47 protein-coding genes (1 of these 47 running past the window's edge) are annotated in these 57,671 nt (G+C 70.9%); 10 read left to right on the forward strand and 37 right to left on the reverse strand.

What is annotated here, in order from left to right; all coding sequences use genetic code 11:
* Positions 1–265: 265 nt before the first annotated feature.
* From Mth01_RS00150 to Mth01_RS00210, 13 genes are all read right to left on the reverse strand, one after another.
* Positions 266–1,903, reverse strand: coding sequence for an acyl-CoA carboxylase subunit beta (locus Mth01_RS00150; protein ID WP_239088871.1), 1,638 nt, complete (start codon positions 1,901–1,903; stop codon positions 266–268).
* Positions 1,904–1,934: 31 nt separating this feature from the next.
* Complete coding sequence (locus Mth01_RS00155; RefSeq protein ID WP_204009441.1) at positions 1,935–2,921, reverse strand: helix-turn-helix domain-containing protein; 987 nt, start codon at positions 2,919–2,921, stop codon at positions 1,935–1,937.
* A gap of 248 nt (positions 2,922–3,169) precedes the next feature.
* Positions 3,170–4,267, reverse strand: coding sequence for an aminotransferase class I/II-fold pyridoxal phosphate-dependent enzyme (locus tag Mth01_RS00160; RefSeq protein WP_204009444.1), 1,098 nt, complete (start codon positions 4,265–4,267; stop codon positions 3,170–3,172).
* A gap of 113 nt (positions 4,268–4,380) precedes the next feature.
* Positions 4,381–5,112 (reverse strand): class I SAM-dependent methyltransferase, encoded by a 732-nt coding sequence (locus Mth01_RS00165; protein WP_204009446.1) that lies wholly within the window; start codon positions 5,110–5,112, stop codon positions 4,381–4,383.
* 73 nt (positions 5,113–5,185) lie between these two features.
* Entirely contained in the window at positions 5,186–6,529 is a 1,344-nt protein-coding gene (locus tag Mth01_RS00170; RefSeq protein ID WP_239088873.1) for a class I SAM-dependent methyltransferase, read from the reverse strand.
* A gap of 96 nt (positions 6,530–6,625) precedes the next feature.
* On the reverse strand, positions 6,626–7,645 hold the full coding sequence (rfbB, locus tag Mth01_RS00175; RefSeq protein ID WP_204009449.1) for a dTDP-glucose 4,6-dehydratase: 1,020 nt from the start codon (positions 7,643–7,645) through the stop codon (positions 6,626–6,628).
* Positions 7,646–7,663: 18 nt separating this feature from the next.
* Positions 7,664–9,046, reverse strand: a complete 1,383-nt coding sequence (locus Mth01_RS00180; RefSeq protein ID WP_204009452.1) for a nucleotide disphospho-sugar-binding domain-containing protein — start codon at positions 9,044–9,046, stop codon at positions 7,664–7,666.
* A gap of 73 nt (positions 9,047–9,119) precedes the next feature.
* Positions 9,120–10,499 (reverse strand): condensation domain-containing protein, encoded by a 1,380-nt coding sequence (locus tag Mth01_RS00185; RefSeq protein ID WP_204009455.1) that lies wholly within the window; start codon positions 10,497–10,499, stop codon positions 9,120–9,122.
* A 52-nt stretch (positions 10,500–10,551) separates the two neighbouring features.
* Complete coding sequence (gene hppD / locus Mth01_RS00190) at positions 10,552–11,649, reverse strand: 4-hydroxyphenylpyruvate dioxygenase (protein ID WP_204009458.1); 1,098 nt, start codon at positions 11,647–11,649, stop codon at positions 10,552–10,554.
* A gap of 17 nt (positions 11,650–11,666) precedes the next feature.
* On the reverse strand, positions 11,667–11,873 hold the full coding sequence (locus tag Mth01_RS00195; protein ID WP_204009471.1) for an MbtH family protein: 207 nt from the start codon (positions 11,871–11,873) through the stop codon (positions 11,667–11,669).
* Entirely contained in the window at positions 11,870–13,657 is a 1,788-nt protein-coding gene (locus Mth01_RS00200) for a non-ribosomal peptide synthetase (RefSeq protein WP_239088875.1), read from the reverse strand. The genes Mth01_RS00195 and Mth01_RS00200 overlap by 4 nt, the downstream gene beginning before the upstream one ends.
* A gap of 7 nt (positions 13,658–13,664) precedes the next feature.
* Positions 13,665–15,110, reverse strand: coding sequence for a cation:proton antiporter (locus Mth01_RS00205; RefSeq protein WP_239088878.1), 1,446 nt, complete (start codon positions 15,108–15,110; stop codon positions 13,665–13,667).
* A 51-nt stretch (positions 15,111–15,161) separates the two neighbouring features.
* Entirely contained in the window at positions 15,162–16,448 is a 1,287-nt protein-coding gene (locus Mth01_RS00210; RefSeq protein ID WP_204009472.1) for an NAD(P)/FAD-dependent oxidoreductase, read from the reverse strand.
* 307 nt (positions 16,449–16,755) lie between these two features.
* Between Mth01_RS00210 and Mth01_RS00215 the strand changes: the two genes are divergently transcribed.
* The 4 genes from Mth01_RS00215 to Mth01_RS00230 all read left to right on the forward strand — a co-directional run bounded on the left by Mth01_RS00215 (position 16,756) and on the right by Mth01_RS00230 (position 20,869).
* Positions 16,756–18,087, forward strand: coding sequence for an extracellular solute-binding protein (locus Mth01_RS00215; protein ID WP_204009473.1), 1,332 nt, complete (start codon positions 16,756–16,758; stop codon positions 18,085–18,087).
* A gap of 221 nt (positions 18,088–18,308) precedes the next feature.
* Positions 18,309–19,778, forward strand: a complete 1,470-nt coding sequence (locus Mth01_RS00220; RefSeq protein ID WP_204009474.1) for a multicopper oxidase family protein — start codon at positions 18,309–18,311, stop codon at positions 19,776–19,778.
* A gap of 86 nt (positions 19,779–19,864) precedes the next feature.
* Positions 19,865–20,281, forward strand: a complete 417-nt coding sequence (locus tag Mth01_RS00225; protein WP_204009475.1) for a DoxX family protein — start codon at positions 19,865–19,867, stop codon at positions 20,279–20,281.
* Between the two features lie 129 nt (positions 20,282–20,410).
* Positions 20,411–20,869, forward strand: coding sequence for a DUF1579 family protein (locus Mth01_RS00230; protein WP_204009476.1), 459 nt, complete (start codon positions 20,411–20,413; stop codon positions 20,867–20,869).
* 150 nt (positions 20,870–21,019) lie between these two features.
* Here the strand turns inward: Mth01_RS00230 and Mth01_RS00235 are convergent, their stop codons facing one another.
* Positions 21,020–22,336 carry an acyltransferase family protein gene (locus Mth01_RS00235; RefSeq protein ID WP_204009478.1) on the reverse strand — a complete coding sequence of 439 codons (1,317 nt, stop codon included), beginning with the start codon at positions 22,334–22,336 and terminating at the stop codon, positions 21,020–21,022.
* Positions 22,337–22,370: 34 nt separating this feature from the next.
* Positions 22,371–23,966 carry a benzoate-CoA ligase family protein gene (locus Mth01_RS00240; RefSeq protein WP_204009480.1) on the reverse strand — a complete coding sequence of 532 codons (1,596 nt, stop codon included), beginning with the start codon at positions 23,964–23,966 and terminating at the stop codon, positions 22,371–22,373.
* Positions 23,967–24,188: 222 nt separating this feature from the next.
* Here Mth01_RS00240 and Mth01_RS00245 point away from each other — a divergent pair, with 222 nt between their 5' ends.
* Positions 24,189–25,121: a tryptophan 2,3-dioxygenase gene (locus Mth01_RS00245; RefSeq protein WP_239088880.1), complete on the forward strand. Its 933-nt coding sequence runs from the start codon at positions 24,189–24,191 to the stop codon at positions 25,119–25,121.
* 28 nt (positions 25,122–25,149) lie between these two features.
* On the opposite strand, the gene Mth01_RS00250 is transcribed toward Mth01_RS00245, so the two are convergent.
* The 6 genes from Mth01_RS00250 to Mth01_RS00275 all read right to left on the reverse strand — a co-directional run bounded on the left by Mth01_RS00250 (position 25,150) and on the right by Mth01_RS00275 (position 31,540).
* Positions 25,150–26,718, reverse strand: coding sequence for a CoA-transferase (locus Mth01_RS00250; protein ID WP_204009482.1), 1,569 nt, complete (start codon positions 26,716–26,718; stop codon positions 25,150–25,152).
* A complete protein-coding gene (locus Mth01_RS00255; RefSeq protein ID WP_204009484.1) occupies positions 26,715–27,539 on the reverse strand; it encodes an enoyl-CoA hydratase/isomerase family protein in 825 nt (274 codons plus the stop codon). Before Mth01_RS00255 ends, Mth01_RS00250 begins: the two co-directional genes overlap by 4 nt.
* A 1-nt stretch (position 27,540) precedes the next feature.
* The gene (locus Mth01_RS00260) at positions 27,541–28,233 is read right to left on the reverse strand and encodes an FkbM family methyltransferase (protein WP_204009486.1); all 693 of its coding nucleotides are present in this window, start codon (positions 28,231–28,233) and stop codon (positions 27,541–27,543) included.
* Between the two features lie 91 nt (positions 28,234–28,324).
* Positions 28,325–29,200, reverse strand: coding sequence for an arylamine N-acetyltransferase family protein (locus Mth01_RS00265; protein ID WP_204009488.1), 876 nt, complete (start codon positions 29,198–29,200; stop codon positions 28,325–28,327).
* A 32-nt stretch (positions 29,201–29,232) separates the two neighbouring features.
* Positions 29,233–30,462, reverse strand: a complete 1,230-nt coding sequence (locus Mth01_RS00270) for a cytochrome P450 (protein WP_204009490.1) — start codon at positions 30,460–30,462, stop codon at positions 29,233–29,235.
* A gap of 70 nt (positions 30,463–30,532) precedes the next feature.
* Positions 30,533–31,540, reverse strand: coding sequence for a methyltransferase (locus tag Mth01_RS00275; protein ID WP_204009492.1), 1,008 nt, complete (start codon positions 31,538–31,540; stop codon positions 30,533–30,535).
* 265 nt (positions 31,541–31,805) lie between these two features.
* Between Mth01_RS00275 and Mth01_RS00280 the strand changes: the two genes are divergently transcribed.
* Together Mth01_RS00280 and Mth01_RS00285 are read left to right on the forward strand one after the other, a co-directional pair.
* Positions 31,806–33,389, forward strand: coding sequence for a 4-hydroxyphenylacetate 3-hydroxylase family protein (locus Mth01_RS00280; protein WP_204009495.1), 1,584 nt, complete (start codon positions 31,806–31,808; stop codon positions 33,387–33,389).
* Between the two features lie 15 nt (positions 33,390–33,404).
* Positions 33,405–34,583 (forward strand): epoxide hydrolase family protein, encoded by a 1,179-nt coding sequence (locus Mth01_RS00285; RefSeq protein ID WP_204009498.1) that lies wholly within the window; start codon positions 33,405–33,407, stop codon positions 34,581–34,583.
* Positions 34,584–34,732: 149 nt separating this feature from the next.
* Here the strand turns inward: Mth01_RS00285 and Mth01_RS00290 are convergent, their stop codons facing one another.
* From Mth01_RS00290 to Mth01_RS00300, 3 genes are read right to left on the reverse strand one after another with little or no spacing between them, the layout of a single operon-like run.
* Positions 34,733–36,136 carry an FAD-dependent oxidoreductase gene (locus Mth01_RS00290; protein WP_204009626.1) on the reverse strand — a complete coding sequence of 468 codons (1,404 nt, stop codon included), beginning with the start codon at positions 36,134–36,136 and terminating at the stop codon, positions 34,733–34,735.
* 33 nt (positions 36,137–36,169) lie between these two features.
* Positions 36,170–36,631, reverse strand: a complete 462-nt coding sequence (locus tag Mth01_RS00295; RefSeq protein WP_239088887.1) for an SgcJ/EcaC family oxidoreductase — start codon at positions 36,629–36,631, stop codon at positions 36,170–36,172.
* A gap of 13 nt (positions 36,632–36,644) precedes the next feature.
* Positions 36,645–37,829, reverse strand: a complete 1,185-nt coding sequence (locus Mth01_RS00300; protein ID WP_204009500.1) for an acyl-CoA dehydrogenase family protein — start codon at positions 37,827–37,829, stop codon at positions 36,645–36,647.
* A 230-nt stretch (positions 37,830–38,059) separates the two neighbouring features.
* Here Mth01_RS00300 and Mth01_RS00305 point away from each other — a divergent pair, with 230 nt between their 5' ends.
* Both Mth01_RS00305 and Mth01_RS00310 read left to right on the forward strand, forming a co-directional pair.
* Complete coding sequence (locus Mth01_RS00305) at positions 38,060–39,298, forward strand: acyl-CoA dehydrogenase family protein (protein ID WP_204009502.1); 1,239 nt, start codon at positions 38,060–38,062, stop codon at positions 39,296–39,298.
* A gap of 69 nt (positions 39,299–39,367) precedes the next feature.
* Entirely contained in the window at positions 39,368–40,390 is a 1,023-nt protein-coding gene (locus Mth01_RS00310) for a sigma-70 family RNA polymerase sigma factor (protein WP_239088889.1), read from the forward strand.
* A gap of 89 nt (positions 40,391–40,479) precedes the next feature.
* Here Mth01_RS00310 and Mth01_RS00315 read toward each other — a convergent pair whose 3' ends face one another.
* The 8 genes from Mth01_RS00315 to Mth01_RS00350 all read right to left on the reverse strand — a co-directional run bounded on the left by Mth01_RS00315 (position 40,480) and on the right by Mth01_RS00350 (position 47,372).
* A complete protein-coding gene (locus Mth01_RS00315) occupies positions 40,480–42,069 on the reverse strand; it encodes an MFS transporter (RefSeq protein WP_204009504.1) in 1,590 nt (529 codons plus the stop codon).
* 88 nt (positions 42,070–42,157) lie between these two features.
* Positions 42,158–42,400 carry a hypothetical protein gene (locus tag Mth01_RS00320; protein ID WP_204009506.1) on the reverse strand — a complete coding sequence of 81 codons (243 nt, stop codon included), beginning with the start codon at positions 42,398–42,400 and terminating at the stop codon, positions 42,158–42,160.
* A complete protein-coding gene (locus Mth01_RS30315; protein ID WP_407695907.1) occupies positions 42,397–42,564 on the reverse strand; it encodes a sugar phosphate nucleotidyltransferase in 168 nt (55 codons plus the stop codon). Before Mth01_RS30315 ends, Mth01_RS00320 begins: the two co-directional genes overlap by 4 nt.
* 182 nt (positions 42,565–42,746) lie before the next feature.
* The gene (locus tag Mth01_RS00330; RefSeq protein WP_204009509.1) at positions 42,747–43,547 is read right to left on the reverse strand and encodes a TIGR03084 family metal-binding protein; all 801 of its coding nucleotides are present in this window, start codon (positions 43,545–43,547) and stop codon (positions 42,747–42,749) included.
* 13 nt (positions 43,548–43,560) lie between these two features.
* Positions 43,561–44,574, reverse strand: a complete 1,014-nt coding sequence (locus Mth01_RS00335; protein WP_204009511.1) for a carboxymuconolactone decarboxylase family protein — start codon at positions 44,572–44,574, stop codon at positions 43,561–43,563.
* Between the two features lie 4 nt (positions 44,575–44,578).
* Positions 44,579–46,234, reverse strand: a complete 1,656-nt coding sequence (locus tag Mth01_RS00340; protein ID WP_204009513.1) for an FAD-dependent oxidoreductase — start codon at positions 46,232–46,234, stop codon at positions 44,579–44,581.
* Complete coding sequence (locus tag Mth01_RS00345; RefSeq protein ID WP_204009515.1) at positions 46,231–46,797, reverse strand: DUF5987 family protein; 567 nt, start codon at positions 46,795–46,797, stop codon at positions 46,231–46,233. Before Mth01_RS00345 ends, Mth01_RS00340 begins: the two co-directional genes overlap by 4 nt.
* 17 nt (positions 46,798–46,814) lie before the next feature.
* A complete protein-coding gene (locus Mth01_RS00350) occupies positions 46,815–47,372 on the reverse strand; it encodes a SigE family RNA polymerase sigma factor (RefSeq protein ID WP_204009517.1) in 558 nt (185 codons plus the stop codon).
* Between the two features lie 522 nt (positions 47,373–47,894).
* Between Mth01_RS00350 and Mth01_RS00355 the strand changes: the two genes are divergently transcribed.
* Positions 47,895–48,716 carry a helix-turn-helix domain-containing protein gene (locus Mth01_RS00355; protein ID WP_204009520.1) on the forward strand — a complete coding sequence of 274 codons (822 nt, stop codon included), beginning with the start codon at positions 47,895–47,897 and terminating at the stop codon, positions 48,714–48,716.
* A gap of 8 nt (positions 48,717–48,724) precedes the next feature.
* Here Mth01_RS00355 and Mth01_RS00360 read toward each other — a convergent pair whose 3' ends face one another.
* From Mth01_RS00360 to Mth01_RS00380, 5 genes are all read right to left on the reverse strand, one after another.
* Entirely contained in the window at positions 48,725–50,095 is a 1,371-nt protein-coding gene (locus tag Mth01_RS00360) for a cytochrome P450 (protein ID WP_239088890.1), read from the reverse strand.
* Positions 50,092–50,619, reverse strand: coding sequence for a flavin reductase family protein (locus tag Mth01_RS00365; RefSeq protein WP_204009523.1), 528 nt, complete (start codon positions 50,617–50,619; stop codon positions 50,092–50,094). Before Mth01_RS00365 ends, Mth01_RS00360 begins: the two co-directional genes overlap by 4 nt.
* 153 nt (positions 50,620–50,772) lie before the next feature.
* Positions 50,773–51,246, reverse strand: coding sequence for an acyl-CoA thioesterase (locus Mth01_RS00370; RefSeq protein ID WP_204009526.1), 474 nt, complete (start codon positions 51,244–51,246; stop codon positions 50,773–50,775).
* Between the two features lie 3 nt (positions 51,247–51,249).
* Complete coding sequence (locus Mth01_RS00375; RefSeq protein WP_204009529.1) at positions 51,250–57,159, reverse strand: type I polyketide synthase; 5,910 nt, start codon at positions 57,157–57,159, stop codon at positions 51,250–51,252.
* Positions 57,156–57,671, reverse strand: the 3' portion of a protein-coding gene (locus Mth01_RS00380; RefSeq protein WP_204009532.1) for an enediyne biosynthesis protein. It continues 501 nt past the right edge of the window; the window shows 516 of its 1,017 coding nt (coding positions 502–1,017); its start codon lies beyond the right edge, outside the window — the gene reads right to left on this strand; the stop codon is at positions 57,156–57,158. The genes Mth01_RS00375 and Mth01_RS00380 overlap by 4 nt, the downstream gene beginning before the upstream one ends.

Consider the following 57,671-nt stretch of genomic DNA (forward strand, 5'->3'; position numbering starts at 1 on the left):
CGGCGAGCGCGCCGACGATGGCCGTGGACGCGAGAGCCGCCGACCACCTGGCGACGAACTTGGAGGCGGGCGTGGAGGCGACCTGGGGGAAAACCCGGACCGTCATGTCGGTTCACCCTTTCCAGTGGGCTGTGAGTTCTTCCTTCCACCTCCAACTCTGCGCTTCTCACAGCCCTGCTACCAGGCGATTCAGCAGCAGCAAGTTGTCTGGGCGCTGCAGCTTACTGCCAGATCCGAACGGTCGGACCGCCACGGCCCCGCCGGGTCAAAGGGGCGTGTTGCCGTGCTTGCGCCGGACCGGCTCCTCGCGCTTGTCGCGCAGCATGGCCAGCCCACGGGCGACCGCCGCCCGCGTCTCGGCGGGGTCGATCACGTCGTCGACCAGCCCGCGTTCCGCGGCGTAGTGCGGGTGCACCAGCTCGCGCGAGTACCGCTCGACCAGCTCGGCGCGCAGCGCGGCGGGATCGGCGGCGGCGGCGAGCTCCCTGCGGTGGACGACGTCCACCGCGCCCTCTGCGCCCATCACGGCGATCTCGTTCGTCGGCCAGGCCAGCGACAGATCCGTGCCGACCGAACGCGAGTCCATGACGATGTAGGCTCCGCCGTACGCCTTGCGGAGGATCACCTGGATCCGCGGCACGGTCGCCTCGCAGTACGCGTACAGCAGCTTGGCGCCGTGCCGGATGGCGCCGGCGTGCTCCTGATCGGCCCCGGGGAGGAAGCCGGGCACGTCCACCAGCGTCACCAGCGGAATGCCGAAGGCGTCGCAGAACCGCACGAACCTGGCGGCCTTCTGGGAGGCCGCGACGTCCAGCACACCGGCGAGCACGATCGGCTGGTTGGCGACCACCCCGACGACCTCGCCGTCGATCCTGGCCAGCGCGCAGACCACGTTGGCCGCCCAGGTCTCGTGCAGTTCGATGAAGTCGCCGTCGTCCACCAGTTCCGCGATGACCATGCGCATGTCGTACGGCTCGCTCGGCTCGACGGGGACGATGTCGGCCAGTCGGGGCCTCAGGTCGTCGGCCGCGCCGCTGGAGGGTCCGGGCGGGGCCGGTTCCAGGTTGTTGCCCGGCAGCATCGAGACGAGATACCGCACGTCCTCCAGGCAGCTCTCCTCGTCGTCGTGGACGAACGTGGCCACCCCCGACCGCGTCGCGTGCACGTGCGCTCCCCCCAGCTCCGCGTGGCTGAGCCGCTGTCCGGTCACGGCCTCCACCACGTCCGGCCCGGTCAGGTACAGCTGGGCGGTGCCGGCGACCATGAAGGTGAAGTCGGCCAGCGCCGCGGAATAGGCGGCGCCGCCGGCGCACGGCCCCAGCACGACGCTGATCTGCGGGATCACACCCGAGGCGCGGACGCTGCGCTGGAAGATGCCCCCGTACCCGTTGAGCGACATCACCCCCTCCTGGATCCGCGCGCCCCCGCTGTCGTTCAGGCCGATGAACGGCGATCCGGTGGAGATCGCGAGGTCCATGACCTTCTGGATCTTCAGCGCGTGCGCCTCGCCCAGCGATCCCCCGAAGATGGTGAAGTCCTGTGCGTACACGAAGACCCGGCGGCCGTGAATGGTGCCGGAGCCGGTGACCACCCCGTCAGTGTGCGGGCGGCGGTCGTCCATCCCCATGCCGTGCGCCCGGTGCCGGCGATACATGTCGATCTCGACGAACGAATCCTCGTCGAGCAGGAGGTCCAGCCGCTCTCTGGCCGTGAGCTTGCCGAGCGCGTGCTGACGCTGGACGCCGATGCGACGGCCCGCCGTGATCTCGTCGCGCAGGGCGTCCCGCTCCTTGCGCAGCAGCCGCATGGAACGCGGGGGTGCCGGTGGGGGCGGCGTCGCTTCGGCCGGCGCACCGCCGGCGGGCTCGATCAGCGGCGCCCAGTCGAGCTCCGAGGTGGTCATCATGCTCCTCCCCACGCCGCTGTACGGGCGTTCAGATCCAGTTCTCCTCCTTGGCCCGCAGCGCGGCCTGGAAGCGGTTGACCGCGCCGAGCCGGGCCATGAGGTCGGCGACATAGCGACGGTAGGTCCGGACGGACACCTCGATCTCGCGCGCGGCGATCTCGTCCTTGTCCGCCGTCGCCATCACCGCCAGAACCCGCCGCTCCAGGTCGGACAGCAGCGGCGGTTCCTTGGACGGCTCGGTGTACTCCCGGATGTCGGTGGCGGCCTCCCACACCCCGTCGAAGTAGGCGACCAGCTGGGAGACCAGACCCGGCTCCCGGACCAGCAGCGCGCCACGTGCGCTCTCCTGCGGGTGGATCGGCACGACGGCCACGCTCCGATCAAAGACGATCATGCGGTCGATCGACTCCTCCGTGATGCGCACCTCACCGCCCAGGCTGCGAAGATCACGCAGATAGGCGAGCATCAGCGGATCCTCGATCGCCCGGGGGTTGTAGACCGCCTTCACCGAGAGGCCGCGGCGCAGCGAGCGGGTGTCCAGGGGGAGCGCCGTCTCGATGGCGGTCCGGGAGAGCGGGCCGCCCGGATGCAGGCACAGCGTCTCCTTGTAGGAGAAGAACCCGAGATCGTCGATCCGCTGGCGGACCCGTTCAAGCCCCTCCACCCGCTCGATGTCGAGCGCCGTGCTGCTCCGCTCGCCCTGCTGCCGGTCCTCCATGAAGACCGCGATGGCGTCGCGGGCCGCGAGGACACGCCTGATCTCGGAGTTGAGTTCGTTGAGTCGTCGTTCGATGAGGCGTTCGATGCCGATCCTCGGCTCGGTGGCCACGACCCGGTGCCGGTCGGTGAGATCGAGCAGAGACAGCCGTTCGAGCTCCTCGACGGCCGCCTCGACCGTGTCCGCGTCGACGCCGAGTGCCCGGCGGGCCGAGCCGACTCCCTCGTCGCGATGCCGGAGAAAGTACCGGTAAATCTCCACCGCTACGGCCGAGATGCCGATGACCGTAACGTCCACGGCTCACCTCCCGGTAAAGCGACCGAACCCAGGGGTGACTTCGGGCTGCCCCCACTGCCGCAAGAGAATCAATAATCCTATTCCTAAAAATACCTGAACACGGATGGCCGCCATATCTTTAGCATTGCGTTTCTCTGGAAATCAAGAAGGTGCACCTGACCCGCGCGGATCCGCTTTCTGGAATGGAATCCGCGGAGGAGTCGGGTGCACCGTCTTGGGGATGCTCGCCGCGGCGGCCGGCGGCGAAGCTACACCAGTGCCTCAGCCGGGCCGTACGCCGGCACCGCCTGGCGGATGATCTCGCAGATGCCGCTGATCTCGGCGGGGCCGATGGCCGGGCCGGTGGGCAGCGAGAGCACCCGGTCGGTCAGCGCCTCGGTGCGCGGCAGCGGAAGGGGCGCGTGCCGGGACGTGTTCGACCGGTAGGGCTCGTCCAGGTGGCAGCCGGGGTCGAAGTAGCGGCGCGACAGCACGTTGTGCCCGAGCAGGATGTCGTTCACGACGTCACGGTGCACTCCGGCGACCTCGGCGTCGATCTCGATGACGACGTACTGGTAGTTCGCGTGTTCGTCCGGTGCCATCGGCCGTACCCGCACCCCCGCCACGCCCGCGAGGCCCTCTTCGTAGTGGCCGTGGTTGCGCCGGTTGACCTCGATCAGGCTGTCCATGGCCTCGAGCGCCGTCAGTCCCATGGCGGCGCAGATCTCGTTCATCCGCGCGACCGTGCCCGGTCCGGCCACCCGGTGTTCGGCGTCGAGGCCCTGCTGTCGCATGGCCCTGGCCCGCTCCGCCAGTTCGTCGTCGTTGGTGACGATCGCGCCGCCTTCGAACGTGTTGATGAACTTGGTGGCGTGGAAGCTGAAGATCTCCGCCGAGCCGAACCCGCCTATCGGCCTTCCCCGGTACGTGCATCCGAGGGCGTGGGCGGCGTCGAACAACAGTGGGATCCCGTACCGCCGGGCGAGCGCCGACAGGCCCTCGATGTCACAGGGGTACCCGAAGACGTGTACGCCGAGGATGCCGCGGGTGTTCGGGCCGATCAACCGCTCGACGTGCGCCACGTCGGCGGTCCCCGTCTCCTCGTCCACGTCGCAGAAGACCGGCACGATGCCGATCCACTCCAGGGCGTGGGCCGTCGCCACCCAGGTGAAGGAGGGGACGATGACCTCGTCTCCGGCCCTGATCCCGGCCGCCTTCGCGGCGATCTGGATCCCGGTGGTCGCGTTGCACGTCGTGACGCAGTGCCTGGCGCCCGTCAGCGCGGCGATCCGCGCTTCGAACTCGCGCACCAGCGGTCCGTTGTTGGTGAGCCACAGACGATCGAGAGCGCCGTTGATCCGTTCCATGAGGCGAACCCTGTCTCCCACATTCGGGAGTCCCACATGGAGCGGCTCGGCGAACAGGGGCGTGGCAGTGGAGGGCATGAGTTGGCCGCCTTTCAACCGGAAGGGACGCGGAGTCACTTGCGCACACCGACGAAAAGCCCTGGGCTGTTCGGCCGGCCGTCCGCGAGCTGGAAGCCCGGGACGAACTCGGCGGTGCAGCCGGCGTCCTCGAGCGCCGACGCGTACTCCTCATGGGTGAACAGGCTCGAGAAGAGGACCTCGGAGAACTCGCGGAACCCGGAGGCCTCGGCGACCCTGAACCTGACCTCCAGCCGGCTCTTCGAGCCGTGCCTGGTGGAGTGGGTCATCCGTGAGATCACCCGGCCCTCCTCGACGAGCATGTGGCCCCCGACGTGTCCGTCGAGGAAGTTGTCCGGGAAGTACCAGGGCTCCACGACCAGGACCCCGCCCGGGACCAGATGCGCGGCCATGCGGCCGACCGCGGCCCTCAGTTCCTCAACGGAGTCCAGTTCGCCGACGGCGTTGCCCATGGAGGTCACGGCGTCGAACGTTCGCCCGAGATCGAAGTCGCGCATGTCCCCGGGATGGACGTCCACCGCCGGGAGCCTGTCCTTTGCGACCGCACGCATCCCGGAGGAGAGCTCCAGGCCCTCGGCATGGTCGAAGAGCTTGACGAAGGTCTCCAGATGGGCGCCCGTGCCGCAGGCGACGTCGAGCAGCGATTTCGCGGCCGGGAACCGGGATCGGATCAGCCGGGCCAGCTGCGCGGCCTCCGCCTCGAAGTCCTTGCCACGGCTGCGGAAGACCAGGTCGTACAGTTCGGCGTGGTCGGGTCCGTATTCCATCAGATCTCCCTTGGGGACGGGACGACCCTGATCGGGTCGGCGCGAGGTGGCGGCGCTGGACGTGCCGTGCCGGTCAGACGGACTCCAGGAAGGACTCCAGGACGGACTCGGCGGAGACGATCCGCGGTTCCGGGATCGGCACGATGAAGCGCCCACCGTCCTCCAGGAACCGCCGCTCCTTGCGGATGATCTCCTCGGCGTAGTTCCAGGCGAGCAGGAGGTAGTAGTCCGGCGGGTTCGAGCGCGCCTGCTCCGGCGACCGCACCGGGATGTGCGTGCCGGGCAGCAGCTTGCCGTGCTTCAGCGGGGTCGTGTCGCTGCAGAACTCGATCTCCCGGGGGCCGAGGCCGCAGAACTGCAGGAGCGCGGTGCCCTTGGACGGGGCTCCGTAGCCGGCCACCCGCTTGCCGCGCGCCGCCAGGTCGCGTACGAGGTCGCCGACGCCGGCCAGCACCCGCCTGGTCCGCGCGGCGAACTCGAGGTAGGCGCTGTCATCGGTCAGCCCGCGCTCCTGCTCCAGCGCGACCAGCTCGGCGACCACCGGCATCGGCCGCCGACCCGCCGTCACCCGCGACGCCATCACGACGATCGAACCGCCGTGCACGGCGACCCGCTCGGCGTCCACGATGTGGAGGCCGTGCGCCGCGAACAGACGGCTCAGCGTGGTGATCGAGAAGTAGGAGGCGTGCTCGTGGTAGATCGTGTCGAACTGGTTCTCCTCGATCAGGTTCACCAGGTACGGCACCTCGATGACGAGCAGGCCGTCGGGGGCGAGCACGGCCTCGACGCCGTCGAGCACGTTGTGCACGTTCTCGATGTGCGCGAAGCACTGCCGTCCGAGCACGAGCTTGGCCTGACCGAAGTCCCGCGCCACCCGGGCGCCCTCGGCGGCGCCGAAGAACGCGGCGATCGAGGGGATTCCCTGGTCGTTGGCGACCTGGACGAGGTTCTTCGCCGGGTCGACGCCCACCACCCGCTGGCCGCCCTCCTGGAACAGGGCCAGCTGGGTGCCGATGTTGCTGCCCATCTCGACGACCAGGTCGCCCGCGTCGAGCCCGGCCCGCCGTACGCACAGATCGGCGATGTGGCGCATGTGCCCGGCCATCAGGTCGGAGTCCGACGAGACGTACACGTAGTGGCTGAAGAGCGCCTCGGGGTCGATGGTGTGCCGGATGCTCATGAGCCGGCAGTCCCGGCACACGCCCACCTCCAGCGGGTAGGCCGGCTCGTCCTCGGGCACGGCGGCCGGGTCGAGGAACCCGTTCGCCAGCGGCGTGGATCCGAAGGAGATCACGTCGAGCCAGTCGTTCCCCCCGCAGACGCGGCAGTTCTCAACCCACCTGACCATGTCCTGCATGTCGGCGTCCTGCATGTCGGCGTCCTGCATGTCGGCGTCCTGCATGTCGGCGTCCTGCATGTCGTCTCCTGATTCTTGTCGTGCCTGTTTCGCATGTGCGCGTACCGGGGGCCCCGAAGGCGCCCCCAAAGGCGTTCGCGATCGGCGGCCGGGCCGTCAGACGGCCGGGATCATGACGCGGCCGGCGGCCGCTCCGGGCATCACCCGTTCCTTCAGTGGCTCCCACCAGGAGCGGTTGTCGCGGTACCACTCGACGGTGGCGGCCAGGCCGTCCTCGAACGAGACGAGGGGGACGTAGCCGAGCTCCCGCTGGATCTTGGAGATGTCCAGTGAGTACCGCAGGTCGTGTCCCTGGCGGTCCGGCACGTGATCGACCATGTCCCAACCGGCGCCGACCGCCTCGAGCAGCCGTGCGGTGAGCTGCATGTTGGTGAGCTCGGTGCCGCCGCCGATGTGATAGACCTCGCCGGCGCGGCCGGAGCGCAGCACCAGCTGAATGGCCCGGCAGTGATCGGACACGTGCAGCCAGTCCCGCATGTTGCCGCCGTCGCCGTACAGCGGCACTGGTCTGCCGTCGAGCAGGTTGGTGACGAACAGCGGAATCACCTTCTCCGGGAACTGATAGTGCCCGTAGTTGTTCGTGCACCTGGTCACCACGACGTCGAGGCCGAACGTACGGTGGAACGCCAGCGCGAGCAGATCACCGCCGGCCTTGGTCGCGGCGTAGGGCACGTTCGGCGCCGGCGGCGACTCCTCGGTCCAGGACCCCGTCGTGATGGATCCGTACACCTCATCGGTCGAGACGTGCACGAACCGGCCGACGCGGTGCCGCAGGGCGGCCTCGAGCAGCAGTTCGGTGCCGAGCACATTCGTCCTGGCGAACTCGGCGGCACTGACGATCGAGCGATCCACGTGCGTCTCGGCGGCGAAGTGCACGACGGCGTCGTGCCCGGCCACCACCTCGTCCACCAGCAGCGGGTCACAGATGTCACCGTGGACGAACCGGAAGCCCGGGTGGCCGGCCACCGGAGCCAGATTCGCCATATTTCCTGAATATGTAAGCTTGTCCAGAACGGTCACCCGGGTGTCGGCGGAGTCCGGCAGTTCACCTCGCAGCGTGGCCCGGACGAACTCCGAACCGATGAATCCGGCGCCGCCGGTTACCAGGATCCTCATGCCTGCCTCCTTGAGTTCTCAGCCGCGGTGTTCGGCGGTCAGCTTCTCCAGAACGGGCACGATGCCGGCCGGGCTCGGCGCGGCCAGCCACTCCTGGTGGATCGTCTCCGCGCCCTCCCGGAACGAGGGATCGTCGAGCACCCGCAGCAGTTGCCCGCGCATCTCCTCCGCCGACTGCGTCTGGTGGTTCAGCCGGACCCCGCCCCCGCGGCCGGTCACATAGGCGGAGGTGCGGGTGGCGGTCAACTGCTTCTGGCACTGGAGGTCCCAGTCGATGCCGTCGTCCTTCGGAGTGCCGACGATGCGGCACGGCTCGTCTGTGTCGCAGATGAGCTGCGGCACGTTCTTGGCGGACGCGGCGACGAACGTCCCGATCGAGCCGTGATGGATGATCGCCGAGCATGTCGGGAGCAGCTGGTCGAGCGGCACGTAGTCGAGGGTGCGGACGTTGCCGGGAATTCCGGCGGCGACGTCCAGAAGCTGGTTGGCGTTCAGGGTCGCGATCACCTCGACGTCCAGGCCGGCCACCGCCTCCATGAGCTTGGCCGTACGCCCCCAGTCCCCCTTGAAGAACATCCGGGTGGACACGCCCAGGGAGATCGCGACCCGCGGCCGCGCCGGCGGCCGGTACAGCCACTCGGGCATGACGCTCGCGCCCGTGTAGGGCACGTAACGTGAGTTGACCGTGGGCAGGCCGGTGGGCAGCCGCATCCCCTCGACGAAGGGGTTCACCGTCCACTGCCCGTGCAGCAGTTCGTCGTCCACCTCGAACCCGTACCGCTCCGCCAGCGGCCGGACGGTCTCCACCAGCGGGTTCGCCGGCGGGTCCCGGTCGAGATCCCCCGAGCGGCCGCGCTCGGCGAACTTCTCCGCCGCCCAGGCCGTGTAGTCGGGCGCCAGGAGCACCCGCGCGTGCGCCGCGCCGCAGGCCCGGGCCGCCACCGCCCCGCAGGGGAACCACGGATCCCACAACACGAGATCGGGTTTCCACTCGCGCGCGAACTCCACGACGGCCTCGACGTCCTGCCGCGGGACGGGAGGATGGTAGTTGCGGATCGTCAGCAGCGCGAAGTGGTAGAACACGTCCCAGGGAGCCCGCTCCGCCGGGTCGAGCGCGATGGCCCGCACCAGGTTCTCCGACTCCTCGATCGAGGGAATGAGCTCGGCGTACCCGGGGTGGTCCCGGTCGTGCACCGCGAGCGCCTGCGGCTCGCCGCAGGACACCGCCGTCAGGCCGGCGCCGTTGACGGACCTGTGGAAGTCGGGGACGGCGAGACCCGTGGCGACCCCCGGCGGAGCGGCGACGCAGACCTCGTGCCCCGCCGCCTGCAGCGCCCAGGCGTACGGGACCAGGGGCAGGAAGTGCGCCGTCGAGGGGAACATGGTGAACATGACTCGCATGTGAGTCTCCTTGGCTTGCGAGAGTCCCGGCGGATTGCGAGGATCCCGGCGGATTGCGAGGGTCCCGGCGGCTCTAGACCGCGGCGAGCGGGTGGTCCGGGTCGGTGACCCCGGCCTCGAGAATCCGGCAGAACTCGGAGACCATCCCGACCATGGTGGCCTCGGTGAACAGGTCGCTGTTGTACGCCTGATTGCCGAAGATCTGCCCGGAGGGGTCGATGTCCAGCGTGAGCAGCGCGCCGTCGGGGATGTCCGTCCCCGCGACCTGCGAGAGCACCCTGCTGCGCACCTCGGATATCTCCAGGTCCCCCACCTGCTCGCGGTCCATCACGGTCGAGAACTGCCAGACCTGGAAGGCACAGGGGGCCAGGTGATCCTCAGCGAGCGTGCCGGTCACCTCGGGGGCCTCGCCGATGATCTGGAGGAAGGGGATCTCGTAGGAGTAGGCCTCGAGGCAGGTCGTCCGGGTCCGCTCGACCACCTCGCGGAAGGTCCGGCATCCGGCGACGTCCGTCCTGAGCGGGAGGAAGTTGAAGAAGGGGCCGACCGTCTCGTGGAACTCCGGCTCCCGGCGTCCCGAAGTGATCGTCGGGACGACCAGATCGGTGGCCCCGGTCATCCTCCGCAGCACGATGTTGTAGGCGGCGAGCAGCACCATGAACGGGGAGCTCCGCATCGCTCTGGCGAACTCCAGGGCCTTGGCGGTCACCTGGGCGGAGATCGAGAAACGGTAGACCGGGCAGACCTTCTCCCGGCCCGCCGACCTCGGCCAGTCGGTGGGCACGGCCAGCATCCGGGCGTCCCTCAGCTTCTCCCGCCAGTATTCACGCGAGATCTCCGCCATCTCACCGGTCGCGTTCACCCGCTGCCATTCCACGTACTCGTGGTACGGCCGCGCGTCCGGGAGGACGGGCACGGCATGTCCGCGGCGCGCGGCGTAGCGGGACGCGATGTCGCGCATGAGCAACTGCATCGACCACCCGTCCGACGCCGTGTGGTGGATGACCAGCGCGAGGACCGCGTCGTCCTCGTTGAACCTGCACAGGATCGCACGCAGCCTCGGCACATCCCCGGCGTCGTAGGATCCGGCCTCGATCTCGCCCAGCAGTTCCTCCACGAGAAGATCACGGGAGTCCGGGTCGCCGCCGGCGACATCGCGGACGGTCAGCCGCACCGGGCCCGGCGACTCGACCATCCGGCAGCCGCTCTCCTCGCCGCGGACGATGGACACGCGCAGCGAATCGTGCCGCGCCACAACGTCGTCCATCGCCTGCCGCAGGACGGCGACGTCGATCCGTCCCCGGACCCGCCAGCCGACGACCATGTTGTAGCGGGGGCCGAAGGGGCCGGTGTCGTCGCCCCGGTCGAAGAGCCGCAGGAAGTTCTGGGTGTAGGAGAGCGGAGTCAGGCTCGCCGCGTCGGGCGGCCGGTGGGCCGTCTCGGAAATGGTCATGATCCTGCCCTTTCCAGTGTTCAGATCACGTTTGGCGACCTGGCCGGAGCGGTCAGGCCACCACGCTGTCGCCGCGCTGGAGCTCCACCGCCTGGTACAGCGCCGCGATGTTGCCGCTGCCGAAAGAGCGCGCCCCCAACCGCTCGATGACCTCGAGGAAGAACGTGCCGCGGGGATGGACCGATCTTGTGAAGATCTGGTAGAGGTGCCCGTCGTGGTCCTCATCGACCAGGACGCCGATCCTGCGGAGCTCACCGACCGGGTGCCTGGCCGACCTGGCCCGCTCGGAAAGCAGGTCGTAGTAGGCGTCCGGCGTGCTCAGGAACTCCACCCCCGCGTGACCGAGCCGGTCGACCGCCGTCACGATGTCGTGGGTCGTCAGTGCCATGTGCTGCACCCCGGCACCGCCGTGCTCCTTCAGGAACTCGTCGATGTGGCCGGCGTCCAGCGAGACGTCCGGCTCGACGAGGGTGAAGGTCACCGCGCCGGAGCGGCTCTGCACCACCTGGGTGGTCATCGCCTGCGAGCCGACGGCGATGCGCTCGGAGAAGATCATGTCGAAGTCGAGGATCTTCTGGTAGAACCGCGTCACCGCCTCGATCTGCCCGGCCTCGACGCATACGGCGAAGTGGTCCACCTCGGCGAGCCCGCTGTCGAAGGCGGTCCCTGCCCCCACCAGCGGCCCCACCAGCGGGCGCAGCCCCGGAAGCGTGCGCGCGTCCGCGCCGCCGAGGCGCTGCACGAACGTGTGCGCCACGTCGCCGAACCCCATGATCGTGGCCGTGACGACGTCGCCGTGCCGGGCCGGCGGGGACACCGGGCGGGCGCCGCGCCGTACGGCTTCGCGGTAGGCGGCGGCGGCGTCCGCGACCCGCAACGCGATGTCGGCGACCCCGTCGCCGTGCCTGGCGACGTATGCGGCGGCCGGGTGGTCGGCGGTGAGCGGTTCGGTGAGCACCAGCCGGATCTCGCCGCGGCCGACCCCGGCGGAGCGGGTCGCGGGCGCCTTCCCGGAGGCGTCGGGCTCCGTGTCCGCGTAGACCCCGAAGCCCAGGCCGCCGGTGAACCAGTCCGTCTGCGCCGCCAGGTCGGCGACGTAGAACTCGACGTGATCGACGAGCAGGTCCTGAAAGATCGTTGTGGTGGCCATGGACGGCATCTCCCGGTTCACATTCGGGCCGCGAGGCTGCGCGGCCGGAGGTCGACCCAGTGCGCGCTGACGTACTCCAGGCACGCGTCGCGGCCGTCGGGGCCGTGCACCGCGGTCCACCCCTGCGGCACATCGGCGAAGGACGGCCAGAGCGAGTGCCGGCCCTCCTCGTCGACCAGCACGAGGTAGGTCGCGTCCGGAACGTCGAAGGGACTGGTGCTCATCTCGCCGCTGTCTCCTGTCTGGTCAGGTTCTCGATGTGCTCGTCCAGCCCGGCCACCGTCGGCGCGTCGAACAGCACGCCGATCGGCACCGTCACGCCGAGGGCCGTACGGATGCGGCTGACCAGCCGCATCGCGAGCAGCGACTGGCCGCCGAGGTCGAACAGGCTGTCGTCGATCCCCACCCGCGGCACTCCCAGCACCTCGGCGTAGATGGAGCACAGGACCTCCTGCCTGGGGTTCAGGGGGGCCCGGTAGGTCAGGGCGCTCTCGAAGTCCGGCTCCGGCAGCGCCCGGCGGTCCAGCTTCCCGTTCGCGGTGAGCGGCAGCACGTCCACGACCACGAACGCGGCCGGCACCATGTACTCGGGCAGCGACGCCCTCGCGTGCGCCCGCAGCGCCGGAACGTCGGGGGCGGCTCCCACCGGTACGACGTACGCGACGAGCCGCTTGTCGCCCTGGCCGTTCTCGCGCGCCACGACCGCGACGTGGGCGAGGCCGGGACAGGCGGCAAGAGTCGCCTCCACCTCCGCCAGTTCCACGCGGAATCCCAAGATCTTCACCTGGTCGTTGGCGCGGCCGACGAAGTCGAGCAGGCCCTCGGGAGTCCGGCGCACCAGGTCGCCGGTGCGGTACATCCGCTCCCCCGGCCCGGCGAACGGGTCCGCGACGAACCGCTCGGCGGTCAGGTCGGCCCGGCCGTGGTATCCGCGCGCCACGCCACGCCCCGCGATGTACAGCTCGCCCACCACCTCGGCCGGGACCTGGTCGAGACGCTCGTCGAGGATGTAGAGGCGCACGTCGTCCATGGCCCGGCCGACCGGCACGGTCGTGTCCGCCTCGAACGGGGCCGTCATCGGGGAGTGCGTGGAGAACAAGGTGGCCTCGGTCGCCCCGTACATCGCGCGCACCACGAGGTCCGGGCACGCGTCGAGGACCCGGCGCACCGCCGTCGGCGCGATCACGTCTCCGCCGGTGAGCACCTCGCGCACCCCGGCGAGACAGTCGGGGGCCTCCTCGGCCACCACGCGGAAGAGCCCGGCGGTCAGGTGCACCCCGGTGATCCCCGCCTCGGCGATGAGACGCCGCAGGAGGGGGACGTCGAGCTCCCCGGGCGGCGCCACGACGATCTCGCCGCCGTGCAGCAGCGGCACCCACAACTCGTAGGTCGAGACGTTGAACGCGTACGGCGCCACCATCAGGACCCGCTCGTGCCGGCCGCCCTCCCAGCACCGGTCCAGCGCCAGGCCGAGCACGTCGCGGTGGGTGACGGCGACGCCCTTCGGCTGCCCGGTGGAGCCCGAGGTGTAGATGACGTAGGCGAGCTGGGCGGGATCCGTCTCGACATCGGGGTCACGGACCGGGGGATCCGCCGTTTCCTCCCCCGCGCCGCCCCCGGTGCCGATCTCCGTGGCGACGACGACCTGGGCCGCCTCGGGAAGACCCCGCCCGCGCATGGCCTCGTCGGTCAGCAGCACCGCCGCCCCCGAGCTGTTCATGATCCGCTGCATGCGCTCCATCGGGTACGCGCTGTGCAGCGGCAGGTAGCAGGCTCCCGCCTTCAGGATCGCCAGGGTCGCCACCACCAGGTCGGCGGAGCGCTCCATCAGCACGGCGACCGGATCCTCCGGGCCCACGCCCAGATCGAGGAGCCGGTACGCGAGGCGGTTGGCCCGCTCGTCCAGCTCCCGGTAGGTCAGCCGGATATCGCCGAAGGAGACCGCGGCGGCGTCGGGCGTCCGGCGAACCTGCTCGGCGAAATGCCCCTGAATCGTCAAGGAACGCATGGGGTGTTCAGATCCTTTCGCTCCATCGAGCCTCGCGACGCGCAGCGGGCGCCGGCGGCTCGCCATCATCGACCAGGACCGCGGTGCGTCCAGCGTCGCCCCGGCTCGACGCCACCGCATCTTCCGCGTTGCGCCGTACCGGCGGCCGCCCGCCGACCAACGCCCGCTCCCGGTCCCTCTCCTCGTCGGTCACGTCGATCCGCCGTACGGCGTACCGCAGCACCGGGGGGGCCAGCACGGAGGTGGCGATGGCCACGAGGACCACGATCGTGTACATCTCAGTCGTCAGCACGCCGAGTCGCAGCCCGGCCATCGCGATGATCACTTCGATCACGCCGCGGGCGTTCATGCCCGCGCCGAGCGCGAGCGCGTCCCAGTGCCCGAGCCTGACCGCGCGGGCGGTGCCGTACACGCCGGCGAACTTGGCGGCGACCGCGACCAGCAGCACCACGACCCCGGAAACGAGGACCACGGGCCGGGCCAGCGCGGTGAGGTCCATCCGCAGCCCCGCCGTGGCGAAGAAGAGCGGGGCGAGCACCGCCATGACGAAGGTCCGCAGGGGTGCGAGCCGCGGCCGGTCCACCCACTCGGACGAGCCGATGAGGATGCCGCCGAGCAGGGCGCCGAAGATGGCCTCCATGCCGAGCGCCTGGGTGCCCGCCCCGAACAGCAACACGACGATCGTGGCGGCGGCGACCGTCACACCCGGCTCCGCCGACTTGGCCGACAGCCGCAGCACCCCGCGCACCGCGAACCGGCCGACGGTGACGGCGAGCACGATGAGGACGAGGAGCCGTACGACCGTCAGCGCCACGTCGCCGGCCCGCAGCCCGGTGGTGGTCATCGCCGAGACGACGGACAGCAGCAGCCACCCGGCGACGTCGTCGACCGCGGACGCACTGATGATCAACTGGCCGACGTCGCGGTGCAGCAGGCGCATCTCCAGCAGAGTTTTGGCGATGACGGGGATCGCGCTCACGCACAGCGCCACCCCGACGAAGCAGGCGAAGACCGTGCGGTCCGCGCCCTCGCCGAGCATCGCCGCGGGCAGCGCGAAACCGACCGCGACGCCGGCCGCGAGCGGGACCAGCAGCCCGCCCGCGCTCACCCAGGCGGCCGTGGCGCCCCTGCGCCGGACCACGGCCAGATCGACGTTCATGCCGGTGATGCCGACCAGCAGCAGCACGCCGATCTGGCCGACCGCGTCCAGCATGTGCGTCTGCCCGGGGTCATGCGGCAGCAGCCATGACGACAGGTCCGGAACCGCGTGGGCGAGCACCGACGGGCCCAGCAGCACACCGGCGCACAGTTCTCCGACGAGCGCCGGCATGCCCAGCCGCAGCGCCAGCCTGCCCAGCACGAGTGCGACGCCCAGCAGCAGGCCGATCTGCAGCAGCAGAAGCAGCAACTGATCGGCGGCCATCGGCGCGACGGGCGCCGCCGAGAGGATCATTCGCTCTTCCTCTCGGCGCGCCCGGGACGGCCCGGGGCTGCCACAGCGCCCCTAGCCACTGGCCTCGGCCACCGCGACCACTTCGAGCCCGGCCTCCTCCTGGGAGAGAACGGCCGGGCCGTCCAAGTCGTGGAAGATCTCATGGATGCCGGAGACGCCGGAGAGCATCGTCGCAAAGTCGATCTTGCGTGGGCGGAGCTTCTTGGGATCGAGGGACTGCTGCGCCTTGTCCCAGTACTGCTCCTTGTTGAGGGTGCGGTCGTAGAAGAAGCGGACGAAGTCGAGGAGGGAGCCGAGGAACTCGCGGTAGTTCGCCTCGTACCTGGCGAGCACCCGCGCCTCCGAGCTCGGATCGCGCAGGGCGGCGTCGACCGCGTCGGCCAGGCCATGCGAGCCCCGAAGCGCCAGGCCGACACCCGTCGACAGCAGCGGGTCGACGAAGGCGGCGGCGTCGCCGACCAGCACCCAGCCGGGGCCGTGGAAGCGCTGGCAGGTGTAGGACCAGTCCCGGATGCTGCGGAAGCCGCTCGCCCGGAAGGCGCCCTCGGTCAGGGCCCTGACCTCCTGGGACTTCGCCAGCTCGTCGGCGTAGAGCTCCTCCAGGCTCTTGCCCGACTTCTTGTACTCCTCGATCGGCGTGACATAGCCGACGCTCACCGTGCCGTCGGACAAGGGGATGAACCAGAACCAGCCCGACGGGCGGTTCTCGGTGACGGTGTCGCCCGCGCGCGTCCCGCCGTACCGCTTGCAGCCCTGGAAATAGGTCCAGACCGCGATGTTGCGCAGGTCGTCGTGCCATTCGACGAGATCGAAGCGGCGAGCCAGGATGCGCGACTGGCCCGAGGCGTCCACCAGCAGCCGGCATCTCGCCGTCCGCTGCTCGGTGTCGCCCTTGCGGATGTAGGTGACGCCGACGATCCGCTCGCCGTCGAAGATCGGCTCCTTGACCGTGGCCTCTTCGATGGCGAACGCGCCCAGCTCCCGCGCACGCGCGAGCAGGAGGGCGTCGAAATCGGCGCGACGCACCTGGTAGGCGTAGTCGTAGTTCGACGCCTCGCTGAAGCGGAAGTCCCACGTGCCCTGGTTGCTGCCCCACAGCAGCGTGCCGCCGTACTTCTTGGTGAAGCCCATGTTGTCGAGCCGTTCCCGGAGCCCGAGATCTTCCAGGGCCGGAAGGGATCCCGTGATCAGCGACTCTCCGATGTGGTATCTCGGGAACTTCTCACGCTCGAGCACCAGCACGCGGTAGCCCCGCTTCGCCAGCAGGCCGGCGGTCGCCGAACCTGCCGGTCCGCCGCCGACCACGACGACGTCGAACTCGTCCTCGGACTTGATCACTTTGCGCCTCCCGTTCTTGGCCGTCCGCCCGCCCGACCGGCGTGACGCTGTCCTAGAGCGTCAGCGGAGCGTCTGGGGTGATCTCGCGAACAGCGTCACATCGGCCCGTGCGACCACGCATCTCATGGCGTGCGATCCAGCTCATGAGGTGCGATCCGGCTCATGGCGGGCGATCCGGCTCGGGGCGCGGGGGCCGCGCTCGGCGAAGCCGCAACGGCGGAGATGCCGCGCGCCGCCACAGCTCGGATCATGAATCTGAAGATCATGACTTCCCGCGGGTCCGCATGTGAACGGAAAGGGAGACACGATGACCGAGCACAGGACCGTCGTCGACGTCTGGCTCGCCGAACACCCGTTCGCGAGCTTCCTCGACCCGATGCGGAAGGCCGCCGAGGAGTTCGGACGGGCCCATCCCGGCCACCGCGTGCGGATCCGGGCCGTCGACTTCCGGGAGATGCCCGGGGAGGTCGCCAGAGCGGCCGAACGTGGTGAGCCCCCGGCCGTCGCCGAGTACTACGCGACGGCGGCCCGCATCGCGCTGGACACCCGGGCGAGGGACGGCCGCCCGCTGTTCACCTCGATCGAGGCGGCGATCGGCGGCCGGGCCGACATACTCGGCGAGCCGGTGGCCATCGACCGGATCGAGGCCGCCGCCCGGGGCCACTACGCCTACGGCGGCGAGCTCGTCTCCGTGCCGGTGACCGCCACGACCGCGCTGCTCTTCGCCAACGCGACGATGCTGCGGGAGGCGGGCGTGCCCCGCGTTCCCGAGACGTGGCACGAGGTGGAGGCGGCCTGCCGGGCGATCGCCCGGCTCCCGCACGGCCCCTCGGCCGCGATCACCTGGCCGGACCACGGCTGGCTGTTCCAGCAGGCCGTGGCGTCACAGGGGGGCCTGCTCGCCGACCACGACAACGGCCGGTCCGGCCGGGCCTCGACGGTCGATCTCTCGTCGGCGCAGATGGCGGCCTACGTCGAGTGGTGGCGGCGGCTGCACCGGGACGGCCACTACCTCTACACCGGCACGCGGGGCGACTGGGGCGCCGCCTTCGACGCCTTCGCGACGGGGCGGGTCGCGTTCACGGTCGGGTCATCGATCATCGCCGGGGCCGCGGTCCGAGCCGGCCGCGAAGCCGGTTTCGATGTCGAGGTGGCCCGTCTGCCCCGCAACGGCGACGTCCCCTACGCCGGCAACCTGGTGTCCGGCCAGTCCTTCTGGCTCGCCGACGGTCTTGACGAGGCGACGCGCGACGGCGCGCTCGCCTTCATCCAGTTCCTGCTCCGCCCGGAGGTCGCCGCCGCCTGGCACAAGTCCGCCGGCTTCATCCCCATCACGGTCGATTCGTTCGACCTGCTGGCGAAGGCCGGCTGGTTCGACGAACACCCCTGGCTGCGGGTGGCCACCGACCAGCTCCGCGCCGCGGACGGCTCCCCGGCGGCGCTCGGCGCGCTGCTCGGCGACTTCGCCGGGATCCAGGACGTCATGACGCAGGCCATGGAAGACGTCCTGGTCCGCGCCGCCGACCCGGCCGGCCGGTTCACCCGGGCCACCGCCGACGCCCAGCGGCTGCTGGACGAGTACAACGCCGACTGCCGGGGACCGGCTCCGCGGACCCCGCGTCGCCTCGAGGTCGGCTGAACCTGAGCAAGCAGGAAGAAGACGTCTCAACAGGCCGGTGTAAGGATCACATCGGCGGACCCCTCGCCGTTCGAGGGACAAGCCTGCTGATCCACCGGCGTACGCCCGACCGCCCGTCGACGGTCGTCGTACACCGGATGTACGTCGCAATCCCCATGTTGCGGTGCGGGCCGCGGGCAGGTCCGTCCGCGGCCTCACTTCGTACCGATGGGAGACACGGAATGCTGAGCAGACGGCGCTTACTCACGCTCGGCGGCCTCGCCGGCGGAGCGATGCTGCTCCCCGGCGCGGGGCTGAGCCGGGCGAACGCGGGCGGCACCGGCGGTAATCATCTGCACCATCACGGCGCCCAACGGCCGCCCCTGGCCCGCACACCCGGCGTCGGCCCGTTCTCCGTCCGCATGCCCGTGCCGCAGGAGCTCACCCCGCTCATCTCGAGCTCCAAGCTGGACGTCTACCAGCTCACGATGCGGCCGGCGAACGTCGAGATCCTGCCCGGCGTCAGCACGCGGGCGCTCACGTACAACGGAGCCTTCGTCGGGCCGACCATCCGGGCGAGGTCCGGCCGCCGGACGATCGTCACGTTCGGAAACCGCCTCGGCGAGGCGGCCAACGTGCACCTCCACGGCGGCAAGGTCCCGGCGAGCAGCGACGGGTACCCGATGGACGTCATCCATCCCGGGCTGGCCCGGATGTACGACTACCCGAACGACCAGCCCGGCGCGACGCTGTGGTACCACGACCACAGCCACCACACCGAGGCCGAGCACGTCTATCGCGGCCTGCACGGCTTCTATCTTCTCCAGAGCGACGACGAGCAGCGTCTGGGCCTGCCCAGCGGCCAGTACGACGTGCCGATCATGCTCCGTGACGCCCTCTTCGACGACTCGGGCGCCCTCGTCTTCGACCCGACCGACCCGTTCAACCGGCCCACGCTCCTGGCCAACGGCCGGCCACAGCCCTACTTCCCGGTGGCCGCGCGCAAGTATCGGCTCCGGCTGCTCAACGGCTCCACCCACCGGGTCTTCGAGCTCGACCTCGGCGGCGTCGAGATGACGCAGATCGCCTCCGACGGAGGCCTGCTCCCCGAGCCGGTGACCACGACGAACCTGACCATCTCGTCCGGTGAGCGGGTGGAGGTCGTGGTGGACTTCTCCGCCCACCCGGTGGGCAGCCAACTCGTGCTCAACGACGTGAGCGGGCCGGTGCTCCGGTTCGACGTGGTGCAGAAGGCCGTCGACCGCAGCAGCGTGCCCGACCGGCTCCGTGCGCTTCCCCCCGTCCCGCAGGCCACCAACACCCGTCAGATGACGCTCAGCCTGGACCCCGTCAACATCCAGGCGCTCATCAACGGCCGGCCGTTCGACCACACGCGCGTCGACGCGCAGATCAGACGCGGCACGACGGAGATCTGGCGGATCACCAACTCCGACACCGACGTGGGCGGTTCCGGCTTCGGCCTCCCGCACAACTTCCACATGCACCTCGTGCAGTTCCGGGTGCTGGACCGGGACGGCAGGCCGCCGCTGCCCGGTGAGTCGGGGCTGAAGGACACCGTGCTGATCCAGCCCGGCGAGTCGGTGCGGGTGCAGGCGACGTTCGGTGACTATCTCGGCAGGTACCTCTACCACTGCCACATGTTGGAGCACTCGGCCCTCGGAATGATGGGCCAGTTCGAAATCGTCAGGTAGCCGGGCCAGGGCGCGATTCCTTTTCCCCCGCCCTGCCGTCTCAGTTGATGCACACCAATATTCGGCGTCACCACGAGGAGGACATCATGAACCCCACACCCACCACCGCCCCACCCGTCGCGCCGACCCGCGGGCGCGCCCTGAACATCACACTCTGGGTGTTCCAGGTTCTGCTGGCGCTCCAGTTCGCGTTCAGCGGGGTGCTCAAGCTCACCGGCTCGACCGACATGGTGCAGATGTTCGCCGACATCGGCGCCGGCCAGTGGTTCCGTTACCTGGTCGGCGTGCTGGAGATCGCCGGTGCCGTCGGGCTCCTGGTCCGGCGGCTGACCGGTCTGGCGGCCATCGGGCTGGCCTGCCTGATGGTGGGCGCGGTCATCACCCAGGTGGCCGTCCTCGGCGGCGTCCCGGGGATCGAGATCGGTTTCCTGCTGGTGAGCGCCTTCATCGCGTGGGGTCGCTTCCCGCAGACCAGGGCCCTCCTCGGCGGGTCCGCGAAGTGAACCGGAGCCCGGGTGGGCCACCAGGCCGGCCCGGGCTTTCGGCCGTCAGGAGCCGGGTCGGTCCGATAGGATCGCCCGGCTCCTGATCAGCACGAACAAGCACGTCCGGAAGAAACAGGAGAAGAAACGATGGCAGACGAGCACGGCAACCCGCAGCACCAGGCCCCCGAGCCGAACCCCGCGCTCAGGAGCCTGGACCCCCTGGTCGGCACCTGGAACATGAGCGGTCGCGACTTCGGCACCGGCCAGGCGCTGAACGGGACGATGACCTTCGAGTGGATGGACGGGGGCTTCTTCCTCATCCAGCGGGTCGAGATCGACCACATCGCCGACAGGATCACAGGCATCGAGATCATCGGGCACGACGACGCGAGCCAGTCCCTGGTCTCGCGCTACTTCGACAACACGGGCAACGCCTTCACCTACACCTGGCAGGTGAGCGGTGAGACCCTGTCGATCTGGTTCGGCGAGGCGGGCTCTCCGGCCGGTTTCAAGGGCAAGTTCAGCGCGGACGGCAACACCATCTCCGGCCAGTGGGAGTGGCCCGGCGGCGGGTACGAGGCCACCATGACCCGCGCCGACGCGTGAACGACGGGTAACCGGAGTCGTCCCCTCCACCTCCACTGACGCCAAAGGCCGACCTTCCGAAGAAGGTCGGCCTTCGCGTTGCCCCACACCCCAGACGCCGGCTCCCACCCCCACAGGCGACGTTTCCCACGTCCGGAGGCACCGGACGGGTCACACGCTCATCGGGCTCCGCTCCTCGCGTGCGGGCTGCTCCGGTGCCGGGGGCCGTCCACCGGCTTCCTGCGCCGAACTCGTCAGCCGGTTGCGCAGCCGCATGGCGGGGAGCTCGAACAGGTAGTAGCTGAGCGTGGCCACCGCCACGCTGCCCACCATCGTGGCCGCCATGAGGTCCCAGAAACCGGCCCGGCCCTGTACGGCGGGCATGGGCAGAGGGGCGTCGCCGAAGACGCTCCCGTTGCGCAGCCACAGATACTGAATGATGAAGTGCCAGAGGTACACGCCGTAGGAGATGCGCCCGAAGAAGCGCATCGGCCGGTTCGTCAGCACCGCGTCGAGGAAGCGCGAATGGACGTTCGGCACGACCACCGGCGAGATGATCAGCAAGGCGAAGGCCAGGAACAGCACCATCTCGACGAGCGCCTCGGGCACCGTGGCGTAGTCGGCCATGCCCGGCTTGCCGAAGGGCCTGATGCAGTTGACGACGAAGACGACGAGGGCACCCAGCCAGAACATCAGCGGCCGCCTGGCCACCAGCCGGTAAAAGCGGGGCACCCGGTCCGTCGTCTCGGCGTAGGCGGCCAGCGCGGCCAGCCCCATGCCGATGGCGAGGAATCCCGTGAAGCCGAAGACCCAGAAGTACTCATACGGGAACGGTCCGAGGGACGGCAGGTGGGAGTAGGCGGTCCAGGCCAGTCCGGCCACCACGAGGAGGCCGAGGGGGACCAGCATCCGGCGGGTCCGCTGCCGGGGGGTGGCGCCGCGGCGCGCGTAACGGTCGATCGCCCAGGCCAGCAGCGGCAGCGCCAGATAGAACGTCATCTCGGCCGGCACCGTCCAGGTCGGCTCCAGGCCGGCGTAGCCCTGCTCCGGTCCCGGGACGTAATAGTGCAGGAGCAGCAGCGGGCTCGCGACGTACCAGAGGCCGTCGATGTTGCGGAAGTCGAGCAGGAACAGCGCGACCACCGCCACCAGCCAGTAGGCGGGCAGGATCCGCAGCGCGCGGCGCAGGAGATACTGCCGCACGTCGGGCTTGCGGGCGCCCGCGATCGTCGCGCGGGCGAACGGCCGGTACAGCAGCAGCCCGGACATCACGAAGAAGGGCGGCAGCAGGACGTTGAGTCCCTGCAGCATGACCGCCCAGATTCCGTTGCCCGGCTGGTCGTAGAAGCCGATGATTCCCGCGGAGAACGCGACGTGAACGAGGACCACGCCCAGTGCCAGGTACCCGCGCAGCCCGTCGAGCCGCGGGGCCCGTTTGGAATCGCGGGGACCCGTCCCGGGCCCGCTCCTGATCTCAGGTGCCGTCATGGCGCAGACTCCTCCATGGTCGATGTGCCGATCTTCACGGCGCCATCGTCACGTCCGGCAGCCGCGCCATGCATCTCCTGAAATGCCGCATTGAGTCCGGATCGTCGGAGTCGGCGAGTTCTCCCAGGGCGCGGCGGTCCAGCTTGCCGGAGGCGGTGTGCGGCAGCGCCTCGACGAACCAGATCTCCCGGGGGCACTTCTGCGGCGCCAGCCGCGACCGAACGAACGCCCGCAGCTCGGCCGCGGACACCTCCCCGGCCGTCACCACGAAGGCGCCGGTCCGGGTCAGCCCGTCCACCCGGTAGCCGACGACGCCGCACTCCACCACCGACGGATGCGCGAGCAGGCAGTTCTCTATCTCAGCGGGGGCCACCCAGATGCCCCTGACCTTCAGCAGGTCGTCTGCCCGGCCCCGGTAGTGGAAGAAGCCCTCGGCGTCCCTGCTGACCAGGTCGCCGGTCAGCACCGTGTGCTCCGCGGGGAACGTCTCGGCCGACTTCTCCGGCTCCCGCCAGTATTCGAGCGCCACCGTCTCGCCGGTGACCTCCAGGACGCCCACCTCGCCGTCCGGCAGCGTCTCCCCGTTCCGGCCGGCGACCCGCGCGCGGTATCCCGGCACCACCTGGCCCAGGCTGCCCGGACGCGATCGTCCGGGACGATTGGACAGGAAGATGTGGTACGCCTCGGACGAGCCGATCCCGTCGACGACCTCCACCCCGAAGGTGTCCAGCCACCTGTGGTGCAGCTCGACCGGCAGGGCCTCGCCGGCGGAGGTGCACAGCCGCAGCGAGCCGAGGTCCTGCCGGGCCGCATCGGGATGCGCGACCATCGCGCTCATCATGGCCGGGACGTTCACCAGGATCGTCGGCCGGTGTCTGGCGATCAGCTCGAAGATCCGCTCCACCGTGCTCCGCTCCGGGAAGGCGATGCCGGCCGCGCCCACCCCGAAGGGAAACAGCGCGGTCAGGTCTCTCGCGTAGCCGAAGAACAGCTTGGGAACCGGCAGCACGACATCGTCGGGCCGAAGGTCCAGCACCTCGCGGGCGTACCACTCGAAGCTCAGCAGCGGACTGCGCGCCGGCAGCACGCAGGCCTTGGGCGCGCCGGTGCTCCCGGTGGTGAACTTCCAGATCGCCGGCTCGCCCGCAGACACCTGGACGGGGACGAGCGCGGCCGGCTGCGCGGCGACGAGCGTGTCGAAATGATGCTCGCCCTCGCGCAGCCCACACCTCGGCACTCCGACTACCAGGAGATCACGCACTCCCGTGGCGCGCAGCGGCTCCAGGGTCGCCCGGTCGGCCACGACGACGGCGGGCGCCACGTAGTCCACGTAGTGGCGGTAGTCCCGCGGCTTGAGGAACGTGTAGACCTCGGCGGTGACCGCGCCGATCTTCTGCGCGCCGTACCATGACGCGACGAACTCGACCCCGTCGCTCAGCGCGATCAGCACCCGATCGCCCCGCCGTACGCCCAGGGCGCGCAGCGCGTTGCCGACCTGGTCGGCCAGCGTCGTGAGCTCCGCGTAGGAGATCCGGCCGGCCTCGGTTATGAGCGCCGTCCGATCGCCGGGGTTGCGATCGAGGAAATGGGTCGCGATGTTGAATTCGCTTGGCAGGTCCTCGAATCGCATCAGGCCTCCTGGCGACGGTGGTCGGTCCCCGGCCACATCGTCGCTTTCGAAGGCTCGGCGGCACATCTCCTGAAATGCTGCACCGCCGGTTCCGGCGGAATGGCAGGAAGCTGTTGCGGCCGGGCAACTTGCTGTCTCCGATCACACTGGCCCGCCGTCCGGGAAACGCGCAGTGTGGTGCGACGAACGGGATTTCACTACGTTCAGGAAAAGGAGCGCGAAATGCCGAGCCCGACTCCGGAATCCGGAAAGCGACTGCAGGAGATGCCGGCGTTCTCCCCCGTGGGATCCGCCCCGCACGACGCGGCCCTCGTCACCTTGGCCGACGCGGGGACCTGCCAATGGGCCGCGCAGGCCATGGCGTTCGACCGGCCGCCGGTTGAGCTGACGTACGCCTCATATCTGGCGCTCGACGAGGTGCTCACGGCCCAGCGGCCGCGCTCCGACAAGCATGACGAGATGCTGTTCATCGTGGTTCACCAGGTGTACGAGCTGTGGTTCAAGCAGTTGCTGCACGAGCTCGCCAAGCTGCAGCAGGAGCTGGGCCTGGGCGCCACCGGCCACTCCCTGCGCACGCTGCGCCGGTCACTGATGATCCTGAAGATGGCGATCGCCCAGATGGACGTCATGGAGACGATGACGCCGACGCAGTTCCTGAGCTTCCGCGACAGTCTGGGCAGCGGCAGCGGTTTCCAGTCGGCGCAGTTCCGCGAGATCGAGGCGATGCTCGGACGGCGTGACCGGCGGATGTTCCTCCACTATGCGGAGGGCAGCGCGGAACGGGAACTCATCCGGGCCGCGATGACCCGCCCATCGGTCTTCGACTCCCTGCTGCAGTACCTCTTCATCTCCGGCTACCCCGTGCCGCATGACCGGTTGTACCGGGACGTGTCGTCGCCGGTCGAGCCGTCGGCCGAACTGCAGACCGTGCTCTCGCGGGTGTACGCCGACGACGGCGACGCGGCGCACATCTGCGAGGCGCTGGTGGACATCGACGAGAGCATGCAGGAATGGCGCTACCGGCACGTCAAGATGGTGGAGCGGATCATCGGCGACAGATCGGGCACGGGAGGCTCGACCGGGGCGAAATATCTGCGCGGAACGCTGTTCCGGCCCATGTTCCCCGACCTGTGGGCCACGCGGAGCCACCTGTGATCCCGAGGCGGTCACACCCATGGCCGCCTCAGGGCCGGAAGAGCGCGGCGTCCATGGTGGCGAGACGGTCGGCGACCCGTACGGGGAAACCGATCCGATCGAGCACGTCCCGGCGCGGGTCGATCCCGGGCGCGACCTCGATCAGGACGAGCCCTTCGGCGGTCACCTCGAAGACGGCGCGCTCGGTGACGATCCTGGCCCGCTGCCCGCGCACCACGCCCTCGCGGATCCGATAGGTGACGTGGTCGGCCTCGGCGACGAACTTCGGCACCGCACCCTCGGACACGATCTTCAGCTCGCCGTTCTCGCATTCGGCGACCAGCCCACCGGTGGTGAACGTCCCGGCGAAGACGAGGCGGCGGGCTCCCGCCGCGATGTCGATGAAGCCTCCGGCCCCCGGATTGGCCGCGCCGAAACGGCTGACGTTGACATTGCCCGCGCCGTCGATCTGGGCGAAGGCGAGCGCGGCGAAAGGGCACCCGCCCCCGTCGATGAAGTCGAACTGGGAGGCCCCGTCGAGCAGCGCCTCCGGCGCGTAGTTGGCCGAGAACTGCCAGCCGCTCATGACGACGCCGCCGAAGGAACCGTGCTCGGTGGTGAACACGTAGTCGTGCAGTCGCCCTCCGTCCAGCACGCCGTCCTCGACCATCGACAGGACGGCGTCGGAGGACCCGCCGAATCCGAAGATCGAGGTCTCGCCGGGACGGATCTCCCGGGCGACCCGCCGCGCGACGACCTTGTCCGGACCCGCCGGCAGACGGGGCAGCCGGGCGAGCGCGTCCGGCACCGCGCCGAGATAGCCGGGGACATCGTCGTCGCGCAGTCCGGTGCCGATCGCCGCGTCGGACGCGACGACGACATGGTCGACGAGCGTGCCGGGGATTCGCACGTCGCGGGCGGGGCGTGAGCCGCGCGGCACGATCCGCGCCACCTGCGCGATGACGGTCCCGCCGCAGGCCTTCACGGCCAGGGCGATGGCGAGCGCACTGGAGGTCAGCGGCTGGTCCTCGAAGGACAGGTTGCCCTGCTCGTCGGCGCTGCCCGCCCGCACGATGCCGACATCGATCGGCCACGTCGGATAGAACAGATACTCCTCGCCGCGGAACTCGACCAGCTCGACGAGCTCCTCCCCGGCCGGACCGCTGAACCTCCCTCCCCCGTGGCGAGGGTCGATGTAGGTCCCGAGACCGACGCGGGTCAGGTAGCCCGGGCCGCGGCGGGCGACCTCGCGAAGCCAGTGCATGGTGGCGCCCATCGGCCAGTTGTACGCCTCTACCAGGTCATTTTGGATCAACTCGGTCAGCGCGGGGCGCGCTCCGGTGACCGGATGCCGGGGGTTGATGTACGAGCCGGAGACGATGCGCCGCATCAGCCCCTTCCTGGCCACATGGTCCATGCCGCGGATGCCCACGGCGTCGCCGGTGGCGCAGGGGAAGAAGAAGGTCAGCTCACGTGGGGAACCCGTCGCCTCATAGCGCCTCCGGATCGCGGCGAGAACGGCGTCAGGGGTGATCCAGCCGATGACCCCGGTGCTCGCGACCGACTGGTGATCCCCGATGAGGGCCGCGGCGGTGTCCGCGTCGCACACCTTGCTCATCGGGACCCCCCTGCCGGGGCGGGCGGGAATCCCAGCAGACCGGCGCGGGCCACGCCGTACTCACAGTCCTCGCCGAACATCCACGTGGTGCGCGTGTCGAGCTCCTCGGCGCCCCCGGCCACCGCGTCGGCCAGGGCGCGCTTGGTGGAGGCCACCGCGCGGGGCGGCAGCGCGGCGAGGCGAGCCGCGATCTCCCGGGCGTGGTGCAGCGCCCGGCCGGGCGCGACGAGGTCGTCCACCCCGCCGAGCCGGTGCAGCTCCTGGCCGCTCAGGGGGCGTTCCCCCCACGCCAGGCGCCTGGCCGCGGCCGGGCCGACCCGCGTGACCAGTGTCTGCAGCCCCCACGGCGGCACCCAGCCGAGCCGCGCCTCAGGAAGGTGCCAGCGCGCGTCGCGGGCGCTCACCACGATGTCGCACGCCGTGGCCAGCAGGAAGCCACCGCCGATCGCGAACCCCTCCACCGCGGCGATGACCGGAATGCCGAGCCGGGAGATGGCCCGGACCACCTCCCCGGTGCGTGTCTCGTGGCGGACCATGCCACTGACGGGCAGGGCCGCCAGCTCCTTGAGATCGGATCCCGAGCAGAAGCCGGGCGGGGCGCCGGTCAAAATGGCGGCCCGCACCCGGGGGTCTTCCTCGATCGCGGTGAGGGCGGCGGCGAGCCGCTCCACCGCCTCGACGCCGAGCGCGTTGCGCACGGCGGGACGGTTGAGCCGCAGGACGGCCACCACTCCGTCGTGTTCGCTGAGCAGATCCGTATCGACCCTGCCGTTCACCGTCGCCGGACCGTCCTTGACGGCGGCGGCCGCCTCATGAGGCATCTCACACTCCGGACACGCGATCGAGGCTCGGAGCCGCCCAGGCCACGTCGACGACGTGCGGGCGCACGTGGGCCCAGGCGGCCACCTGCCGCCAGCCGTGGGAGCGCATGTGTTCGGCGATCGAGTCGAGCGTCGAACCGCCGCTGTAGCGGGCGAACGTGCTTCCCTCGATCACCGCCAGCCGCAGCCGGTCCAGGTCGGTGCCGACCAGCACGTCGAGTTCGGCGCCCTGGGCGTCGACGATCAGAACGTCGCAGCCGTGCTGCACCTCGCGGACCGGGATGACGGCGACGGTGTCCTGCCGCACCACCGCCATCGGAAGCAGCGGCGGCAGCATGCTGGCCTGCTGGTCGTACTCGGTGACGTGCAGGGTCGCCTCCCCGCGGTCTCGTCCGGCCGCGGCCACCACGACCTCCCTGGGCGGGTGTCCCCCGGCCGGATCGGGCAGGCCGGCGCCGAGGTGGTGCCGGCGCAGCTGCCGCTCCAGAGCGGGGATGTGGTCCCGGTTGGGCTCCATCATGACCAGGCGCCGGAACCCGCAACGGGTCAGCGCCTCCACCTCCTGCCCGGTGTGGGCGCCGACCTGCACCACCCCCTCGGCGGGCAGCTCCAGCCGGCCGAGCAGGCCGGGCAGTCGCCGCTCCCACCTGGCGGTCTCGAGGCTCGGACCCGCCTCCTGCTCCGGGGGGGTCAATACCGATAGTGGCCTGTCACTCATCCCATCGCCTCTCATAGGTGGGCCGCACGGGCGGCCGGTGTCGTCTTGCCATATGGCTGTGTGCGGGTCACGACGAGCGCCGGGACTTGGCGGCGAGCCAGGCCTCGTGGGCGGACCTGACCCTGGTCCACAGCGCCGCCCGCTCCCCCGCGTCCAGATCGTCCAACGTGAGGCCGAAGACCCCGGCGAGGGCACCGAACCAGTCGTCCGGCGTCGCCAGCTCGCGCTGCGTCCTGCCGGTCTCGTCGACGCGCCGCAGCATGCATCCCATCAGGCTGTCGGCGCCCGTGGCGTCCCGCCGCATCACGGCGACGGCCCGTACCAGCCGCGACTCCGGCGAGGTGGACAGGAAGGAATGCCATTCGGCGAAGTGGTCCTGGGTCGCGGGGGTCATCTCGACGTCCATGCCGGCGATGGACCCACGCGGGTCGTGGTCGAACCGCCACCCGCCGGCCTCGACCTGCGAGGGCGCGAGCGTGAACGTGAACGGGCCCTGCCGGTACGTCCCGGCGCGCAGCGGCAGGGGCTCGTGCAGTCCGTCGCCGAGCCCCACGTCGGCGAGCCAGAGCTCCCCGTCGATCTCCACCATGGGCGCCAGATGCGGAGCCCACGACGCGCTCGACGGCGGCGCGGCGGCGCTCGCCTGGACTCCGGCGCGATGCCAGGTGACGCGATAGCCGAGCGCGGCGAGCAGGGTGGCGAAGGCCCCGTTGAGCTGAACGCAGTAGCCGCCGCGGTCGCGCAGCACCCGGGCGACCGAGTCGTGCGCGTCCACCGTCGTCGGCCGGCCCAGCTGAATGTCCAGTGCCTCGTACGGCACCCGCTCCACGTGCGCCCGGTGCAGGACGCGCAGGCCCGCGAGGGACACCTCCCCCGGATCGTCCACCCCCAGCCGCTCGAGGTACCGGGTGATCTCGGTCGTGCTAGGTGAGGCGACGGGCATTGATCCTCCAGTCTGGTCGTCGGGCCGGCCCGCTAGCCGACCACGACCGGGAAGGTGTCGAGGCCGCGGCCCACCCAGGTGTCGCGGCGGACCGGTGCCGCGGCGGCGGCCAGCTTGGGAAACCGACGCAGCAGCCGGGGCATCGCGATCCGCGCCTCCATCCGGGAAAGGGGCGCGCCCAGGCAGAAATGGGCGCCCGCCCCGAAGCTCAGTGGCTGGATGTCGGGCCGGTCGGGATCGAAGCGGTGTGGCTGGGGGAACCGAACCGGATCCCGATTGCCCGCCGCGAGGATCACCACCACCTTCGTGCCGGACGGCACGGTGGTCCCGCCGAGTTCCACCTCGGTCTCGGCCCACCTGCTGGTGGCCTGGACCGGCGGCTCGAACCGCAGGACCTCCTCCACGTAATCGGTGGCGAAGCCGGGCTCGGTGCGCAGCCGTACGGCCTGGGCGGGGTGCTGGAACGCCAGCAGCAGCGCGTGGCCGAGCAGGAAGCTGGTCGTCTCGAAACCGGCGGTCAGCAGCAGCATGAGATTGCCGATCAGCTCGTCGTGGCCGAGCCTGTCGCCGTCCGCGTCGTGTGTCTGGACCAGCGCGCCGATCAGATCCTCGGGGGGACGGCCGCGGCGGTGGGCGATCAGTTCGGTGAAGTAGGCCGACAGGTCGTCCATCGCCTTGTCGGCCGGGTCGAGCCTCGACTCGTTGGTGATCCCTTCGAGGGCGAGCGTCAGGTCCTCGGCGACCGCGCGGAACCACGCCTGGTGCTCCTCCGGGACTCCCAGCAGCTCGCTGATCACCGCGATGGGCAGCCGGGAGGCGAACTCGGCGATGAAGTCCACGGGCGTCCCGTCCGCGCCCAGGTCGGCGAGCCGGTCGAGCAGCCGGTCGGTCATCCGCTCGACGGCGGGCCGGATCGCCTGCACCCGCGCCGGGGTGAACGCGCCGCTCACCAGGCGACGCAGCCTCGCGTGGTCGGGCGGGTTGCGATACAGCATGGAGTCGGCGTAACCCCGCAGCGACGAGTGCGCGCGCCAGCCCGGGAACACGGCGTCGTAACTCTTCGCGTCCTGGACCCGCAGTCTGGTCTCCCTGAGCGCTTGGGAGCACTGGGCGTAGCCGACCGCCACCATCAGACCAGGTTTGATCTTCACCAGGTCTCCGTGCGCCCGGATCGCCTCGTAGATCGGGTAGGGATCCCGGCGCCCCTCCGGGGCGACCAGTGCCGCGATCGCCTCATCGGGACGCATCACGTGCTCTGCCATCGTCTCCTCGTCCCGTCCGTCCGAGTCCCGTCTGTCCGACATCCGTCTCCGACCGCCGCGCACGCGCCTGTCACCCGGGGGTCAGCTCGAGGATCGACAGCGCGCCGGCGGGATGCACCGCCACCAGGCCGAGCCCGGCGTCCGCAGCCAGAGCCGCGAGTTCGGCCACGCCGCGTTCCCTGCCTCCGTAGTAGGCGAGCATGCGCAGATCCATGGCGGTGTGCGGGGTCTCGCCGTCGACGCCGCAGTTCTCCACGACGAAGACCGACCCGCCGCCGCCCGCGGCCTGCGCGCATCGGCGCAGGATGGCGACCGCCGCCTCGTCGTTCCAGTCGTGGAGGATCCAGGAGAGCAGGTAGCCGCCCGCCCCGGCCGGCAGCGGATCGAAGAAGCTTCCGGCGACGACGTCGCACCGGTCGCCCAGTCCCGCCAGCGCCAGCGCCCGGCGCGCCGCGGCCGCCGTCTCCGGCTGGTCGACGACGGTGCCGCGCAGCCCGGGATGGCCGTTCAGCAGCGAGATCAGCATCGACCCGTCGCCGCCGCCCACATCGACGAGATGACCCAGCGATCCCCAGTCGTACCCGGAGACGATGTGCGGCGCCCGCGTCAGGACCTCCGCCCCCATCCGCGCGGCGAACGCGGCCGACCGGTCCGGGTCGTCCGCCAGGTCGGCCCAGAAGGAGCGGCCGAACAGCAGCGGGAAGGCCGGCTCACCCGTCCGGACGCTGTGCAGGAGGTGGACGAAGGCCAGCTCGGCGCGGCCGGTCCAGGTCTCGATGTCGAGCATCGCGCGCATGCCGGAGGGGTGGTCGTCGCGGAGCGCCTCGCCCGACTCGGTGAGCGCGTACCCGCCGGACTCGCCGCGCGTCAGCACACCCCGGGCGGCGAGGTGGCGCATGAGGCGTTCGAGCGCCCCGGGGTCGGCCTGCACCGCGCCGGCGATCTCCTGCGCGGTCCGCGCGCCGGCGGCCAGATGGTCGGCGATCCTCAGGGTCGCCGCCACCCGCAGGGCCATCGGGGTGCCCAGGTGCGCCATCGCCCACAGCCGGGCACCCGCCGCGTCCTCCTGCGCCGCCATGTTCCCCTCCGCCGTCCGCTCATCCCGGGTACGCGGTCAATCGTCAGGCTCCGGCTCGGGGCGGCGCATCTTCCTGATTGCTGCGGCCCGGCGCGCACCTGCCGCGCATCTGCCGCACCGCCGGGCATCGCACGGCGGAAGAAGCCGCGCCGGGCGCCGGATGCCACGATGAGGACCCCGGGTGGGCACGTCACGGCGTTCAGGGGAAATCGTTCGAGGGGAACCGTTCGGGGGAAACCGAGCCACGAGGAGAGGACGGCGTCCGATGACCGACCATCGACATCCGCCGAGCGACCCCGCTCCGCCCCTGCGGAAGACCCGTCCGCTCACCGGCGAGGAGTACGTCGAGAGCCTGCGCGACGGTCGCGAGATCTTCATTTACGGCGATCGGGTCAAGGACGTGACAGCGCACCCGGCGTTCCACAACCCCATCCGGATGACGGCACGGCTCTACGACGCGCTGCACGATCCGGCCACACGCGATCTCCTCACCGTCCCGGTCGACACCGGCGCCGACGGCTACACCCACAGCTTCTTCACCACGCCGCGCAGCGTCGACGATCTCGTCGCCGACCAGCGGGCGATCGCCGCGTGGGCGCGGATGAGCTACGGCTGGATGGGGCGCAGCCCCGACTACAAGGCCTCGTTCCTGGGCACGCTGGGCGCGAACGCCGACTTCTACCGGCCCTTCGCCGACAACGCCCGCCGCTGGTACCGGGAGGCCCAGGAGAAGGTGCTCTACTGGAACCACGCGATCGTGCATCCCCCCGTCGACCGCAGCAGGCCGGTGGACGAGGTCGCCGACGTGTTCGTCCATGTCGAGCGGGAGACCGACGCCGGTCTCGTGGTGAGCGGGGCCAAGGTGGTCGCCACCGGCTCCGCGCTCACCCACTACAACTTCATCGCCCACTACGGGCTGCCGATCAAGGACAGGAAGTTCGCGCTCGTCGCCACGGTGCCGATGGGCGCGCAGGGCATGAAGCTGATCTGCCGCCCGTCCTACACGGCCACGGCGGCCGTGATGGGCAGCCCGTTCGACTACCCCCTGTCCTCCCGGCTCGACGAGAACGACACGATCCTCGTGCTGGACAAGGTGCTCATCCCGTGGGAGAACGTGTTCATCTACGGCGACCTCGCCAAGGTCCAGATGTTCAGCGGCCGTTCCGGGTTCGTCGAGCGGTTCACCTTCCACGGCTGCACCCGCCTCGCGGTCAAGCTCGAGTTCATCGCCGGCCTGCTGGCCCGGGCGCTGGAGATCACGGGCACCGCCGACTTCCGGGGCGTGCAGAGCCGGCTGGGCGAGGTCCTGGCCTGGCGCAACCTGTTCTGGGCCCTCTCCGACGCCGCCGCACGCAACCCGGTGCCGTGGACGGACGGCGCGCTGCTGCCCAACCCGCAGTACGGCATGGCCTACCGGTGGTTCATGCAGATCGGCTATCCGCGGATCAAGGAGATCGTGCAACAGGACGTCGCGAGCGGGCTCATCTATCTGAACTCCAGCGCCGACGACTTCAAGAACCCGGAGATCCGCTCTTATCTGGACAGGTTCGTCCGGGGCTCGGACGGCACTGACGCCGTGGGCCGGGTCAAGCTCATGAAGCTGCTGTGGGACGCCGTCGGCACCGAGTTCGGCGGCAGGCACGAGCTGTACGAGCGCAACTACGCGGGGAACCACGAGAACACGCGTGTCGAGCTGCTGCTGGCGCAGACCGCCGGCGGCCAGATCGACGAGTACAAGGCCTTCGTCGACAGCTGCCTCGACGAGTACGACCTGGATGGCTGGAGGGTGCCGGATCTCGCCTCGTTCGAGGACCTCCGGCAGATGAGGGACGGCATGCTCAACGGTTGATCCCCCAGGAACGGAATGACCAGCAGGAAAGGGGATGGAGTGCGGCCATACAGGCTCGAGATTCCACAAGCCGACATCGACGACCTGCACCGGCGCATCGCGGCCACCCGGTGGCCGGACGAACCGCCCGGCGGCGGATGGCACCGCGGCGTGCCACTCGGATACCTCAAGGAGCTGGCGGAGTACTGGCGGACCGGCTATGACTGGCGCGCCGCGGAGGCGCGACTGAACCAGTATGACCAGTTCCGCACCGAGATCGACGGCGCGACCGTGCACTTCCTGCACGTCGAATCGCCGGAGCCCGGTGCCACGCCGCTGCTGCTGACTCACGGCTGGCCGGGCTCCGTGGCCGAGTTCCTCGACGTCATCGGGCCGCTGTCCGATCCACGCGCGCACGGCGGCGACCCGGCGGACGCGTTCCACCTGGTCATTCCCTCCATTCCGGGATTCGGGTTCTCCGGTCACACCAGGGAGGCGGGCTGGCATCCGCACCGGGTGGCGAACGCCTGGGACGAGCTCATGCGACGCCTCGGCTACGACCGCTACCTCGCGCAGGGCGGCGACGCCGGCGCCGTGATCTCTCTGGAACTCGCCCGGCTGCGCCCGGAGCGAGTCGCCGGAGCACACGTCAACATGCTGATGGCCTTCCCCTCCGGCGATCCGGCCGAGCTCGGGGACCTCAGCGACTCGGACCGGGAGCGCCTCGCCAAACTGTCGCGATTCGACGACGAGCTGTCCGGCTACATGAAGGTCCAGTCCACCCGGCCCCAGACTCTCGCCTACGGCCTCACGGACTCCCCCGTCGGGCAGCTCGCGTGGATCGTCGAGAAGTTCCACGACTGGACGGACTCGGCGAAGGTCCCCGAGGACGCGGTCGACCGCGACCAGATGCTCACCAACGTCTCGATCTACTGGTTCACCGCGACCGCCGGGTCGTCGGCCCGGTTCTACTACGACAGCGCCGAGGGTCTGCGTCAGGCCCTGACGGGCCACCGGCCACCGCCGATCACCGTTCCGGTCGGGGTGGCGGTCTTCCCGCACGACATCTTCGTACCGATCCGCCGCCTCGCCGAGCGCGACATCCCGAACATCACGCACTGGACCGAATTCGACCGCGGTGGCCATTTCGCCGCCATGGAGCGGCCCGAGCTCCTCGTGGCGGACGTACGGGCCTTCGCCCGCTCACTCGCGTAAGCCGCCGCCGCACCACGCTCCACGACGCCCCCGGCGAACCGTTCGCCGGGGGCGTCGTCGTGGCCGATCGACCGGCTCATACGCGTACGGCCCGCACGGCGACGACGCCGATGGCGGCCGCCATCGGCGTCGTCCCGGCCGGGGGCCGGTCAGTCTCCCGAGCCCGCCGGCACAGCTCCGTATTTCCGCACCTCCGGCACCTCCGGCACCTCCGGACCGGCGGGGGTCCGGCCCGCGTTGCGCAGCACCCGCCAGACCATGCCCGGGCGCATCAGGGCGCCGGGCGGGTCGACGAGCCCGGCGACCCGCATGAACGCGGCGGTGACGCCGCCGTCGTTGGCCGCCGCGGCGTGCAGCCGCGACATGTACGCGTTGCCGAGCCGTACCTTGAGGGTGCGCGGCCCCTCTACTCCCGGGAAGTTGAGATCGCCACCGACCGCGATGTCCCACGCGACGTCGATGATCCGGGAGATGTCGCGGAAGTATCGTCGTGCCAGTGGCGGCCTGCCGGACGCGAGATGCTCGCGGAGCGTCATCGCCTCCATCGCGGCGACGGTCATGCCCTGGCCGTAGACGGGGTTGAAGCTGCACACCCCGTCCCCCAGGACCAGCAGGCCCTCGGGGAAGCGGGTGAGCCGCTCGTAGCGGTGCCGTACGCTCGCGGGGAACCGGAAGGTGACGCCCTCGTCGAGCGGTTCGGCGTCGCGGATCGCCTCGTAGATCTCCGGTATGGGCAGGGACCTGGCGAAGGCGAGGAAACCCTCGAGCTCGGCCGGCGCGTGGTCACCGAGCATCCCGGTGAGGGACAGCTGGCTCACGCCGCCGGGCAGCTTGGGGAAGAACGCCCCCCGGGGGTTGGCCGGCGAGGCGACCGGGTTGATCGACAGGTCGCCGTCGTAGGGATCGGACCGCAGCCGGAAGTGGCGTGTGGTGTAGGCGAGGCCGACCTTCACGCGGTCCTCCTCCGGCCGCCGGTAGCCGAGCTCCTCCAACCACGCCGGAGTCCGCGAGCCCCGGCCGGTGGCGTCGACCACCAGATCGGCCTCGATGACCTCCTCCGCGCCGTCCTCGTCGTTGCGCCGCACCCGCACGCCGGTGACGCGGTCGCGGCCGGGCGTGGTCGTCAGCGCCAGGATGTCGCACCGGTCGGCCACCGTGACGTTGGGCAGCGCGGCCACTCTGGCCCGGACGTGGTCCTCCAGCACGGGCCGCGTCGCCGAGACGCTGAGCAGCCCGGTGGGGGCCTGCCGCAGCCGCCTGCCGTTGAAGTACCAGCGCAGGTCGTCGGCGAGGTCCCCGGCCGGCACCCCGGCCGCGTCCAGATCCGACTTGAGCCCGGGGAACAGCTCGTCCAGGATCTGCTGACCGCGGGCGAGCAGGGCGTGCGCGTGGCGCCCGTGCGGGACGCCGCGTCGCGGGCCGCTCGCCCCGATCAGCCGGTCGCGGTCGACGATCAGCACCCGCGCGTACGCGTCGGCGAGCACACGCGCGGCGACCAGCCCCGCCATGCCTCCGCCGAGCACCACCGCGCGGTCTCCGACGAGGGCGCGCATCCCGGTCACCACCTCCACCTTTCCGGCCCCGGCTCAGGTGTCACCGCGAGGGCTGTTCTGGTATGCGCCGAGCCGCCACTCGCCGTCCCGCTTGACGACCACCCATGAGGCCCGGACCGCGCGTTCGTCGCTGACCTGGGTCTCCCCCTCGGCCAGCACTCCGCCGAGGGTGATCAGCACCCCGGACTCCTCGTTGAAGAACCGGATGTCGATCGGCTGGCCGGTCACCCGGGTTCCCTTGTACGGCCCGGCGAAGGCGGCGGCCATGAAGGAACGGATCTCTTCTCGCCCCTTCCGGTACACACCGGGAAGGATCATGGTGCCGTCCTCGGTGAATACCGCGGCGAAGGCGTCGGCATCGTGCTCGGCCCAGGCCGCGACGATGCGCTGCGGCACCGCGGCGGCCGCGGCCCGGTCAGCGGCCCGGTCAGCGTCACCGTCGGCGGCCGTCGGGCCCGAGACTACGGGGCTGGTCGTGCTCATGGTCGTGCTCATGGTCGTCCTCCGATCAGATGTAGAGGGTGTCGGGCTCGAGCCCGCACAGCACTCGGCCGTACAGCTCGGCGTTGGTGTTGGGGTGCATGAGCGCGTGGAGGTTGACGGCCTGGACGTCGCGGGCGATCCGCTGGATCGGCACGTCGTTGTAGATGGACGAACCACCGCTGGCCAGCGCGAAGACGTCGACCGCCTCCTTGCCGAGCCGGCACACCGCGCCCATGTCGGCCCGGGCGCGGGCGCGCTCCTCGAGCGTCCACGGCGAGCCGTCTGCACACTTGGAATCCAGCAGCGCCGCCAGCCGATGGGCGTGGAACTCGGCCTCGTCGATCTTCATCGACGCCTCGGCGACCTGCAGATGGGTCAGCGGGGCCTCGCGCTGACTCTCGTAGCCGGTATAGGTGATCTTACGCTCGGGCAGCCGGGCGAAGAACGCCTCCTTGGCGGCCCTGGCGAGGCCGATGACGGACCCGACGGAGGAGGCCGAGGCGACGGGAAGCAGCGGCGCCCGGTAGATCGGACGGTCGGCGTTGACCGCCGAGGCATGGCGGCCCTCCAGCACGTCGGCCAACGGCACGACACGCTCGTACGGGACGAACACCTCCTGCGCGACCGTGGTGACGCTGCCGGTGCCCTTCAGGCCCGACGTGTGCCAGTCGTCGATGATCCGCAACTCGGCCATGGGGACCAGCGCCATGACCGGCGTCGGGGGGCCGTCCGGCCCCACCAGGACCGCCACGATCTCCTGCCAGTGGCTGTGGTGGGCGCCACTGATGAACCCCCACCTGCCGCTGACGACGACGCCCCCGTCGACCGGGGTGGCGGTGCCGCCGGGGCTCAGCGTCCCGCAGATCCGCACATCCGGGGTGGAGAACACCTCGTCCTGGACCGCTTCGGGGAACAGGCACGTCATCCACGTCGGGATCCAGTACACCGAAGCGGTCCACGCGGTGGAGCCGTCGGCGCGGCCAAGCTCGGCGGCCACGTCGACGAGGGTGCGGGCGTCGCATTCGTACCCGCCGTAACGGACCGGGACCCGCATCCTGAAGACGCCGGCGTCGGCCAGCGTCTCGATCACCTCGTCGGAGAGCCGCCGGTTCTCCTCGGTCCCGGCCGCGTTCTCACGGAGCGCCGGCACCAGCTCCGACGCGCGGCGGACGAGCGCCTCTCGCGTCGGAACGTCGGTGGTCAACACCATGTCCTCCTGAAGAAGAGTCGGAGAGTCAGACGGTCGCTGCTCACGCCACCGCGCACCACTCGACCGTCGCACCGCCGACCGGCCCGCGCACCTTCCTGATTGCGGGAGACGGCCCTGATCGCGGGAGACGGCCGGCGGGGAGTCCGCAATCCGCGAGGTGCGGGCCGGCCCCGGCGCGTGTGACCGTTGATCACACGGCGCCGACACCGACACGGAGGACCAGTCCAGCCATGACAGTCGCCGCGAACGCTCCGGAGCACGGAGTCCAAGAACCGCCGGAACCGGACCTCACACCGGCGGAGATCATCGCGAGGGCCGAGGCGATCGCGCCGGCCCTCGTCGACCGGCAGGAAGAGACCGAACGCCGCACGTTCTACGCGCCGGACACCCACGAGGCGTTCCGCGAGGCCGGCTTCTACCGCATCCTCGTGCCCCGGCGGTACGGCGGTTACGAGTTCGGGATGGAGACCTTCCTGCGCGTGTCGATGGTGCTCGCCCGGGCCTGTCCGTCGACCGGGTGGATGTACTCCCTGGGACACGCCCACGCACTCGCGGTCGCCACGCTCTTCGGCGAGCGAGCCCAGGCGGAGCTGTTCGGCGCCGGTGACTTCATCTGTCCCGCCACCGTCGGCCCCAGCGGCACCGCGACCTACGGGCCGGACGGAGGCTGGGTGCTCAACGGCACCTGGAACTACTGCTCGGGGGCGCCGTACGCCAGCCACTTCCTGGGCCACACCCTCGTCTCACCCCGCGACGGGCTGCCGCCCATGCCCATGATGTTCGTCGTCCCCCGCGACCAGTGGCGCAGGCTGGACGACTGGGGACGGCAACTGGGTCTCAGGGGCAGCGGTTCGCACAGCATCGCGATCGAGGACGGCCGCGTCCCCGAGCACTTCACCCTCCCCACCCACCTGAGCCAGATCGACATCACGACCGGCACCCCGGGCCGGGTGCTGCACGGCAACCCGGAGTACGGCGGCGGCCCGCTCAGCTTCATGCTGCTCAACAGCGCCGCCATCGTGGTGGGCATGGCGCAGGGAGCGCTCGACGCCTACGAGGAGCTGATGACAGGGCGGACGACCGTCTTCCCGCCCATCGTCCCCCGCGTCCAGGACCCTGACTACCAGTACTGGTACGGCGAGGCGAGCGGCATGATCGCCGCGGCCGAGGCGGCCCTCCTGCACGCGATCCGGCAGTGGCGCGAGACCTGCGCCGAAGGCCCGGCCGCGTTCACGAGGGAACGCGACGTGCGGCTGGCCACGATCAGCCGCGAGGCCGCGAGGCTGTGCTGGCGCGCGGTCGAGGGGCACCTGTTCCCCACGGCCGGCTCAAGCGCGGTCCGCCAGGGAGAACGCGTCGAACGCGTGTGGCGTGACATGTCCACCCTGCACAGCCACGCCGGATTCGCGATCTTCCTCTCCACCCTGGCCAACCGCGAGCTCGCCAGAGCGCGCTTCGGCCTCGGATAGCCGAGCCCACCCCGGCCCGATCGGCGATACTGACAATCGCGGGATCGGGTCGCACGGGGAGGGCGTTGCGTGAGCGGGATCGACGACAGTCCTGTCAGTCCTGTCCCCATGGAGGAGGAGTTCGCCGAGCTCGTCGAGCGCCACCGGCGGGAGTTGCAGGTCCACTGCTATCGCATGCTCGGCTCACTGGAGGAGTCCGAGGACCTGGTCCAGGAGACGTTCCTACGCGCCTGGCGCAGGCGGGAGACCTTCCAGGGCCGATCGACGTTCCGGGCCTGGCTGTATCGCATCGCCACCAACGCCTGCCTGGACTTCCTCGACCGCCATCCCCGCCGGCCGCGCCGCCACGCACCGGGATCGAACACCGCCGCGCCTCCCCCGGTCGACATCTCCTGGCTGCAGCCGTACCCCGACCACCTGCTGGAGCCGCCGGCGCCGGGCGACACCGAACCGGACGCGCTCGTGGAGGCCAAGGAGACCGTCGAGTTGGCGTTCCTCATCGCCATCCAGCACCTCCCGCCCAGGCAGCGGGCGGTGCTGATCCTGCGCGACGTGCTCGGCTGGCCGGCCGGCGAGACCGCGGAGCTGCTGGACGTGAGCGTCGCATCGGTGAAGAGCGCGCTCCAGCGGGCCCGGCCCGCGATGAAGGAGCACCTCCCCCAGCGCCGGCTGGAATGGGCCCCGGCGGCCGATCCGACGCAGGAGGAGCGCGCGCTGCTCCAGCGCTACATGGACGCGCACGAGCAGGCGGACGACACGGCCATCGCCGAACTGCTCCGCGAGGACGTGCGGCTCACGATGCCGCCGCACCCGATGTGGTTCGCCGGACGCGCGTCCATCATGGCCTTCACGAAGCAGGTCTTCGATCCGGCCTCGCCGTACCATCACGGGGACTGGCGGTGCGTGCCCACGCGGGCCAACGGGCAGCCGGCCTCCGCAGCCTACGTCCGCCGGCCGGGCGAGCCCGAGTTCCGGGCCCAGGTGCTCGACGTGCTCAGGATCGAGGCCGGGAAGATCGCGGAGATCATCGCCTTCGAACCCCGCCTCTTCCCGGCCTTCGGGTTGCCGCTCACACTGCCGGCCGCCCTCTGACCCGCCGGGCACCGCCGACCGATGAACGCCCGCCGATCGGACGCCCGCCGATCGGACGCCTACCGATCGGACGCCTGGCGATCGGACGCCTACCGATCGGAGGACACGGCGAGTTCCTCGTGCCGTACCACCGGCTCCGGGTGGCCGCCGTGGTCGCCGTGGCCGGTGAGCGGGCCGACCTGCCGGAGCAGGGTGAGCGCGAGAACGCCGAGAGCGCAGAAGGCGACGACGCTGACGGCCGCGACCACGTTCAGCCCGCTGGTGAAGGCCTCTCTCGCGAGACGGACCAGCTCTGTGCCGAGGGCCTCGGGAAGCCGTGCGGCCGCGGCCACCGCGCCGCTGACACCGCCGTCGACGCCGGCCTGGGCGACGTCGGCCGGCACCCCGGCGGGGAGGGTGAGCTGACCGCGGTAGACGGCGGCGCCGATCGTCCCGAAGACCGCGACGCCCAGCGCGACGCCGAACTCTCCACCGGTCGAGACCATCGAAGCGGCGGACCCGGCCTTCTCCGGCGGGGCGCACCCCAGCGCGACCTGGTTGATCAGCCCGCCCACCGGCCCGACGCCGAAGTAGACCACGCTCACGCCGATCAGCAGGGCGATCGGCCCGGCCGAGCCGTCGATCTGGGCGATCATGAGCTGGCCGAGCATCGCGATGGCCATGCCGCCCGCGAGGATGTGGGCCGGGCGGATCCTGCGGGCCAGGCGCGGAGTCACGTTGATCGATACGACCAGGGCGAGCGCCGGGAGCACCAGCCACAGCCCGGCCTGGAGCGGTGAGAGTCCCGCGACGCTCTGCAGGTAGATGGCGACGAGCAGCCCGGTGCCGGTCTGGAGGGCACCGACGAGCATCCCGACGGTGAGCGCGCCGCTGAACGAGCGGTGGCGGAACAGGCGCACGTCGAGCAGCGGGTGGGCCAGCCGGGACTGCCGCGTGACGAACGCGACGCCCATGAGCACCCCGGCCAGCAGGGCGGCGACGGACGGGACGCCCCAGCCGCTCCTGGTCAGCTCCTTGAGTCCGTAGACGATCGGCAGGATCGTGGCGAGCGACAGCGCCACGCTCGGCAGGTCGAGCCGCCCCCCGGCGGGATCGCGGTACTCAGGCAGCAGGAACGGCGCCGTCACCAGCAGCAGGCCCATGACCGGCAGGCTGACCAGGAAGACCGAGCCCCACCAGAAGCTCTCCAGCAGCGCCCCGCCGATCACGGGCCCGAGCGCGACGCCGACCATGAAGGACGTCGCCCAGATCGCGATGGCCGACCCCAGCTGCCGGGGATTGTGGAACATGTTGGTGATCAGCGCGAGGGTCGAGGGCAGCAGTGTGGCGCCGACGATCCCGAGCAGCGCCCGGGCGATGATCAACATCTCGGCGCTGACCGAGAACGCCGCGACGAGCGAGACGAGGCTGAACGCCGTGGCGCCGATCAGCAGCAGCTTCCGCCGGCCGATCCGGTCCCCCAAGGTCCCCATCGTGACCAGGAATCCCGCGGTCATGAACCCGTAGATGTCGGTGATCCACAGCTGCTGGGTGCTGTCGGCTCCGAGATCGGTGCTCAGGTGCGGCAGGGCCAGGAACAGCACGCTGATGTCCAGGGACAGCAGCATGGTGGGCAGAGCCAGCACGGCCAGCCCGATCCATGCTCTCCGCCCCGTCGCCGGGGCTTGGTCGTCGGCCATCTTCTTGATCCTCTCGTCGTCTGATGCTCGAGCCGGGGCCGTCAGTTGAGACGGCGTCCCGGCCCGGAAGGCATCGCACAGTGCGCCTTCATGCGCTCAGCTCGATCCGCGTGTGGTCGCCGATCACAAGACGCCGGCGGACGGTGCCCGGGCCGATGGTGGCGAACCGCCCGATGAGCGACCACTCGAGACCTCCGGCGCCCATGAGCGAAGCCCCCTGCAGCACCACAGAATCGGTGATCCGGGTGAACCGCAGCGCGCAGTCACGACCGATGGAGACGTTCGGTCCGATGTGGCTGCCCTCGACCACCGAGCCGGCGCCGACGATCACCGGGCCTTCGATCCGGGAGTTCCTGATCCGGGCTCCGGCCTCGACGACGACGTGCCCGTCCAGTTCGCTCTGGCGACCGGGATCAGCTGCTTGGGCATGGAGTAACTGAAAGGCCGCAGCCGTGTGCCGTGCCCACCGGACAACACCAGAGCCTTCATGACCATCTCCCTCCTCGCGTACGGCCGGACCCGACGCTGATCGCAGTAAGCATGCGTCGGGGGGAACCATGCGGCATCTCCGACATTGCTGAGCCGCCGCCCCCGGGGCCCCCGGGGGCGGCTCTCTGGCGCCCGGTGATCTGCGCGTGTCCGCGATTTCCTCTGGCCAGCAGATCGGCCAGCGCGGGTCAGGCCGCGAGGGCGGCGAACTGACCGGGGGCGCGGCCGGGCCCGGCCGGGCCTCGGTATGCCTGCGCGATGTCCAGCCACTGATCGGCCTCGGCGCCGACGGCGGTCACCGCGAGATCGTCACGGTGGCGGCGCCTGGTCACGAGCAGGCAGAAGTCGACAGCCGGGCCGCTGACCCGCTGCTCCGCGTCAGCCGGGCCGAACTCCCAAAGCTCGCCGGAAGGCGCGGTGATCTCGAACCGGAACTGCGCGTCCGGCGCGGTCAGCCCGCGCGCCTGATAACCGAAGTCCCTGGTCAGCACGGCGAACCCGACCAGGTGCCGGAGCCGGTCCGTCCGCTCCGGCCGGACCCCCAGCGCGTCCGCGATGTCCTGCCCGTGCGCGAACAGCTCCATGATCCCGGCGCACGCGAGCACGGCCGGCGGCAGCGGGTTGACCAGCCACGGCACGGTCTCGCCCGCCGGAACGGCCGCGAGCGCCTCCACCGCGCTCACCCGCTGGGCCCGCCAGCGGGTGAGCAGATCCTCCGGGGTGTCGTCCGCGTAGGCCGCCAGCGCCGCGTTCACGGCCGCGTCGAAGCCGGCCTTGGCCTTGGCCGTCATCTCGCGGAACGCCGCCGCGTCGGAGGCTGCGGTCCCCGCCAGGCGGAAGATGAAGTCCAGGTGGGCGATCTGGTTCGCCACCGTCCAGCCGGGCGCCGGCGTGGGCAGCGCCCACTGTTCGGGACTGAGATCGGCCACCAGGCGGTCGACCTCGTCGCCCTCGGCCGTGAGGTCCTTGAGCACTTCTTCCAGTCGCATCTTTGCCGTCCTCTCAGGAGATCGTGCGGGGTGTGAATGAGTCAGCGGAGGCGAACCGGCGGGCGGCCGCCAGGCTCGACCATGCGGTCAGCTCGACGAGCTCCCTGTCTCCGGGGGCGACGTCATCGGGCACGGCACGGCGGAACTCCTCGATGGCCTGCCGGTCGACCTGGTAGGAGGCCATGGCGGTCAGCAGAGCCAGGCGGCCGGCCGGACGATGGGCGGGCGCCAGACCGGCGGCGGCCTCCACCGCCCAGGCCCGGCCGAGACCCGGCGGAGCGCCGTCCCACCCGCCGAGCCGTTCGACGACCAGTTCCCGGACCGGATCGGGTACGGCACGGCGGCCGGCGGCCTCGATCGCGGTGGCGGCCCGGGCGAAGGCGCCGGCGAGGTTCGCGGTGCGGCCGGCCCAGGACAGGTCGCCGGGCAGCGGCGCCTCGGGCAGCAGGCCGAGCGATTCGCCCGGCGGCGTTTCCCGTCGCGCGGCCGGGCGCATGACCAGGCCGAACAGGCGCATGAGGCCGGGGCGTGCCCGGGCGGGCAGCCGCGGAGGGAGCGGAGAGTCACCGAGGAAGACGTTGACCATCCGGTTCAGGTAGTGGAAGGTCAGGGCGACCCCGGCCAGCTCCGCGGCCGATTCCGTGGCCGCCTCCCGGTCCGGCGCGGCGGCGGGTTCCGGGGCCGCTTCCCGTTTCCCGGCGAGACCGCGCAGCGTCGCACGGTGCACGTCCACGCAGTACGGGCAGGAGTTGGCGGCCGAGACCCGCACCGCGACCGCTTCTTTGGCCGTCCGACCGGCCGCTCCACTGGTGAGCAGCGACTCCCGCAGCATCAGCCAGCAGGCGGCCAGGCATTCAGGAGCAGGCGAGTGCAGCGCCACGGGCGGCGCGAGCATGCCGAAGTCCCGTGCCATCTGGGCGTAGACCCGGGCGACGAGGTCCGGCGCCGCACCCGGCGGCACCGGTGAGACATGGCGGATCTGAGCCAGCGATCCCCGCAGCATGAGGCGGGTGAGCAGCGCGCCCATCGCACTACTCGCGCACCAGGCTCGGCACCAGCTCGGCGACGCCGCGCCGTCCGGCGGTGCCGCCGCCGGGGGCGGGCGCGCCGTACACGACGTCCACGCCGCGCTCCCGCGCGGCCCGAACGATGCCGGGGACGGCGCGCTCGGCGAGCGCGGCGATGGTCATCGCGGGGTTGACGGTGAGCGCCCCCGGTACGGCAGAGCCGTCGGTGACGAAGATCCCGGGATGCCCGCGCAGCTCGTGACCGTCGTCCAGGGCCGAGGTCGCGGGGTCGTCGCCGATGCGGCAGGAGGCCAGCGGGTGCACTGTGTACGCGCCGACCACGTCGTTGGTCCAGGGCGTCACCGTGGCCAGGCCGTCACGCTCCAGGATGTCCTTCACGTCGGCGTCGGCCATCGCCCACGCGCGCAGCGTGTTCTCCGTGGGACGGTACCTGAGGCGCCCGACGCCGAGCATCTGCTGGGAGATCCGATCGGCGTTGCCCGCGGCGGGCGGCGGGCCGAACACTCCCTCGTTGTCGTCCTCGATCATCTGGAAGATGATGAGCCACGACTGCCAGCGCTTGAGCATCTCCTTCTTCTTGGCCCCGAACCAGGTCGGACCGGCCGTGTCGGCCACCTGGGCGAGGATGGTCCCGAGGCCGGGCGGGAAGTAGAGCTGCTCCAGGGAGTAGCGGGTGTATTCGGGCAGGGAGCCGTCGAGCCTGTCCCAGTTCGCCACGGTCGGTCCCTTGCCGATCTGGTTGGCGGCGTAGGCCAGGCCGTCCTCGCGGCCCAGACCGAGCACCTCGCGCACCCGGTCCTCGTTCAGCACCGCGGTGTTGAGCCGCTCCCCGTTGCCCGAGAAGTACCGTCCGACGGCGTGCGGCATCGTGCCCAGCTCCGCCTCACTGCGCTGCAGGATGACCGGCGTGGCGCCCGCTCCCGCCGAGAGAATGACGATCTTGGCGTCGATCGTCCCGCCTCCGGTGCGGATCCGGTAGTCCTCGTCGTCGATGAGGTCGTAGTGCACCCGGTAGGAGCCGTCGTCATTCCGGGAGATGCGCTGCACCTCGTGCAGGGGGCGGATCCGCGCACCGTGGGCGAGTGCCCCGGGCAGATAGTTGAGCAGCAGCGACTGCTTGGCGTCGAACCGGCACCCGGCCATCATCCAGTTGCAGTTCGTGCACCGGCCCCGGTCGATCGCGGCCGGGACCGGGTTGGCCGTACGACCCGCGTGATGGCAGGCTGCGGCCCACAGCCCGCCGGCGTAGGTGACGTCGCCCCAGCCCTGCTTGGTGATCTCGATCGACTCGGCCACCCGGTCGTACCACGGATCGAGCGTGTCGCGGCTGACTGCGACCGGCCACATCCGCCGCCCGATGCCGCCCCGGCGCTCGAAGACGAAGCGCGGCGCCCGGGGCATCGCGGCGAAGTAGACGACGCTGCCGCCGCCGACGCAGTTGCCGCCGAGCACGCTCATGCCGTCACCGGCGACGAAGTCGAAGATCCTGGTGTACGACGAGCCGAGCTTGAAATCGTGCTCGAACTCCTCGCTCTTCAGCCACGGGCCACGTTCGAGCACGACGACGTCGGCGCCTCCGGCCGCGAGGTGATATGCGGCGATCGAACCGCCGAAGCCGCTTCCGACCACGAGGACGTCCGTACGTTCTGTACTGGTCATGCGGGGCTCCCTGAGGGGGTCGTGTCCGGGTGCGTGCGAGCCAGCGGCCTGCCGTACGAGAACGCGGGGAAGCGCCACAGCCGGTCCGGGCCGGGCGCGGTGACGCCCATCGCGGCCAGGCCGGGGTGTCCCGACGCGATCGCGTCGGCGGTGTGCAGGTGGGCCGCGGAATCGAAGGCCATGTTGCTGAACAGGGTGAGCAGGACCCAGAACTCCTTCTCCGGATGAGCGGGCGAGACCAGTCGCCCGACCAGCGCGGTCCGGTGCTCGAAGGAGAGCGCGACGAACGGCGGCACCGACTCGTCGACAGCCAGGTCGTGCTCCTCGGCGTAGGAGCGGGCGTGGTCGTTCAGCAGGCGGGCGTAGTCGTCCAGGCCCTCCGTGACGCCGGTCGCGTCCCACTCCAGCAGTTCGATCGCGCCGGCCGCCACCGCGCCACCGCCCGGGGCGGCGCCGGCCACCGCCCTGTCCCCGTCGAACCGCTTCTCACCGGGGACGATCGTGTCCGCGAACGCCTCCAACGTCGTCGTCCTGACCTGCTGTTCGGCTGAGCTTGGCGGCATGGACGTCCCCTCGTTTCTCAGTTCGGCTCAGGTTCCCTACATGGTCCGGGCATCGCCTGGCCGGGCGCATCTTTCGCGTTGCCGTCATCGGCGAGCGCCGAGCGGAGGGCGGCCAGCGCGCGGACGGTCTGGCTGCGCACGGTCGAGCCCTCGCTGCCCATCACCCCGGCGGTCTCCTCCACACTGCGGTCCTCCCAGTAGCGCAGGACGACGGCGGTCCGCTGCCGGGGACCGAGGGCGGCCAGCGCGTTCATCAGGAGCAGGCGGTCGACCACGCGCGCGTACGGATCGGGCGACGGCTCCGGCTCCGGCGGCCGCTCGTGGAGGACCTCGCGGGACCACCGGTGCGTTCTGCGGTCGCTGCTGATCAGTCGGATCATCACGGCCCGGGCATATCCGGTGATCTTGTCACGCCGTTCCAGGTTGTCCCAGTGCCGATGGATCGCCATCAGGGTCCGCTGCACGAGGTCCTCGGCCTCGTGCCAGTCGGACGAGAGCAGGAACGCGGCCCGCCGCAGCGCCGGCCTGGCCTCCTTCACGTAGCGCGAGAACTCGTCGTCGCGAGCCTCGGCCATCTCCGCTCACACTCCAAAGACAGGGGGGGACGGGGCTTCTCAGGGGGCAGGACTTCTCCTTCACCCGGTGCATTCAGCATTGGGTTCGATCACGTGGCGTCACAACCCCTATCGCACGCCCTTACCACAAGTCAGGGGTGCCTCTGGCGCCGGAGGCGCGCCTACGATCACCGGGTGAGGGAAATGAGGGCGAAAGACCGCCCGGACGGCCGGCACCATTCCGGTCGCCGCCCGGGCGAATATTCCCCTGGTGACCGGGTGACTACGGAGAATATTTTCCGAGAAATCCGATCCACCCGTGCAGCATTCCTATCCGTTCGGCACGTGTAAATAGCGGAAAAGGTCGATCGTCACCACGGCGAAAAGGCCGGTCAATCCCCCCCGCACCCATCGGACGGCATTCATGCCAGCACTACTGCCTGCCATTTCTCCAGATACATGCGGAGCGTAACGGATCGGTCACTCGTATACCGAGGCATGGAACATGAGCTGATACGACACTTCCACGTAAAGGGAGGAGTAATGGACGATGTCATCACCACGGCCGTTCTTCGGGTTGTCGAGGACATGCAGGAAAATCTGGGGGAACCGCTCACCATCGATGACCTGGCACGCACCGCGATGTTCAGTAAATTTCATTTCTCCCGGATCTTCCAGCGGGTCACCGGCCTTTCCCCCGGCCGGTTCCTGTCAGCCGTACGGCTGCGCGAGGCCAAGCGCCTGCTGACCTCGACCACGCTGACCGTCACCGACATCAGCCACCGGGTCGGTTACTCCAGCGTCGGCACCTTCAGCTCCCGGTTCGCCGGCAGCGTCGGCCTCTCTCCGAGCAGATACCGCCGCTTCGAGAGCCTCACCCCGCCGGAACACCGCGCCGCAGCCCCGGGACACCACGCCACGACCCCGGGACACCGCGCCACGACCCCGGGGACCACGACGACCCCGGGAACCACGACGACCACCGTCCGAGGACTGATCTCCTCACCGCTCGACGACCGTCCCGTCTTCGCCGGCCTGTTTCCCGACAGCATCCTGGAGGGCTGGCCGATCAGGTACACCGTCCTGTCCCGGCCCGGGCCGTACGTGCTGAAGGACGTGCCCGAGGGCACGTGGCACCTGATCGTGCAATCGGCCGCGGCCGGCCGTGAGGACGCCATCGAGCACCCGGCCCGCGGCGACGAGGGACTGTGCATCGGACGGCACGGGCCGATAACGGTCCAGCCCGGTGCCGCCGCCACCGCGCACGCGGACATCCGGCTCAGGCCGATGAGCGTGCTCGACCCTCCGGTGCTGCTCGCGCTGCGCGAGCTGGTGGCGGCGGAACTGGCGGGTGTCAGGAACTGATCGACACCTCAGACGCGGACGCCGCGGGCCGCGTGCACGGACATCGGCAGCCCTCCGAGCACCCGGAGCGACAGCATGGCCTCCGGGACCGGCAGGTGGCCGGGCATACCGGAGAGCCGCAGATCCCGGGCGACCATGGCGGTCACGAAGGCGGCCTCCATCATGCCGAGATGACTTCCGACGCAGAACCGTGGGCCGGCGCCGAACGGGATGTACGCGTATCGGGGGCGGCCCGCCGGCGCATCCGGGTCGAACCGTTCTGGGGCGAACCGGTCGGGCTCGTCCCAGAACGCCGGATGCCGGTGCAGCGTGTAGGGGCTGATGAGGACGTCCGACCCGGCCGGCACGTGATAGCCGCCCACCTCGTCGTCCCGCAGGGCCCGCCGGGGCAGCATCCACACGGGCGGGTAGAGGCGCATGGCCTCCTCGATCACCATGGCCGTGTAGCGCAGCCGGGGAAGGTCCTCATGCGTCGGGAGCCGGTCGCCCAGCACCTCGACGGCCTCGACGTGCAGCCGTTCCCGCACGTCCGGATGCCGGTCCAGCAGATGGAAGGTCCATGACAGCGTGCTCGCCGTCGTCTCGTGCCCGGCCAGCAGCAGCGTGACCAGTTCGTCGCGCATCCGCCGCCGGCCGACCCGGGGGTCGGCCTCCTCCCGGGTCGAGGCGATCAGGCGGGACACCAGGTCGTCGCCGTCGCCCCGGCGCAGGCGGTCGGCCACCAGGTGGTCGACGACGCGCTGCAGGTATCCGCGGGCCCGGCGGAACCGGAGCTGCCTGCGCAGCGGAACCCACATCGGCACCATGCCGAGCGTCACCATCTCGAACATGGCCTGGTCCTGCACCGCCTCGAACGCGTGGCCGATCGAGCCGAAGGCGTCGAGGTCGGCGTCGAGCAGGGTGCGGCCCAGCACACCGAGGCTGAGCCCGGTCATCTCCGCGACCACGTCGACCGGGGCTCCGCCGATCCGCGTGCGCAGCCGGTCCACCAGCTTGGCCGCCTCCTCCGCGATGACGGCGTCCTGCCGGGCGATCCGTTTGTTCTGGAACACCGGCTGGATCATCCGCCGCTGCTTGCGCCACAGCTCACCCTCGCTGGTCAACAGCCCGTCCCCGATGGCGCGCCGCGCCTGGACCAGGCCGACGCCCTTGTGGTAGTTGACGCTGTTGTCGGCCAGCACCTGCTTGGCGTGATCGGGATGGTTGAAGAAATAGAGGGTCTTGGGACCGACGGACAGCCGGACCGCGTCGCCGTACGTCGCGGCCAGCGACATCAGGCCGAGCCGGTCCCGCGCCAGCTTGTGGTAGAGCATCGGGCCCGCGGTGCGGGGCGGCCCCGGGGGCACCCGGCGGCGGGCGGCGGCGTGCTGCGCGCTCACGCGGTCACCTCGACCCGCTCCGGAGTGATCTGGCGGAACCCGCTGCGGAAGACGACCAGGGGCTCACGGTCGGGCCGCTGGTCGAGCCACAGCACCTTGCCGAGGAAGATGGTGTGGTCCCCGCCGTCGTGGGCGGCCGTCAGTTCGCATTCGAAGCGGGCCAGCGCCCCGCTGAGCAGCGGGGCGCCGGTCAGCGAACCGGGCAGCCAGTCGACGTGTTCGAACTGGGCCGCGCCCAGCGACCGCGAACGGTCCGCGAAGTGCCTGGCCTCGGCCTCCTGATGGGAGGCCAGCACATTGACCCCGAAACGACCCGCCATGCTGAGGCATCTGTGCATGACCGCGCACCGGTCGACACAGACCAGCACGAGCGCGGGATCGAGGGAGACCGAGGCGAAGGAGTTCGCCGTCATGGCGTGCGGGACGGGGTCGCCGGTCGTCACCACCGTGACGCCGGTGGCGAACGTCCCGAACGCCCGCCGCAGGGACTTCTGGTCCGAAAGGATGGAGTCGGGCACGTTCACGCTGACCTCCTGGCTCACTGTCCTGGCTCACTGTCCTGGCTCCCTGGCCTTACTCACTGTCCTGACTCACTGGCGGGATCCGCGCCCGGGCCGGGTCCCGTAGATCTTCGTGGTCTTCCGCGGTCACTACCGCGAAGATCCACGGGAGACTCCCTACAGCGCGTATGGTTCGAGGGCCTTGACCAGCGACTCGGGGACCAGGGAGGGGGCCGTACGGGTGTTCGGTCCCCGCATGCACGCCACCCGCTGCCTGCCGCGGGCGACGAGGGTCTCGGTCCTGCCGCCTGTGCCTTCGTCCCGGTCTACGTCGGGACGGTCTCCATCCGCACGGTTCAGCCGCACGTAGTCGAAGCTGAACTCGAGTTGGGTCTGGGTGAGATCGACCAGGCGCATCCTGATGGACAGTTCGTCGAAGGCGGTGATCTCGGCGAAGAACTCGCAGTCGACCTTGAGCGTGAACAGCTTCAGGTCGTCCTGCAGGTCCGCCAGCACCTCCGGCGCCCGCTGCTTGAGGAACATCTCCCGGCAGCGCCCCTGCCATCGCAGATAGTTGACGTAGTACACGTTGCCGACGAGGTTGGTCTCCTCGAAGCCCACTGTGTGCGTGTATTCGAAGTAGTTCGCCATGGGTCACCGACGCCCTTCGGTGAGGACCGCGAACACCACCGGACCCGTGGTGTCCCGGAGCGTGGTGAGGAGTGTCGCTATCCTCAGGCGGCCGGACGCGAACACCGCCCACGCCCCATGCCCCGGCTCCGGCGGAGTCAGCGCGGCGTCTGCCCCGAGACCGGCGGCGCGGAGGCACTCGCGGGCGGCCAGCAGCCGGGCCTCCTCCACCGGGCGCCCCTCCACCGGGATGACCGCGCAGCCCAGCGGGACGGAAGCACCACCCAGCGGGACGGAAGCCTCGCCCGGCGTTCCGGGAGCGGCGGCGACGCACAGGGTGACGCCGGCTCCGTGGCAGGTCACCACCGTCTCGTCCCCCTGTATCGGGCTGCCCTGTACCGAACAACCCTGTACCGAATAACCCGATGTCGAATAACCCGGTGCCGGACGGCCCAGGGCCCGTCCGGCGGCCAGCGCCGCCCGGTCCGGCTGCCCGCCCCCTTCCGCGCCCTGGTCGACGGCGCCCTGGTCGACGGCGCCCTGGTCGACGGTGTCCAGATCGACGGCATCCGGCTCGACGGCATCCGGCTCGACGGCATCCGGCTCGACGGCGACCGCCACCCGGGCGCCCACCAGGTCCTCCAGCGTCCGCTCGATGTAGGGGCCGAGCAGCGGCGCCGCCCAGGGCCCGCTCCCGTCCTTCTTGCGTACGGCCTGCAGGTGCAGGCCGTCCCATCGCTCGACGACCTGGCCGTCACGGTCGCGCACCGCGATGTCGTAGACGTAGGTGTCGCCGTCGCGCGAGCGTTCCGTGGCGCAGTAGCGCAGTTCCCCCGCCTGCCGCAGGCCGGGATGTCCCGGGATCTGCTGCAGGCGGTCAATCCTGGTCGGCAGCAGCGTGGCGTCGGGCACGCAGACCTGGTTGCCATGCATCAGCGCGTCCCGCATGCCGGGGTCGCCGAGCACGAGGTCGCCGGGCAGGAAGGCGGCGAACCAGTTCCCGGGCTCGGCGGTGGCCACATCGGCGTCGACGTGGCGTGCCGCGGCCCGGTGGTAGCGGCGCAGGCGGTGGAAGCGCTCACCCTGGAACAGCACGTCGCCGTACATCTCGCCGGCCGGGTCGAGCGGCACCGGCGGCAGCCCCGGCGTGATCTGGTCCGGCGGCCCGTCCGGCACCGCCTCGGCGGTGAACCGTACGCGTGCCCGGAAGTGCTCCACCGCGAAACCGGTCTCCGCGGTGCGGATGGCGACCTGCGCGACGGCATCGCCGGTGACGGTCGCGGCTACGCGGATGGTCGTGTCGCCGGCCGGCGGCACGATGATCGGCCGCAGGAACTCGGCCTCCTCGATCACCGCGACGTCGTCCCGCCCCACCGCGGCGGCGGCCACCTGGGCCATCGCCTCCATCCCGAACACTGCGGGGAAGAGCAGGTTGCCGTCGAGGAGGTGATCGGCCAGATAGAGGTCGGTGCCGGCGTTCATCTCGACCTCGGTGACGAGCTCGACGCCGTGGTAGCGGATCAGCGGCTTGCCGATGAACCGCCGGAGCGGCAGCGCGGGAAGATCGCGGCGTACGGTGCCGACGCCCTCGGCCCGCCCACTGATCACGACGACGGACGGCGCGTCCGGGTCGGCGACCAGCCGCCGCATGATCTCCACACCCTGCTCGGGGGAGATCGGCGTGACGCCCTGCCTGGCCAGGCCGTCGACGACCGACAGCCGCTCGCCCATCCCCACGTCCGACCAGACCGACCACTCCATGCAGAGGGTCCGGCACCGCGGATGCCGCTCGGCGAACTCGCCGGTGATGTCGGCGAGCCACTCGTTGGCCGTGGCGTAGTGCGCTTCGCCGTGCAGACCGGCGCGACCGATGATGCTGCCGAAGGTCACCAGCAGGCGCAGGCGGCCGGGGTCGACGGCGTCGAGCACGTTGCGCAGGCCGTCGATCTTGGGGGCGAAGGTCCTGCGGAAGGCCGTCGCGTCGAGACCCGCGAGCCCGGCGGGCTCGTTGCGGCCGGCGCCGTGGAGCACCGCGGTGACCGGCCCGAGAGCCGTCTCCGCCTCGGCGACCGCCCGGCGCACCTGGCCGGGGTCGGTGACGTCGGCGCGGGCGTAGTGGACGGCCACGCCGGAGCCCGACAGCCGGCGGAGGTTGGCCGCCAGCTCGGCGTCGTCGGCGGGGTCGGAACGGCCGAGCACCACCAGCCGGGCGCCGGTGTCCACGGCCACCGCCAGCGCGCACTCGGCGGTGATGCCCTTGCCGCCGCCGGTGACCAACAGCACATCGGACGCGTCGAGCGGCTGCCGGGTGCGGGCAGGCCGTACCGGCATCGCCCGGAGCGTCGGCACCCGACGCCTCCCGGCCGCGTCGTAATGCACCTCCGTGAAACCGGTGGTCGCCGCCACCTCCGTGGCCACCCAGCCGGCCACCCGATCGGCCTCGGACAGGGCGGTCGCGTCGGACACGTCGGGCAGGTCGGGCACGTGGGGCACATGGACGACGGTGGTGCGCACCTGCGCCGCCTCCAGATGGAGGGTCTTGGCCAGCCCGGCCGCGCCCCGGCCGTGCTGGACCAGGACGAACCGGCCGCCGGGCGGGCCGACCAGGGCCGCCTTCGCCCCGGCCAGCGCCTGCGCCAGGTGCTCCTCTTCGCACTCCGGCGGCAGGCACACCAGGACGCCGGAGCCCGTCTTCTCGCGCTCGAGTGCCCGGCGCAGCGGCTCGGCCAGTGCCGACCCCGCGGGGGCGTGGACCTGCCAGGTCCCACTCTCCTGCGGCGTCACCCGGCTGGGCGGCGGCAGCTCGTCCAGGTCGACGGAGAACGGCCGGGCCCACGGCGCGGCTCCGGCCACCACCGGTGTGGCGGCCGAGTCACCGCTGCCGACCAGCTCGTCGAGCGCCTCCGCCAGTTCGCGCAGGCTCGCGGTGGCGAGATTGGTCGGCGCCTGCCCCGCCGGCACGCCGAGGCGCTGGGTGGCCTGATCGAGGATGTGCATGACCGTGACCGAGCTCAGGTGCAGCTCGTCGAGCGGGCGGCTGTCCGCGTCGACCATCTCCAGCGGCAGCTCGGCGCGTTCCGCGGCGAGCCGCCGCAACAGGTCGAGGCTGGACCCCTGCCCGTTCACCGGCGGTTCCCCGGCGGGCGCCGCCGTGTCCCCTTCCACCACGGACGCGGGCCGCCGGGCGGCGCCGGATATCCGTACCCGCGGCGCCTGCTCGGCGGGGCTGGCGAAGAACTCGAACTCGGCGCCGATCTCGATGGGCCGCACGAGGCGGCCGTGGAAGAGCTCCTCGTGGAGGATCGGCACGCCCCTCACGTAGGCGGCGCCGACCACCCCCAGCAGCCCGGCCAGCGACTCGTCGTCGGTGTTCAGGGCGACGGCGGGCACCTGGGTGGCCGCCGCTGCCAGGCTGCTGAGCACCCGGCCCGGGCCGACCTCGACGAACAGGTCGGTGTCCTTGGCCGCCAGCGCGACCGCCTGGGTGAACCGCACCGGGTCGGTGATCTGACGGCGCAGCAGGGCCGGGACGTCGGTGTCCCGCTCCAGCTCAGCGCCGGTGACGGTGGAGACGACCCGGCGCTCGATCGGGGCGAGCGGTTCGCCGTCGAGCCGCGCGCCGAAGGCTTCGGCCGCCGGGGCGACCAGCGGGGAGTGGAATGCGTGGGACACCGCCAGCGGCGTCCAGCCCAGGCCGGCTTCGACCGCCCTGCGGCCGACGGCCTCGACCGCGTCGGCCGGGCCGGACACGACCGTCTGGTCGGGGCCGTTGTACCCGGCGATCACCACGGGCAGGCCGGTAAGCAGTTCGGCCACCGCCTCCGGCGCCGCCCTGACACCTGCCATGGTGCCGGAGGCGCTGAGGTCGGCCATGGCCCGGCCGCGCTGGGCCGCCAGGCGGAGCACGGTCTCTTCCCCGGACGCTCCGGCACCGAAGACTCCGGCCCAGTGCAGGGCCGACAGCTCGCCCAGGCTGTGGCCCACGGCGACCTCGGCCTCCACGCCGAGCAGGGACAGCGCGCGCAGACCGGCCAGCGAGCCGGTGACGATGCGGGGCTGGGCGACCTCCGTCGCGATCATGTCGCCGGACGTCGGAAGCGCCGCCGCGGTGTAGACCTCCTCCACCTCGGTGAAGCGCCGTCGCAGCGCGCCGCCCCCGGTGCCGCGGCCCGAGCCCTGGCCAGGGAAGAGGTAGCAGATCCGGCCCTGCTCCTCGGCACGGCCGAAGAACGCCCGGCCGTCGGGGGAGAACAGGCTCGTCTCGCCGCTTTCGATGGTGTTCAGCACCCGCTGCAGCTGCCGCTCCGCGTCCTCGGGAGAGGACACGACGACGGCCGCGCGGTACGGCTGGTCGCGCAGGTCGCGCTGCAGAACGGCCGCCAGGTCTGCGAGCTGGGCGTACGACAACCGCGGCACGAACTCGGCGATCTCGGCGAGCCGCGCGTGCAGCGCCTCCGGAGAGGCGGCGTCGACCAGCAGCAGTTCCACGTCCTGCAGCGAGGCGGCCAGCATGCCGGTCCGGGTGGGCGGCCGGGTGCGCCGCCGCGGTCCGCTCCGCTCCAGCACCACGTGGGTGTTGATGCCGCCGAAGCCCATGGCGGTGACGCCCGCGCGTACCGGCCCGTCCGGCCACGGCTCGGCCTTGCGCAGCGCGCGCAGCGGCGCTCCCGCAGCGGTCAGCACCTGGTGCGGGTCGACGCAGCCGATGGTCGGCGGGAGCACCTGCTCGTGTACGGCCATGGCCGCCTTGATCAGTCCCGCCACCCCGGCGGCCGCCTTGGCATGCCCGATCATGCCCTTGATCGAGGTGACCGCGGCCGGTGGTGCGGCCGGGTCGGCCGCGGCTCTGGACTGCGACAGCGCGGTGAGTTCGGTGGTGTCGCCGACCGCTGTGCCCGTGCCGTGCCCCTCGAACAGGCCCACGCTCTCGATGCCGAACCCGGCACGCTCGTAGGCCCGCCGGAGGGCGAGTCGGTAGCCGCTGACCTCGGGCCTGGTTATGCCGCCCCGGCCGTCGGAGGAGACGCCCCAGCCCGCGACGGTCGCGTAGACCCGGCGGCCGGCCTCGATGGCCTCCCGCTCGCGCATGAGCACGACCATCCCGCACCCCTCCCCCGGCCAGAAGCCGTTGGAGTGCCGGTCGTACAGGCGCATCTCGCTCTTGGCCAGCGCGCCGGTCTTGGCGAACCCGATGATCTCGAAGGGGTCGATCGACAGGTCCACGCCCCCGGCGACGGCGACGTCCAGGTCACCGTCGATGAGGGCCTTGCACGCGGTGGTGACCGACAGCAGCGAGGAGGAGCAGGCGCCGTCGACGGTGTAACCGCCGCCGCCCAGGTCGAAGTGGTTGCAGATCCGTCCCGCGATGGTGTTGGACAGGCCGCCGGCGAGCGTGTCCTCGTCGACGGGCGGGAAGGGGCTCTTGTAGGCCGTCTCGAGGTCGGCGAGGAACGCGGCCAGTCGCTCGTCGTCCCAGCCGTGCTCCTTGAGTGAGGCGGCCACGGTGCGCCGGACGTACGGCCAGCGCAGCCGCATGACGTTGGCTCTGGTGAACTCCCCGGTGAGGGTGTTGCCCACGACGACGCCGGTGCGCTCGCGGGGCAGTCCCTCCCCCTGCGCGAAGCCCGCGTCCGCCAGCGCCCGGCCGGCGACGTCCAACGCCAGCCAGTGAGTGAGGTCGGTCGAACGGTAGGTGCTACCGGCGATCTTGTAGCCGATGCGGTCGAACTCGTAGCCCTCGATCACCGCGGCGGTGCGGGAGTAGAAGCGGTCCGGCACCGACGGGTCGGGGTCCCAGTAGTCCTCCAGGCGCATCCGCACGTCGGGGAGCCGGCGGAAGGCGCGGCGCCCGGCGAGTGCGTTCTCCCACAGCTCTCTGGGAGAGGCGGCGTCCGGGTAGACGCACGCCATGCCGACGATCGCGATCCTGCTCATACGGAGGCGACCTCTTTCTCCATGTTCCGGTCCCGCTCGATCGGGGCGAGGACGGTCGCGGGCTGCGCCTCCGCGAGGGCGGCCGCCGGGGCCGATGTACGGGCCTCCATCTCCCGCTGCTCACGGGCCTTGTCGACGAAGTGCAGCGCCCAGAAGAAGGCGCCGCGCACCGCGCAGACGGCGGCGGTGGCGAAGAAGATCGCGTACGCGATGTGCAGCGCGGTGAGCAGGCCGTACACGAGTGCGACCCCGCCGCCGAACGCGATCTGGGAGGCCGGCCGGGACGGGCTCGTCCCCGGGTCGGTGATCATGTAGTTGGTGAACAGCACGAAGGCGACGCCGGTCATCATGCCGAGGGCCGCGGGGATCGACGTGTCGAAGAAGACACCGCGCACGATCGCCTGCAGGGCGAAGACGCCGACCCAGGCCGCGATCAGCGGCATCCGGCCGGTGAGCTTGCCGTTCAGCATGCTCCCGCCGAGGATGATGAGCGCGGGGATCAGCCAGTCCAC

It is taken from the genome of Sphaerimonospora thailandensis, assembly GCF_016863115.1.
Classification (GTDB): Bacteria; Actinomycetota; Actinomycetes; order Streptosporangiales; family Streptosporangiaceae; genus Sphaerimonospora; species Sphaerimonospora cavernae.

Bases quoted from the DNA above. Each gene is read 5' to 3' on its own strand.
- Mth01_RS00150 (WP_239088871.1), bottom strand. From the start codon at position 1,903: ATGACCACCTCGGAGCTCGACTGGGCGCCGCTGATCGAGCCCGCCGGC.
- Mth01_RS00160 (WP_204009444.1), bottom strand. From the start codon at position 4,267: ATGGAACGGATCAACGGCGCTCTCGATCGTCTGTGGCTCACCAACAAC.
- Mth01_RS00165 (WP_204009446.1), bottom strand. From the start codon at position 5,112: ATGGAATACGGACCCGACCACGCCGAACTGTACGACCTGGTCTTCCGC.
- Mth01_RS00170 (WP_239088873.1), bottom strand. From the start codon at position 6,529: ATGCAGGACGCCGACATGCAGGACGCCGACATGCAGGACGCCGACATG.
- rfbB (WP_204009449.1), bottom strand. From the start codon at position 7,645: ATGAGGATCCTGGTAACCGGCGGCGCCGGATTCATCGGTTCGGAGTTC.
- Mth01_RS00180 (WP_204009452.1), bottom strand. From the start codon at position 9,046: ATGCGAGTCATGTTCACCATGTTCCCCTCGACGGCGCACTTCCTGCCC.
- Mth01_RS00185 (WP_204009455.1), bottom strand. From the start codon at position 10,499: ATGACCATTTCCGAGACGGCCCACCGGCCGCCCGACGCGGCGAGCCTG.
- hppD (WP_204009458.1), bottom strand. From the start codon at position 11,649: ATGGCCACCACAACGATCTTTCAGGACCTGCTCGTCGATCACGTCGAG.
- Mth01_RS00195 (WP_204009471.1), bottom strand. From the start codon at position 11,873: ATGAGCACCAGTCCCTTCGACGTTCCGGACGCGACCTACCTCGTGCTG.
- Mth01_RS00200 (WP_239088875.1), bottom strand. From the start codon at position 13,657: ATGCGTTCCTTGACGATTCAGGGGCATTTCGCCGAGCAGGTTCGCCGG.
- Mth01_RS00205 (WP_239088878.1), bottom strand. From the start codon at position 15,110: ATGATCCTCTCGGCGGCGCCCGTCGCGCCGATGGCCGCCGATCAGTTG.
- Mth01_RS00215 (WP_204009473.1), top strand. From the start codon at position 16,756: ATGACCGAGCACAGGACCGTCGTCGACGTCTGGCTCGCCGAACACCCG.
- Mth01_RS00220 (WP_204009474.1), top strand. From the start codon at position 18,309: ATGCTGAGCAGACGGCGCTTACTCACGCTCGGCGGCCTCGCCGGCGGA.
- Mth01_RS00225 (WP_204009475.1), top strand. From the start codon at position 19,865: ATGAACCCCACACCCACCACCGCCCCACCCGTCGCGCCGACCCGCGGG.
- Mth01_RS00230 (WP_204009476.1), top strand. From the start codon at position 20,411: ATGGCAGACGAGCACGGCAACCCGCAGCACCAGGCCCCCGAGCCGAAC.
- Mth01_RS00235 (WP_204009478.1), bottom strand. From the start codon at position 22,336: ATGACGGCACCTGAGATCAGGAGCGGGCCCGGGACGGGTCCCCGCGAT.
- Mth01_RS00240 (WP_204009480.1), bottom strand. From the start codon at position 23,966: ATGCGATTCGAGGACCTGCCAAGCGAATTCAACATCGCGACCCATTTC.
- Mth01_RS00245 (WP_239088880.1), top strand. From the start codon at position 24,189: ATGCCGAGCCCGACTCCGGAATCCGGAAAGCGACTGCAGGAGATGCCG.
- Mth01_RS00250 (WP_204009482.1), bottom strand. From the start codon at position 26,718: ATGAGCAAGGTGTGCGACGCGGACACCGCCGCGGCCCTCATCGGGGAT.
- Mth01_RS00255 (WP_204009484.1), bottom strand. From the start codon at position 27,539: ATGCCTCATGAGGCGGCCGCCGCCGTCAAGGACGGTCCGGCGACGGTG.
- Mth01_RS00265 (WP_204009488.1), bottom strand. From the start codon at position 29,200: ATGCCCGTCGCCTCACCTAGCACGACCGAGATCACCCGGTACCTCGAG.
- Mth01_RS00270 (WP_204009490.1), bottom strand. From the start codon at position 30,462: ATGGCAGAGCACGTGATGCGTCCCGATGAGGCGATCGCGGCACTGGTC.
- Mth01_RS00275 (WP_204009492.1), bottom strand. From the start codon at position 31,540: ATGGCGGCGCAGGAGGACGCGGCGGGTGCCCGGCTGTGGGCGATGGCG.
- Mth01_RS00280 (WP_204009495.1), top strand. From the start codon at position 31,806: ATGACCGACCATCGACATCCGCCGAGCGACCCCGCTCCGCCCCTGCGG.
- Mth01_RS00285 (WP_204009498.1), top strand. From the start codon at position 33,405: ATGACCAGCAGGAAAGGGGATGGAGTGCGGCCATACAGGCTCGAGATT.
- Mth01_RS00290 (WP_204009626.1), bottom strand. From the start codon at position 36,136: ATGCGCGCCCTCGTCGGAGACCGCGCGGTGGTGCTCGGCGGAGGCATG.
- Mth01_RS00295 (WP_239088887.1), bottom strand. From the start codon at position 36,631: ATGAGCACGACCATGAGCACGACCAGCCCCGTAGTCTCGGGCCCGACG.
- Mth01_RS00300 (WP_204009500.1), bottom strand. From the start codon at position 37,829: ATGGTGTTGACCACCGACGTTCCGACGCGAGAGGCGCTCGTCCGCCGC.
- Mth01_RS00305 (WP_204009502.1), top strand. From the start codon at position 38,060: ATGACAGTCGCCGCGAACGCTCCGGAGCACGGAGTCCAAGAACCGCCG.
- Mth01_RS00315 (WP_204009504.1), bottom strand. From the start codon at position 42,069: ATGGCCGACGACCAAGCCCCGGCGACGGGGCGGAGAGCATGGATCGGG.
- Mth01_RS30315 (WP_407695907.1), bottom strand. From the start codon at position 42,564: ATGGTCATGAAGGCTCTGGTGTTGTCCGGTGGGCACGGCACACGGCTG.
- Mth01_RS00330 (WP_204009509.1), bottom strand. From the start codon at position 43,547: ATGCGACTGGAAGAAGTGCTCAAGGACCTCACGGCCGAGGGCGACGAG.
- Mth01_RS00335 (WP_204009511.1), bottom strand. From the start codon at position 44,574: ATGGGCGCGCTGCTCACCCGCCTCATGCTGCGGGGATCGCTGGCTCAG.
- Mth01_RS00340 (WP_204009513.1), bottom strand. From the start codon at position 46,234: ATGACCAGTACAGAACGTACGGACGTCCTCGTGGTCGGAAGCGGCTTC.
- Mth01_RS00345 (WP_204009515.1), bottom strand. From the start codon at position 46,797: ATGCCGCCAAGCTCAGCCGAACAGCAGGTCAGGACGACGACGTTGGAG.
- Mth01_RS00350 (WP_204009517.1), bottom strand. From the start codon at position 47,372: ATGGCCGAGGCTCGCGACGACGAGTTCTCGCGCTACGTGAAGGAGGCC.
- Mth01_RS00355 (WP_204009520.1), top strand. From the start codon at position 47,895: ATGGACGATGTCATCACCACGGCCGTTCTTCGGGTTGTCGAGGACATG.
- Mth01_RS00370 (WP_204009526.1), bottom strand. From the start codon at position 51,246: ATGGCGAACTACTTCGAATACACGCACACAGTGGGCTTCGAGGAGACC.
- Mth01_RS00375 (WP_204009529.1), bottom strand. From the start codon at position 57,159: ATGAGCAGGATCGCGATCGTCGGCATGGCGTGCGTCTACCCGGACGCC.